This window comes from Streptomyces sp. NPDC030143 (assembly GCF_055573695.1).
Window position 1 is genome coordinate 35,020 of record NZ_JBVIAY010000018.1, and the last position, 57,671, is coordinate 92,690.

The 57,671-nt window shown below is 72.5% G+C and carries 40 protein-coding genes and 4 pseudogenes; 24 read left to right on the forward strand and 20 right to left on the reverse strand.

Features of this window, described 5'->3' with window-relative positions:
- Positions 1 to 405 (forward strand): YsnF/AvaK domain-containing protein (locus tag ACZ4YY_RS27305; protein ID WP_468295609.1); only part of this gene is annotated, 405 nt, incomplete at its 5' end.
- Positions 406 to 759: 354 nt separating this feature from the next.
- Positions 760 to 1,287 (forward strand): hypothetical protein, encoded by a 528-nt coding sequence (locus tag ACZ4YY_RS27310; RefSeq protein WP_468295616.1) that lies wholly within the window; start codon positions 760 to 762, stop codon positions 1,285 to 1,287.
- A gap of 150 nt (positions 1,288 to 1,437) precedes the next feature.
- Here the strand turns inward: ACZ4YY_RS27310 and ACZ4YY_RS27315 are convergent, their stop codons facing one another.
- Together ACZ4YY_RS27315 and ACZ4YY_RS27320 are read right to left on the reverse strand one after the other, a co-directional pair.
- Positions 1,438 to 1,746 (reverse strand): hypothetical protein, encoded by a 309-nt coding sequence (locus tag ACZ4YY_RS27315; protein ID WP_468295619.1) that lies wholly within the window; start codon positions 1,744 to 1,746, stop codon positions 1,438 to 1,440.
- A 16-nt stretch (positions 1,747 to 1,762) separates the two neighbouring features.
- Positions 1,763 to 2,176, reverse strand: coding sequence for an SRPBCC family protein (locus ACZ4YY_RS27320; protein ID WP_468295621.1), 414 nt, complete (start codon positions 2,174 to 2,176; stop codon positions 1,763 to 1,765).
- 550 nt (positions 2,177 to 2,726) lie between these two features.
- On the opposite strand from ACZ4YY_RS27320, the gene ACZ4YY_RS27325 reads away from it, so the two are divergent.
- Positions 2,727 to 3,377 (forward strand): FMN-dependent NADH-azoreductase, encoded by a 651-nt coding sequence (locus ACZ4YY_RS27325; RefSeq protein WP_468295625.1) that lies wholly within the window; start codon positions 2,727 to 2,729, stop codon positions 3,375 to 3,377.
- A 122-nt stretch (positions 3,378 to 3,499) separates the two neighbouring features.
- Here ACZ4YY_RS27325 and ACZ4YY_RS27330 read toward each other — a convergent pair whose 3' ends face one another.
- Positions 3,500 to 4,333: an alpha/beta fold hydrolase gene (locus ACZ4YY_RS27330; RefSeq protein ID WP_468295628.1), complete on the reverse strand. Its 834-nt coding sequence runs from the start codon at positions 4,331 to 4,333 to the stop codon at positions 3,500 to 3,502.
- A gap of 60 nt (positions 4,334 to 4,393) precedes the next feature.
- Here ACZ4YY_RS27330 and ACZ4YY_RS27335 point away from each other — a divergent pair, with 60 nt between their 5' ends.
- Positions 4,394 to 4,849: a MarR family winged helix-turn-helix transcriptional regulator gene (locus tag ACZ4YY_RS27335; RefSeq protein ID WP_468295631.1), complete on the forward strand. Its 456-nt coding sequence runs from the start codon at positions 4,394 to 4,396 to the stop codon at positions 4,847 to 4,849.
- 36 nt (positions 4,850 to 4,885) lie between these two features.
- Here the strand turns inward: ACZ4YY_RS27335 and ACZ4YY_RS27340 are convergent.
- The 3 genes and pseudogenes from ACZ4YY_RS27340 to ACZ4YY_RS27350 form a co-directional block, all read right to left on the reverse strand.
- Positions 4,886 to 5,220 (reverse strand): annotated as a pseudogene (locus ACZ4YY_RS27340) (LysR substrate-binding domain-containing protein); the annotation flags it as partial.
- A 162-nt stretch (positions 5,221 to 5,382) separates the two neighbouring features.
- On the reverse strand, positions 5,383 to 6,423 hold the full coding sequence (locus ACZ4YY_RS27345; RefSeq protein ID WP_468295634.1) for a vWA domain-containing protein: 1,041 nt from the start codon (positions 6,421 to 6,423) through the stop codon (positions 5,383 to 5,385).
- A 326-nt stretch (positions 6,424 to 6,749) separates the two neighbouring features.
- Positions 6,750 to 7,589, reverse strand: a complete 840-nt coding sequence (locus ACZ4YY_RS27350) for an NAD(P)H-binding protein (protein ID WP_468295637.1) — start codon at positions 7,587 to 7,589, stop codon at positions 6,750 to 6,752.
- 407 nt (positions 7,590 to 7,996) lie between these two features.
- On the opposite strand from ACZ4YY_RS27350, the gene ACZ4YY_RS27355 reads away from it, so the two are divergent.
- Positions 7,997 to 8,662, forward strand: a complete 666-nt coding sequence (locus ACZ4YY_RS27355; RefSeq protein ID WP_468295640.1) for a TetR/AcrR family transcriptional regulator — start codon at positions 7,997 to 7,999, stop codon at positions 8,660 to 8,662.
- A 319-nt stretch (positions 8,663 to 8,981) separates the two neighbouring features.
- Here ACZ4YY_RS27355 and ACZ4YY_RS27360 read toward each other — a convergent pair whose 3' ends face one another.
- Positions 8,982 to 10,739: an NlpC/P60 family protein gene (locus ACZ4YY_RS27360; protein ID WP_468295643.1), complete on the reverse strand. Its 1,758-nt coding sequence runs from the start codon at positions 10,737 to 10,739 to the stop codon at positions 8,982 to 8,984.
- A 443-nt stretch (positions 10,740 to 11,182) separates the two neighbouring features.
- Entirely contained in the window at positions 11,183 to 12,148 is a 966-nt protein-coding gene (locus ACZ4YY_RS27365) for a glycoside hydrolase family 6 protein (protein ID WP_468295646.1), read from the reverse strand.
- A gap of 428 nt (positions 12,149 to 12,576) precedes the next feature.
- Here ACZ4YY_RS27365 and ACZ4YY_RS27370 point away from each other — a divergent pair, with 428 nt between their 5' ends.
- Positions 12,577 to 13,590 (forward strand): LacI family DNA-binding transcriptional regulator, encoded by a 1,014-nt coding sequence (locus tag ACZ4YY_RS27370; protein WP_468295649.1) that lies wholly within the window; start codon positions 12,577 to 12,579, stop codon positions 13,588 to 13,590.
- A gap of 410 nt (positions 13,591 to 14,000) precedes the next feature.
- On the opposite strand, the gene ACZ4YY_RS27375 is transcribed toward ACZ4YY_RS27370, so the two are convergent.
- A complete protein-coding gene (locus tag ACZ4YY_RS27375) occupies positions 14,001 to 15,284 on the reverse strand; it encodes an alpha/beta hydrolase family protein (protein WP_468295652.1) in 1,284 nt (427 codons plus the stop codon).
- A 229-nt stretch (positions 15,285 to 15,513) separates the two neighbouring features.
- On the opposite strand from ACZ4YY_RS27375, the gene ACZ4YY_RS27380 reads away from it, so the two are divergent.
- From ACZ4YY_RS27380 to gap, 5 genes are all read left to right on the forward strand, one after another.
- A complete protein-coding gene (locus ACZ4YY_RS27380) occupies positions 15,514 to 16,836 on the forward strand; it encodes a sensor histidine kinase (RefSeq protein ID WP_468295913.1) in 1,323 nt (440 codons plus the stop codon).
- Positions 16,833 to 17,534 (forward strand): response regulator, encoded by a 702-nt coding sequence (locus ACZ4YY_RS27385; protein ID WP_468295655.1) that lies wholly within the window; start codon positions 16,833 to 16,835, stop codon positions 17,532 to 17,534. The genes ACZ4YY_RS27380 and ACZ4YY_RS27385 overlap by 4 nt, the downstream gene beginning before the upstream one ends.
- Positions 17,535 to 17,820: 286 nt before the next feature.
- Entirely contained in the window at positions 17,821 to 19,464 is a 1,644-nt protein-coding gene (locus ACZ4YY_RS27390; protein WP_468295660.1) for an NAD-dependent malic enzyme, read from the forward strand.
- 415 nt (positions 19,465 to 19,879) lie between these two features.
- The gene (locus tag ACZ4YY_RS27395) at positions 19,880 to 20,836 is read left to right on the forward strand and encodes a GlxA family transcriptional regulator (RefSeq protein ID WP_468295665.1); all 957 of its coding nucleotides are present in this window, start codon (positions 19,880 to 19,882) and stop codon (positions 20,834 to 20,836) included.
- A gap of 96 nt (positions 20,837 to 20,932) precedes the next feature.
- Positions 20,933 to 21,931 carry a type I glyceraldehyde-3-phosphate dehydrogenase gene (gene gap, locus ACZ4YY_RS27400; protein ID WP_468295668.1) on the forward strand — a complete coding sequence of 333 codons (999 nt, stop codon included), beginning with the start codon at positions 20,933 to 20,935 and terminating at the stop codon, positions 21,929 to 21,931.
- A 217-nt stretch (positions 21,932 to 22,148) separates the two neighbouring features.
- On the opposite strand, the gene ACZ4YY_RS27405 is transcribed toward gap, so the two are convergent.
- Both ACZ4YY_RS27405 and ACZ4YY_RS27410 read right to left on the reverse strand, forming a co-directional pair.
- Positions 22,149 to 23,135 carry a BtrH N-terminal domain-containing protein gene (locus ACZ4YY_RS27405; protein WP_468295671.1) on the reverse strand — a complete coding sequence of 329 codons (987 nt, stop codon included), beginning with the start codon at positions 23,133 to 23,135 and terminating at the stop codon, positions 22,149 to 22,151.
- Positions 23,136 to 23,364: 229 nt separating this feature from the next.
- Positions 23,365 to 23,694 (reverse strand): helix-turn-helix transcriptional regulator, encoded by a 330-nt coding sequence (locus ACZ4YY_RS27410; protein ID WP_468295674.1) that lies wholly within the window; start codon positions 23,692 to 23,694, stop codon positions 23,365 to 23,367.
- A 108-nt stretch (positions 23,695 to 23,802) separates the two neighbouring features.
- Between ACZ4YY_RS27410 and ACZ4YY_RS27415 the strand changes: the two genes are divergently transcribed.
- Entirely contained in the window at positions 23,803 to 24,207 is a 405-nt protein-coding gene (locus ACZ4YY_RS27415) for an STAS domain-containing protein (RefSeq protein ID WP_468295677.1), read from the forward strand.
- Positions 24,208 to 24,605: 398 nt separating this feature from the next.
- Positions 24,606 to 25,034, forward strand: a complete 429-nt coding sequence (locus ACZ4YY_RS27420; RefSeq protein WP_468295680.1) for a DUF6003 family protein — start codon at positions 24,606 to 24,608, stop codon at positions 25,032 to 25,034.
- A 308-nt stretch (positions 25,035 to 25,342) separates the two neighbouring features.
- Here ACZ4YY_RS27420 and ACZ4YY_RS27425 read toward each other — a convergent pair.
- Together ACZ4YY_RS27425 and ACZ4YY_RS27430 are read right to left on the reverse strand one after the other, a co-directional pair.
- Positions 25,343 to 25,435: pseudogene (locus ACZ4YY_RS27425) on the reverse strand (hypothetical protein); the annotation flags it as partial.
- 26 nt (positions 25,436 to 25,461) lie between these two features.
- Entirely contained in the window at positions 25,462 to 25,707 is a 246-nt protein-coding gene (locus tag ACZ4YY_RS27430; protein WP_468295683.1) for an MFS transporter, read from the reverse strand.
- Between the two features lie 196 nt (positions 25,708 to 25,903).
- On the opposite strand from ACZ4YY_RS27430, the gene ACZ4YY_RS27435 reads away from it, so the two are divergent.
- Together ACZ4YY_RS27435 and ACZ4YY_RS27440 are read left to right on the forward strand one after the other, a co-directional pair.
- A complete protein-coding gene (locus ACZ4YY_RS27435) occupies positions 25,904 to 26,554 on the forward strand; it encodes a TetR/AcrR family transcriptional regulator (protein WP_468295689.1) in 651 nt (216 codons plus the stop codon).
- A gap of 217 nt (positions 26,555 to 26,771) precedes the next feature.
- Entirely contained in the window at positions 26,772 to 28,142 is a 1,371-nt protein-coding gene (locus ACZ4YY_RS27440) for a DUF5685 family protein (RefSeq protein ID WP_468295693.1), read from the forward strand.
- A 1,003-nt stretch (positions 28,143 to 29,145) separates the two neighbouring features.
- Here the strand turns inward: ACZ4YY_RS27440 and ACZ4YY_RS27445 are convergent.
- From ACZ4YY_RS27445 to uppS, 3 genes are all read right to left on the reverse strand, one after another.
- A complete protein-coding gene (locus ACZ4YY_RS27445; protein ID WP_468295696.1) occupies positions 29,146 to 41,316 on the reverse strand; it encodes an amino acid adenylation domain-containing protein in 12,171 nt (4,056 codons plus the stop codon).
- A 462-nt stretch (positions 41,317 to 41,778) separates the two neighbouring features.
- Positions 41,779 to 43,128 (reverse strand): oxygenase MpaB family protein, encoded by a 1,350-nt coding sequence (locus tag ACZ4YY_RS27450; RefSeq protein WP_468295916.1) that lies wholly within the window; start codon positions 43,126 to 43,128, stop codon positions 41,779 to 41,781.
- 158 nt (positions 43,129 to 43,286) lie between these two features.
- On the reverse strand, positions 43,287 to 44,000 hold the full coding sequence (gene uppS / locus ACZ4YY_RS27455) for a polyprenyl diphosphate synthase (protein WP_468295699.1): 714 nt from the start codon (positions 43,998 to 44,000) through the stop codon (positions 43,287 to 43,289).
- A 575-nt stretch (positions 44,001 to 44,575) separates the two neighbouring features.
- Between uppS and ACZ4YY_RS27460 the strand changes: the two genes are divergently transcribed.
- The 3 genes from ACZ4YY_RS27460 (at position 44,576) to ACZ4YY_RS27470 (ending at position 47,887) form a co-directional block, all read left to right on the forward strand.
- A complete protein-coding gene (locus ACZ4YY_RS27460) occupies positions 44,576 to 45,145 on the forward strand; it encodes a TetR/AcrR family transcriptional regulator (protein WP_468295702.1) in 570 nt (189 codons plus the stop codon).
- A 501-nt stretch (positions 45,146 to 45,646) separates the two neighbouring features.
- Entirely contained in the window at positions 45,647 to 46,462 is an 816-nt protein-coding gene (locus tag ACZ4YY_RS27465; RefSeq protein WP_468295707.1) for an oxidoreductase, read from the forward strand.
- Positions 46,463 to 47,500: 1,038 nt separating this feature from the next.
- Positions 47,501 to 47,887 (forward strand): hypothetical protein, encoded by a 387-nt coding sequence (locus ACZ4YY_RS27470; protein ID WP_468295712.1) that lies wholly within the window; start codon positions 47,501 to 47,503, stop codon positions 47,885 to 47,887.
- A 184-nt stretch (positions 47,888 to 48,071) separates the two neighbouring features.
- Here ACZ4YY_RS27470 and ACZ4YY_RS27475 read toward each other — a convergent pair whose 3' ends face one another.
- Positions 48,072 to 48,725: a 4a-hydroxytetrahydrobiopterin dehydratase gene (locus ACZ4YY_RS27475; protein ID WP_468295715.1), complete on the reverse strand. Its 654-nt coding sequence runs from the start codon at positions 48,723 to 48,725 to the stop codon at positions 48,072 to 48,074.
- 607 nt (positions 48,726 to 49,332) lie between these two features.
- On the opposite strand from ACZ4YY_RS27475, the gene ACZ4YY_RS27480 reads away from it, so the two are divergent.
- Positions 49,333 to 50,070, forward strand: a complete 738-nt coding sequence (locus tag ACZ4YY_RS27480; protein WP_468295720.1) for a dienelactone hydrolase family protein — start codon at positions 49,333 to 49,335, stop codon at positions 50,068 to 50,070.
- A 140-nt stretch (positions 50,071 to 50,210) separates the two neighbouring features.
- Here the strand turns inward: ACZ4YY_RS27480 and ACZ4YY_RS27485 are convergent, their stop codons facing one another.
- Positions 50,211 to 50,606, reverse strand: coding sequence for a cupin domain-containing protein (locus ACZ4YY_RS27485; RefSeq protein ID WP_468295723.1), 396 nt, complete (start codon positions 50,604 to 50,606; stop codon positions 50,211 to 50,213).
- The gene (locus ACZ4YY_RS27490; RefSeq protein ID WP_468295725.1) at positions 50,603 to 52,051 is read right to left on the reverse strand and encodes an MFS transporter; all 1,449 of its coding nucleotides are present in this window, start codon (positions 52,049 to 52,051) and stop codon (positions 50,603 to 50,605) included. The genes ACZ4YY_RS27485 and ACZ4YY_RS27490 overlap by 4 nt, the downstream gene beginning before the upstream one ends.
- Positions 52,052 to 52,109: 58 nt before the next feature.
- Here ACZ4YY_RS27490 and ACZ4YY_RS27495 point away from each other — a divergent pair, with 58 nt between their 5' ends.
- A complete protein-coding gene (locus ACZ4YY_RS27495; RefSeq protein ID WP_468295728.1) occupies positions 52,110 to 52,778 on the forward strand; it encodes a TetR/AcrR family transcriptional regulator in 669 nt (222 codons plus the stop codon).
- Positions 52,779 to 52,862: 84 nt separating this feature from the next.
- Here ACZ4YY_RS27495 and ACZ4YY_RS27500 read toward each other — a convergent pair.
- Positions 52,863 to 53,239, reverse strand: a pseudogene (locus ACZ4YY_RS27500) (site-specific integrase); the annotation flags it as partial.
- On the opposite strand from ACZ4YY_RS27500, the pseudogene ACZ4YY_RS27505 reads away from it, so the two are divergent.
- The 4 genes and pseudogenes from ACZ4YY_RS27505 to ACZ4YY_RS27520 all read left to right on the forward strand — a co-directional run.
- Positions 53,226 to 53,468, forward strand: a pseudogene (locus tag ACZ4YY_RS27505) (TetR/AcrR family transcriptional regulator); the annotation flags it as partial. The pseudogenes ACZ4YY_RS27500 and ACZ4YY_RS27505 sit on opposite strands and share 14 nt — an antisense overlap.
- Positions 53,469 to 53,828: 360 nt before the next feature.
- The gene (locus tag ACZ4YY_RS27510; protein ID WP_468295730.1) at positions 53,829 to 55,085 is read left to right on the forward strand and encodes a hypothetical protein; all 1,257 of its coding nucleotides are present in this window, start codon (positions 53,829 to 53,831) and stop codon (positions 55,083 to 55,085) included.
- Between the two features lie 5 nt (positions 55,086 to 55,090).
- On the forward strand, positions 55,091 to 55,735 hold the full coding sequence (locus tag ACZ4YY_RS27515) for a hypothetical protein (RefSeq protein WP_468295733.1): 645 nt from the start codon (positions 55,091 to 55,093) through the stop codon (positions 55,733 to 55,735).
- A 700-nt stretch (positions 55,736 to 56,435) separates the two neighbouring features.
- Positions 56,436 to 57,239: an MBL fold metallo-hydrolase gene (locus ACZ4YY_RS27520; protein WP_468295736.1), complete on the forward strand. Its 804-nt coding sequence runs from the start codon at positions 56,436 to 56,438 to the stop codon at positions 57,237 to 57,239.
- Positions 57,240 to 57,671: the final 432 nt, after the last annotated feature.

Consider the following 57,671-nt stretch of genomic DNA (forward strand, 5'->3'; position numbering starts at 1 on the left):
AGAATCGCGAAAACCGGGAGCGGGGGGGCGGCCCCCCCCCCCACCGCCCTCCCCCCCCCCCCCCCCCCCCCCCCCCCCCCCCCCCCACGGCTGCGTAAGTACGTCGTCACCGAAGAGCAGCAGATGACCGTCCCCGTCCGCCATGAAGAGGTCCGCGTCGAGCGGGAGCCGATCACGGACGCCAACCGCGGGGACGCCATGGCCGGCCAGGACATCTCCGAGGCGGAACACGAGGTCACCCTCCACGAGGAGGAGCCCGTGGTGGAAACCAGGGCCGTGCCCAAGGAGCGGGTCCGCCTGACCACCGACGAGGTCACCGAGGAGGAGACCGTCACCGGCGAGGTCCGCAAGGAGCGCATCGAGGCCGACGAGGAGACCGACGAGCGGGGCAAGCGCCGCCGCTGATCCGACCACGTACTACCTACCCACGCGCCCGGGACGGGAAGAGCGACGGCCCCCGTCCCGGGCGCCCCGCGCGCCCGCGACACCGAGCGGCCGTCATGCAACCCGGGCGGCAGTCTCCCGGCCCGTGTCGTCGGCGGTCGCACCGGTGCCGGCACCGGGGCGGGCCGGTCGTCGACCCTGGAGCGGAGATGGAGCGGTGATGGCCGGGGCCAGGCAGTCCTCGCCGCGCTGACTCGTCTCGTGAGCAGAGCCAATGCCCGGTGGTGTCGCGTCCGGGTGGTGGGCTGCTGCCGTACGAGTACGTGCTGCACCGGCGGGGCGACAGACACGCCGTGCGGGGGTAGGCATGGCCGCATGATGAAACGCGTGCTGCGGCAGGGGCTGGTGGCGGGTGCGGCCGGGGCCGTGGTGATGACGCTGGGCGAGAAGGCCGAGCAGCGCCTGACCGGCCGTCCCGGCTCCCACGTTCCGGCGCGCACCCTGGAACGCATGACGGGCATGGCTGAGCAGCCGGGGCGCCGGTCGTTGGCGCTGAACTGGGCGATGCACTACGGGCAGGGCGCGCTCATGGGCGTGTTGCGGTCGGTGATGGCCCACGCGGGACTGCGCGGGCCGGTGGCGTCGGCGCAGTTCACCGTGGTGCGGTTGACCAGCGACCAGATTCTGGAGAACGCCACCGGGGTCGGCGCCCCGCCGCAGACCTGGCCGCGCACGGAGCTGGTGGTGGACCTGCTGCACAAGGCGGTCTACGCGTTCGCGACCGGAGCCGTCGCCGACGCGCTGGCCGCCCGCTCCGGGCCCGGGCAGCGGCACGCCGCCGAGCGGCCCGGCCGGCGCGCGGATGTCGGGCCGCTGTCCCGCCCGGACGCTCACGGAGGGTAAGCGAACACTGGTATCGGCGGGGTGCGGCTCCGAACCCTGGAGTCGGCGTTGCAGGCCGGGCGGTCTCCGTCCTCGGCACCCTCGCCCGAGGAGCGCGCGCCGATGGACAGCCGCCGGTCGCGAGCCGGTGGGCCGCCGAGCGGTCTCCGCTCACGGCCGCCGCGTGGTGCGGCGCCGTCGTGGGCGTGTGTCCCGGTCACGACGCCCGGCCACGGCGGCGCAGCGCGGACACTGGCGCCGCACCCGGTCCGCCGCGCCGCCGGTCTCCCGGAACGTGTCAGGCCAGGTGACGTGCGGGAAGCGGGTCAGTCGGGAGCGGTGGAGGGACAGTCCGCAGACGGTCTCGTTGCGGCCCGGTTCCCAGGCGTGGACCTCTCCGGTCGGCAGGCGGCGCCGGCCTTCCTCTTCGTCGGTCCACTGTCCGGAGGCTGCGACGGCGTACTGCTTGGCGCGTGGCATGGTGTCCGGCGGCGGGTCAGTCGGCCTCGAGGTCCCCGCGCGTCCGCACCAGCTCCTCCAGACGCCGGAGGCTCGTGTCCAGGGCGTCGCCCACGGACTTCTCGCCGGGATCGTGGCTGTCGTCGAAGAAGGACAGGTGGACCGTCACCTCACTGGTTCCGCTGTCCATGCCGGCGACCTGGAGCCATCCCGTGTAGCCGCCCCGGTCGCGGGTGCCCCACTCGAGGCGCATCTGTTCGCGTCGGGCGCGGAACAAGGCCGCGGTGTCCTCGTCGGTGCGGTCTTCGTGCACGGTGACGGCGGGCAGGCCCTCGGCCTCGACGTGCAGGGCATCCGGCAGCCAGGCATCCATCCGACCCACGTTCGCCGCCTGGTCGAAGACGTGCTGGGGCTGTGCGGACATGGTGCGTGAGCGTTCGTACTCGGTCATCGTGGTACCGGCCTCGCATCGGTGGTGGTACGGCGCAACGCGTTCCCGTCCTGCCCGGACGTAACCATGGGCAGCGGGCCCGTCCGGGGGTACTCGCCGCGTGCGGACGCCGTCCGAGGCACATACCTCCACCGAGAGGTGACCGACGATGACGTCGACGAGAGTGTTGTGGACGACGGGCGCGGGCATCGTGGGGGCTGCCGTCGCCCGGCGGCGACCTCGCCGCCTCCGCTGCTCGGGCCGGTCGAACCGGCGCGAGCAGCGGGCGTAGGAGCCGGCGCCCCGGGCCGGCCGCCAAGCGGGACGCGCCGCCGGCTGCTCGCCCTCGTCGCCTGGTGCTTCGGCCGGTGTCGGGCGCGAGGGTGTGCCTCACGGTCGGGGACGCGGGTGACGACGTCCTTCCCGGCCCTGGTGAAACCGTGCGCAGAGTCCGCGCCACGGTGATTCAGGTCACAGTCGCTGGACCTCGACTGCGCTTGAGGAAACAGGCTGGTGGGCACCACAGGGCGCCCGCGTGAAGGCGGCCCTTCCGATCCTCGGGAGAACAACCATGGCCACACTGCTGCACATCGACACGTCCCTCAACGGCGAGAACTCGCACTCCCGCGCGGTGACCGCCGCCTTCCGTCGGGCGTGGGAGAGCGAGAACCGGCAGAGCTCGGTGATCTACCGCGATCTCGACGCCGACCCGATACCCCACCTGCGGGCCGCCGCCTACTACGCCGGCTACACCGCACCGGCCGACCGGTCCCCCGAGGAGCGGGCCGCCTTCGCCCTCCGCGCCGAACTGATCGCAGAGGCCGAGGCGGCGGACGTGATCCTGCTCAGCGCACCGATGTACAACTACTCGATCCCCTCGACGCTGAAGGCCTGGATCGACCACGTCTTCGCCGTGGGCCGCACCGCGATGACCGAACACCCGTCACTCGCGGGCAAGCCCGCCGTGGTCGTGACCAGCCGCGGTGGGTCGTACCGGGAGGGAACCCCCCAGCACGGCAACGACTACGTCCAGAGCTATCTGCAGCAGGCCCTCGGCACCGGTCTCGGCCTGGACGTCACCTTCATCGTCCCGGAGTTGACCCTGGCCCCGACCGTCCCCGCGATGGCCGGCCTGGTCCCCCTCTTCGAGGCCTCCCGCACCGACTCCCTGGCTGCCGCCGAGTCCCACGCCAGGGAACTGGTCATGCGGCTGGCCGCATAGCCGCACCGTGACTGTGGAAACGGGCGTCTCCGCAGCCCGTGCACAACCGCCGTCACGACGCGCGCACGAGGCCATCTCTGAGACGGCAGTCGCAGAGAACCCGCTCAGCCCGCCGTTCGGCGTCATCCCAGGAAATCCATCAGGCGGTCGTTCAGCTGCTTCGGCGCGGTGAGCGGCAGCGAGTGGTGGGTGGCTCCGGGGAGCAGTGTCACCTCTCCCCGTGGGAGCACCCGGCGGGCCCGGTCGGCGACCTTGACCGCGTGGTGGGCGCGGCTGTGCTCCGCGAGCAGGACCAGGACCGGCATGAGGAGGTCGGCGGCCCGAGGGCGGGCGCCGGTGACGAACGTGCGGCCGGGAACGGTGGTGGCCAGCGCGTAGAGGCGCTGCCAGGTCTCATCCGGATGGGTGCCTGCCGTCTCCCAGGCCAGGAAGGCACGGGCGCGGGCCTCGGTCGGGCGGATCAGGGTGGGCAGCGCGCGCAGCAGATAACCGAGGCGGAATCCGGCGAAGACCTGGGTGGGGTCGACGAGGGCGAGCCGGTCGACCCGCCGCGGTGCGCGCAGGGCGTACCTGACGGCCAGCCAGGCGCCGTACGAGTGACCGCACAGGTGCGTGCGGGCGAGCCCGAGCCCGTCCAGCAGCGCGTCCAGCCAGGCCGTCAGGTCGTCGGCGCCTTTCACCGGTGTGCCCCGGCGTTCGGTGCGGCCGGCGTCACCCATCAGATCCACCGCGTGGACCCGGTATCGCTCGCCCAGGGCCGACGCGTTGGCGCACCAGGCAAGGCCGGTGGCGGAACCGCCGGGCAGCAGCACCAGCGGGCTGCCGTCCGCCGGGCCGTACACGTGGACCCGGGTGCGCCCGTATGGAGTGGCGACATCGCGCTCCTCGGTGGATTCGGGCCAGCGGGCGCGAAACTCGTCGTAGGCGAGGTCGAACCTGGACAGGGACACGGGCATTCCTCTCGATGGGCGATAATCTCGCTCAGCGAGATATTACGTCGGGTCCGAGGAGTGTGCATGGACGATCAGAGCCCGGTGATGAGACTGGTTCACTTGCTGCGCGCGGTCACCGTGGAGTTCGACCTGCTCGGCGCCGAGTTCGCCGCGCGCCACGGGCTGCATCCCACCGATGTGCGCGCGCTGATCCATCTGCTGGACGCGTCGCGGGCCGGTACCCGGGCCACACCCGGGTGGCTCGGCGAGCAACTGCGGCTGAACTCTGCCGGGACCACCGCACTGGTGGACCGGCTGGAGCGGCTCGGACTGGTCCGGCGCAGCAGGGACACGGCCGACCGGCGACGCGTGCTGCTGGAGGTGGAGGAGAAGGCCACGGAACTCGGGTGGACCTTCTTCGGGCCGGTGATCAGCGAGGTGGTGGTGGCCGCGGAGAGCTTCGAAGCGGGTGAGTTGGAGACGGTGCGTCGCTTTCTGACCGCAGTGCTGGAGTCCGCCGGGCGGGCGCGTTCGGTCTGACGTTGCTTCGGCGCGGGATCAGGTGGGGGTCTCCTCTCACCGCGGCGCCTCCCGGCACCAGTCGACGAAGTCCTGGACGACGGGATCGGTGTCGTCGGCGGGGGACCAGGCGACGCCGACCTGACTGGGGCTGACGCCGGTGACCGGGTGTTAGGTGATGCCGGGCCGCGCGTAGAAGCGGGCGGCGGACGCCGGGGCGAGGGCGATGCCGTAGCCGTTGGCGATGGCGCTGAGCCAGTCGTCCGGCTGGTCGGCGACGGCCCCGACGCGGACCGGGTGGCCGTCGCGTTCGTCGGTGGCCAGCCAGTGTCCCGCCAGCGGCCTGACGCCTCTGGGGCGGCGACGAACGGCTCGTCCCACAGGTCCCGGACGACGATGCGGGCCCGGACTGAACTCACCGACGGTGACGGTGATCAGGCCGTCGCACACGTCGTCCACGGCGGGTACCCCTACGCCGCGCCCACAGCCGTCGACTTCGATGCCGGTGGGGGGACGGGCCGGGTACTTCTGGGCCCGACGGGGTTGTCAAGGCGTCAGAGCATCAGCAGGAGCCGTGTGTTGGGCACGAGCTTCCGGTTCACGCTGGTGCTCTGCACGAAGATCGTGAAGTCGTCGTTGTGGTTCGGCTTGACGCGAACCTCCGCGTCCGGGAGGCCCAACAGGGCTCGGGCCTCGGGTCCCGTGTAGACCCGGTCCGTCTTCTTCTCCAGCACCGCGATCTGCTTCCGCGCCTGGATCTTCTCCGACTTGCTCAGCTGGTAGAAGGCACCGCCGGTTCGGTAGGTGTGCCCGCATTCGGTGACCCACTCCCGGATCGCCGCGTCCCGCGCCACCGAGATCAGTTGGTATGCCGACGGATCCACCGGGGTGAGGCCTGCCGCCTTGATGGTGTCCTTGTTCACCGCCTCCGCACCCGTGGAGAACACCGCGCGGGATCCTCGGATGCCCTGGGTGCGGCCCACCATGAACTTCTCGGTGGCCTGCTGGATGACCTGCCCGGCCTCCTCCAGGCCTTGCGTGCTCGTGGCGTCCCAGATGGCGACGTTGTCCTTCGGGAAACCGCACTGCATGGCCTCGCGCTTGCCCATCTGGTCCGGCACGAGGACGGCCAGCGTCCAGTTGTCCTTCTGCGTCTCGATCATCTGGGCCACGGCCTCGACCAGTTGACGCGGATCCTTGGCGGGGGCGTCCGGGCAGCGGTGACTTGCGTTCTCCTGACCGTCCGTGAGGACGAACGTCAGGAAGCTGTGGTCGCCGTACAGCTGAGCTGTCTGCGCCAGCTCCCGCTGTGACTTCAGTGCGGCCGCCAGCAGGGCCGTCATCCCGCCGACCCGATACAGCTGCTTCAGCGACGGCATCCGCAGTACGTCCTTGTCGTAGATGACGCACTCCACCTTGTCCGCGAAGACGTACACCGTGACGCGGGTTTCCTGGTCCAGCTCCCTCGACCGGCGGGCAAGATAGGAGATCTGCTGGTCGGCGACTTCGACGACCTTGCGGCTCAGGTGCGACATCGACGAACTGGCGTCCAGCACGAGAGCAACGTGGTTGATGTAGTTCTGGTTTCCGGTCATGACAGCTCCCCCTCTTTCCGACTCGATGCCTTAACCGTCTCACGCACCACTGACAATCGATCTTGGCTCCGGGAGGGTTGGAGGACCCGGCCGACCGGTATGGGCGCAGCCCCGGCGTGCGAGGCACGAGACCGGGGCTGTCGCAGTGAGCGCTGCCGTCGTTCCGCCGTGCGGCTCCGGCTCGTGTGCGAGTACGGAGGCCGTGCGCAGCACGCTGTCCCGGACCGGATCAGGCAAGGACGAGTGGCGGCGGACCGGTTCGCTCTCCGGCCGGGCTGCCCGAGTGGCCCCGTCGTGAGGAGCGCTGTGCCGGCCCTGTCCAGCGGTCAGGAGGTGGTGAAGTCGGCGATGTGGTCGGTGGCCCAGGCGGTGAAAGGGCGGGCGGGGTGGCCGGTGAGGTCCTCGACGGTGTGCGTGAGGGTGACGTGGGTGCCGTCGTGGGCTTCCCACCAGTTCAGCAGGGCGTCGGCGTAGGGGCCGGGGAGGTACTCGGCCACCTCGCGCTTCCATTCCTCGCGTGTGACGTGGTGGACCGGTATGGGGTGGCCGAGCGCGGCGGCGAGTTGGTCGATCTGCTGGGCGAAGGTCAGCGACTCGGGTCCGGTGAGGGTGAACTGTCGCCCGCGGTGGCGGGGGTCGGTGAGAACCGCACGGGCGGCTTCGGCGAGATCGAGCTCGTGGAGGGGGTCGTTGTGAGCCCCCGGGTAGGGCAGGCGGACGGGCTGCCCTGCCCTGATGGGCCAGGCCCAGGCGGCGGCGTTGGAGGCGAAGGAGCCCGGCCGCAGGATGGTGGTGCTCAGCGGCGAGGCCAGCAGCGCCTGCTCGACGTCGAGGTGGGACGTCGCGATCGGATTGTCGGCGGCGTCGGGGGCGAGGACGCTGGAGGAGGACAGCAGGACGATGTGCTCGACTCCGGACCGGTGGGCCTCGTCGACGAAGTCGGTGATGCGGTCGGGCTTGGCGTAGAGGAACACCTGGGTGGCCCCGGTCAGCGCGGCGGGGAAGGTCGCGGGGTCGGCGAGGTCGAGGTGGACGGTCTCGACGCCGGCGAGCGGCGTGAGCTGGTCGGGCCGGGCGGAGCCGAGTCGGACGGGCAGCCGGCTCTGGTGGAGCAGGCGGGTGAGGTGGGTGGCGACCGCGCCGCGGCCTCCGGTGATCAGAATCATCAGTGTGCTTCTTTCTGCTGCTCAGAGGATGGATGGGGCAGTGGTGCGGGGAAAGGGCGATCGGGGAGAACCTGTGACGCGGCCGTGGCAGGCCACGCTGGTCGCGGCCACGATCAGCGGACTGGTCGGGCGCTTGAGGTGGACGGTGGTCACTGCGGCGCCGCCGAGGGCGTCTGCGCGCTGCTGAAAGGCGGTCAGGGCGCTGGAGTCGAAGCCGGATCGCTCAGCGCCGCGAAGGGGCGAGCACACCGCTTGGAGAGGACGGGGTGAAGGTGCTGGTCATGGCGCACTTCCCTGAAGATGAGCGGACTGCGAACTGTGTTCGTCACGAACAGCGTTCGCCTTGAAGCTAGGCAACGAACGATGTTCGTGTCAAACGCTGTTCGTCCCGGAGGTAGGCTGGTCTCATGAGCAAGCAGCCGATCAGCCGTCGCACACGGCCCGCCAAGGCGGCCCTCAGCCGCGACGTCATCGTGCGCACCGGCCTTGCGATCCTCGACCGTGACGGCCTGGACGCGCTGACCATGCGCCGCGTCGCCAAGGAACTCGACACCGGCCCGGCCTCGCTCTACGTCTACGTGGCCAACCGCGACGATCTGATGGCCGCCATGCTCGACGAAGCCCTCGCCCACCTCCCACCGGTCTCGCAGGGCACCTGGCAGGAACAGCTCCGGGCCCTGGCCGCCGCGGCCATCGAGGCCATGAGCCGGCACGAGGGCCTGGCCGCCGTCGCGCTCGGCGCCATCCCCACCGGCGACCACACCCTGCTCGTCCTCGACCGCATGCTCGCCCTGCTCAAACAGGGCGGTCTCGACGACACCACGGCCGCTTGGGCCCTCGACCTCCTCTGGCTCCACATCGCCGCAGCCGCCACCGAGCAGAGCACCCACAACATCCGGGGAGCGGGCGAAGAGGCCGCGGTCACCGCGGCCGACCGCCGGTACGCAGCCCTGCCCGAGGACCGCTACCCGATGATCACCTCACTGCGCCAGGCGCTGCTCTCTCCCGGCGACCGCGACACCTGGGGCCTGAGTGTCCTCATCAACGGCATCCTCCGGACCCCCGCCCGCTGACCCGCTCTTCGGCTCCGGTGCTCAAGCCCTCGACCTCAGCAACTCCCACCGGATGCCAGGCGCCTTCACCGGACGGGCCGGCCCCCGTCGGCCGACCTCGGCGACGACGGCACCGTGCGCGTCATGCTCTTCGGCGGGCCGGGTCCCCGTGGTTGCGGGCGGTGGCTCTCAGGTGTGGAGGTCGGCTCCGGTGCCGTTTCCCGCATGACCCGTCATGGCAGGCCGTGACGGGGTGTCGGCAGGCGCGGTCGCTCCCGCGGCACGGGATCCGCACCCGCCGGTTCCGTCGGGACGTCGGCTCAGCTGCTCCTGACCCGGCTCAGATACGACGCACGGTGTGCAGCGTCCTGGCGTACGTCCCCGAGCCGTCGAGCAGGGACGCGCCGCCCAGGTCGGACATGGTGGGCCCGTTGACCGTCTTGCGGCTGGAGAGGAAACGGCGTTTGCCGGCGGCGTCCAGACCCAGGTAGATGCCGACGTGGTCGATGGTCAGGCTGACGCCGTCGTCACTGGAGTCGGCGTTGAACAGCACCAGGTCGCCCGGCTGGAGCAGGGCCGCGGCGGGCGGGGTGGCCCCGGTGGCGCGGTCGACGACCACGCCCGGCGCGTAGTCGGCGATGTGCCGGGACCTGCGCGGGATCCGGGTGCCGGAGGTGTCCTGGTCGGCGGCCAGGGGAACGCCCAGGTGGTAGCCGTAGACCATGCGCGTGTAGCCCGAGCAGTCGAGGTTGCCGGCCTGCTTGCTGGACGGTCCCGTGTACGTGCCGTCCGGGAACGTCCAGCCCGTCTTCATGTACTCGTGGAAGTCGGCGCCCTCGAGCCGGTAGCCCTGCGCGTCGAGATAGCCGTACCCGGCCTCGCCCAGCACCTGCCTGCCCTGGGCCGGCCCGGTGCCGGCCGTGACCGCCGGCGCGCCGCCGAGGAACATCGCGGCATGGGCGAGGACGTCGGGGACGGTGGATCCGGCCCAGCCGCGGATCGTCTGCTCCAGCGCGGCCGTCCAGGTGCCGTCGAACGGCTCGGGGAGCAGGCGCACCCAGTCGCCGTGGGTGACGGTGGGCAGGAACGCCCAGTTCGCGGCGTCCACCTCGAGGCGGCTCACGGACAGGCGGACGGGCAGGTTGGTGCAGCCCTCGTTGGCCAAGGCGCGCAGGCCCACCCGCCCCTTGGTCAGGGTGGGCGTGGCGTCGGTGACGTCGAAGACCCACGAAGACGGCTCCGTCGACGCGGACTGCCAGGCCTTCGCCTGAATGCGTGCGCCCTCCCGCCGCACCCGGATCGTCCAGTCGGTCCCGGCCGGCACGCCCGTGGCCAGGGTGACCGCCGTTGCCAACGAGGCCACGGCGTTGTCGACCTCCTTCTCCAGCCGCATCTCGACCGCCCCGGAGGTGAGGAAGGACAGCCGGGCCCGGTAGTGGTTCTGGGAGCTGCCATAGCCGAAGGTCAGCGCGAAGGAACAGGCCTGACCGGTCGGCACCTTGTCGAACCTGGCCGTGCACCGCACGTCGACGTCGGTGATCTCGTCGTCGCGCACGCTGGCGTGGCGGCTGTACCCGGCGGTCGTGAGGTCGATGATTCCGGTGCCTGGCACCACCGAGAAGTCGGTCCTGAAGGTCTCGGACGTGATCCACTTGCCGCCGCCCGGCGAGGTGCCCCAGTACACCCGGTCCGCCTCGTTCAGCGTGAGGTCCGGCAAGCTCCGCTGGAAGTCGTCCACGAATGGCCGCTTGTTCTCCGCGAACGTCCGCTGCGGGCCGGGCAGTACGACGGTTCGCGCGCCGTGCGTCAGCAGGGCGACGCGCCTGCCGCCGGAGGTGACCTCGGTGCGGGCCGGGGTGCCGGAGAGCACGGTGGTGGTGAGCGGGGCGGTGAGGGCCACCGAGGTGAAGTGCGAGGCGCCAAGGGGCGCCATGGTCACCGACGAACGGGCCGAGGACAGGCCGCCCGGGCCGGGGAAGGCCGGCACGTCCGCCGCCGCGGCGGCATGCGCCGGGGTGGCGGCCATGCCGGCGAGCGGCGCGGCGGTGGCAGAGGCCGCGAAGGCGGCGAGAAGTCTTCGTCGAGATGTGTGAGACATGTGTTGCATGATCCATCGCCGCCCGCCGATGCGTCACGGCGCCCCCGTCGTCGGCCGGTCCCGGGCGAACGCACGGGCGGTCCGGCGCTTGCGGCGGCGGCCGCCCGGGTGTCCCGCCTGTCGGCACTGGGATCGTCGGCGCTGTCGGACAGCCGCGGTGAGCGTCACCGTGGTCGGTGACGGACCGATCGCCGGGGTGGATCGCCGGCCCGGCGTGGCGGACGGCGCCCGTGACCCGGTCGCGCAGGAGAGGCGGCCCGGGTCACGGGGATCCGGCTTCAGGGGTCCTCGCACTGTGCCCGCCTGGGCCGTGCGGCCCGGCACCGCACCTCGCCGCGTTGCCGGAGGGTCCTGGTAGCGGAGCTACGGGGACCCTCCGGCGCCTTGCGATGCACGGCACCGGACCACGCGGCCTGATCAGGCGCTCATCGTGCAGGGACCCCTCAGTAGCCGTAGATCATCTTGTAGGCGACCTCGGGGAGGAACTGTCCGGCCGAGGAACCGGCTCCGACGCCGCAGTTGCCGTCGGACTCGCCCGGAGTCTTGATCCACAGGAGCATCTCGGCGCCTCCGCCTATCTGGGTGGGGGTGCCGATGCGGCGGCCCGAGGGGTTGCACCACTGGCCGTTGGAGCCGTTGCCGTTGCGGCTGGTGTCCACGACGAACGGCTTGGTGTAGCCGTAGCGGGCGCGGAGTTCGCCGTTGACGGCGTTGCCGTAGGCCGTGTTCTCGGCCGTGGTGAAGTAGTTGGAGATGTTGAGCGAGAAGCCGTGGGCCTGACGGAGACCGGCCTCGTGCAGACGTCGGGCCATGACCGCCGGGCTCGCCCAGCCCGGGTTGCCGCCGTCGAGGTAGACCCAGGTGTTGGGGGCCTGGCGGCTGAACTGCGTGAGGGCGCCGGAGAGCATGCCGCGGCGTTCGTCGATCTGAGCCTGGGTCATGCAGCCGTAGTCGCCGAGTGAGTCGGGTTCGAGGAGGACGACGGCCGGTCGGTTGGCGATCCCGCCGGCGAACTGGGCGATCCAGGTCGCGTAGGCGGACGGCGAGGCGGCTCCGCCCGCGGAGTGCCCGCCGCAGTAGTCGCGGTTGTAGATGTTGTAGGCGACGAGCAGGGGCAGCTTGTCCCGCTGGTCCGCCGCCCCCGCGTACGCGCCCGTGGCGGTGCCGATGGCTCCGCTCCACGAGCCGAACCAGCGGGCCGACGGCGTGTTGGCGAGGGAGGCGTTGATCGCGGGCGCCCGGCCGTCACCGGGGTTGGCGGCGACCCACCGTTTCGCACTGGAGTCGGGGTCCACGTAGAAACCGCTGGTCATCGTTGTCGGGTCGGCCGCCTGGGCGGACGGTGCGACGGCGAGCACCAACGGCAGGGCGAAGAGCGCTCCCACGAGGGCGCGGAATCTGCGGCGCATGACTGTACCTCGGTTTCCTGACAGGGATGCGTCGCACGCTCTCGTCGCGAGCATGCGACGCGCTGAGGAGGTGCGGTGGTACGACGTCCCCCCGAGTCGGCGGCTCTCCAGCGGGACGACATCCCCCGGAAAGGCCTCAACACTTGTTGGGAGCGCTCCCATTGGAAGCGGTCCCAGCGGCACTTGAAGACTTCTGGGGTATGGTCGGTATCGTGTGTCGTGCTCGCAAAGCTGTCAAGAGCCGAGGTTCGACGCTCGCCGATTCACCTGGTGCGGACGGGACTTGACAGCCCGTTGGCTGGAAGCGCTCCCAGCACTTCGACCTTGCGGGTGCCGGACGTGCCGTACGTCGCCCACCGGTCGGGTGGCGGCGGCGAAGGCCGGGGTGAGACGCTTCCCGTTCGTCGCGAGGGAAAGGCTGATGGCTCATGGCAGAAGGCGCGCCGCGTAGGCAGCCGACGCTCGCTCAGGTGGCCGAACTCGCCGGCGTCTCCCGTTCCGTGGCCTCCCGAGCCCTCAACAACGCACCGCACGTCAGCCGTGCCAAACGCGAGGCGGTCGAAAGAGCCGTCCGACAACTCGCTTACGTGCCCCATCCGATCGCACGCGCCCTGGCCACCCGCCAGACGGGAGCGGCCGCCCTGGTCGTCTCGGGCGAGGATCCGTCGATCTTCGCGGATCCGTTCTTCGCCCAGGTGATCGTGGGGGCGTCGGCAGCCCTGGAGGAGGCGGACCTGCATCTGATGCTGTGCCTGGCCGCTTCCGACCGCGGCCGCAAGCGGGTGGAGGAACTCCTGCGGTCACCGGGTGCCGACGGCGTCATGCTGATGGCGCTGCGCGAGGACGATCCGCTGGCCCGCATGGCCGAGGAGACGGAGATGCCCGTCGTGTTCGGCGGACGCCCGGTCGGTCCGACCCCCCGGTGGTACGTGGACGTCGACAACGTCGGCGGAGCGCGCGAGGCGACCGAGTACCTGGTCTCGCGCGGCCGGACCCGCGTGGCCGCGATCTGCGGGCGCCTGGACACCGAGGCCGGGCGCGCCCGGTACCGCGGCTACCGGGACGCCATGCTGGGAGCCGGGCTCGCGCCCTTGCCGCCGCAGGAGGGGGACTTCACCGAGCCCAGCGGTGCCACCGCCATGGCCGCACTGCTGGCGAACCACCCCGACCTGGACGGGGTGTTCGCCGCCAACGACAACATGGGGGCGGGAGCGGTACGCACCTTGCGCGAGGCCGGCCGACTGGTCCCGGCGGACGTCGCAGTCGTCGGCTTCGACGACCTGGCCGTCGCCCGGATCACCGATCCTGCGCTCACGACCGTCCATCAGCCCATAACGGCCTTCGGGCGGGAGATGGCGCGCATGCTCGTCGCGCTCGTCGACGGACAGGACCCCAGCCCGCTGATCCTTCCCACCCGTCTGGTCGTCCGCTCCAGCGCCTGACGGCTGTGACCCGCACTCCCGGCGAAGGGGTCCTTCTGTGCCCGCCCGGGCCGCGCGGCCTGATCAGGCGCTCATAGTGCAAGGGCCCCTTGAGCGGCTGCCGAGGCCGGTGAGTGCGCCCTTCGACGCCAAGGTCCACTGCCCACGTGTTCCGGCGGGGACGACCGGCAGCGTCCCTGTGTCCGCTGCCGGGTTCGGCCACCGTGCGGGGGAGTCAGCCGTCGAGCGGGCGGCTTGATCGCCTGCCCGAGTGGCCGCCCCGGGTGCTCACGGACGGCATGGCAGCCCGGGCCGCCGACGACCCGGCGGAGGCGGCGGAGCCGCTGCCGCGGCCCTCGCCGAGCGGCCGAGGTCGGTGGCCGATCCCGGGCCACCGGGCCGTGAGGACCGCGGTGGCCCGGGATGCGGGATCAGCTACTGCAGGTCGGCGACCCCCCGGAGCAGACCATGACTTCGGGGAAGTGCCTCGACGCCTGGTCGAGCAGGGGTTGTGGCCTGTGACGCAGGTGCAGGTCCATGAACGCGCGGCTGTATCGGCGGGTGATCTGCGACGCGCGGGCGGCGGGCAGGGTCGCGCCGATGTCGAGGCCGAGTTGTTCCGCGAGCAGCCCGACGTCGGTGAAGGAGGCGTGCTCGGCGCCGGCCACCACGAGCCAGCGCTTCCATCCGGTCAGGTGCCGCCAGTCGCGCTCCCAGGTGACGGCCGGGCCTCCGCCTCCCGGGGTGTATGCGCCGGCCCTGCCCAGGAACAGGAACGGCCGGGACAGGCCGCTGCCGGGAATCGGGACCTGGATGGTGCCGTCGATGTCGATCCCGGCGCGTATCCGGGAGTCGGCGAGCATGGCGGCGCTGGTGCTCGCGCCTCCCACGGAGTGGCCCGCCATCGCGATCCGGTGGGGGTCGATCAGCAGGGCGCCGTTCCACCGGGGGTGTGGTGCGGTCAGTTCGTCGAGCACGAAGGAGACATCGGCAGCTCGGCCCGTCACCAGCCTGTCCCAGAACGCCGGGTCATGGTCCACCTCGCAGGCGGCACAGGTGGCAACCCGTCCGTCGGGGAAGGTCGTGGCCACATTCTCGTACGTGTGATCGATCGCGGCGACCATGTAGCCGTTGCTGGCCAGGTCCTCGGCCAGGGCGGTCAGCGTCGCGCGGGGCTTGCCGAAACCGGGCGAAAGCACGACCAGGGGCACACCGCGCCGACGTCCCACCGGTTCGGCGTCCCCGACGGCGTTCGTCCGCGTGGTGCTCAACACCTCGAGGGGCATGCCGGTGATGCCGCCGTCCGTGAGGAGCAGCTGCGACTCCGTCGGCGTCATGTACGGCGCCCGTCGCCCGTCCGAGGACTTCGCCGGGTACCACACGGAGACCATGAGTTCCCTCGCGTCCTGCCCGGGTCTCCAGGGGTCGGGGCGGGAGACGTCCGTCAGATGGAGGGACGTTCTGCCGACCGGGTGCGGGCCGGTGGGCACGGGCAGGTACGGCGTGCCGCTCGATGCGACCGACGATTCGGCGGAGCCGACGGCAGTGGGCGACGCGTCCGCGGCGGAGGCGGGTGGGGACGCGGCCAGGACGAGGAGCCCGGCCACGGCGGCCAGGCCGCGGCGCACGATCCGGTTCCGCGGTGTCGGTGGTGGGTTGCCCGACGCCCTGGTCTCGCGGTCCACGGCGTGCGGTTCGGTCGGCGGTGCGGTCATGGTCGTCCCTCCGTCGGGTTGTCGACTCCGGCTCCGTGGACGCTAGAGGCGGCGCCGGACCGGGCGCGCCCGCCGCCGGGACCGTTTCCGGTACCGCGAGAGGATGAGGCCGGCCGGCGTCATCCCTGCGATGTAGTCGTTCGGTGTATCCCGGGTGACCACAGTGATCACAGGGACGGACGTCGCGGGCCCGGGCCTCGGCGAGAATGGGGCCGTGACGACCGTGCCGATGGTGGAGCGACTACGCGAGCGGGTCGGCCCCGACCGGCTGCGCGAGCGGGAGAACGCGGACCGACCGGGAACGTCGGTCACGCGACCGACGGGCCGAACGGGTCCTCAGCCGCGGCTCACCCGGCGCGGCCGGACGTTCGACGTGGTGCTGGCACTGGTCATCGGTGCCGGCGCCGTCCACTACGTCCTCGACAACATGACCGCCGTCGTCGACCGCGGCGACCGGCCCGCGCCGCTGCCCGGCGAGTGGATCGCTCCGGTGATCGTCGCGGTCATCGCGTCGGCACCCTTGGCGCTGCGCCGGCGGTACCCGCTAGCCGTGCTGTGGGTCGTGCTGGCAGCGGTCGTGGCGACACCGCACGACGCGCCTCGGCTCACCTTCTACGCCTGCGTCGTCGCGGCCTACAGCGCCGCCGCCTACAGCCCCCACCGGATTCCGACCCTGGCGAGCCTGGCGACGGCGGTGTTCCTGGTCAGCACGGACTCGGCACTGCCCACGGTCCCGGCCAAGTACGCCCCGTACCTGATCCTGGTCCCGATCGTCGTGGCGGCCAACGGCCTGCGCACATGGAAACTGCGGACCGAGGAGGGCCGCAGGCGCCTGTCCTCCATGGAACGCGAGCAGGACGAGGCGCTGCGCCGCGCGGTCGAACACGAACGCGCCAGGATCGCCCGCGAACTGCACGACGTGGTGACGCACCACGTCAGCGTGATGGTCATCCAGGCCGGGGCAGCCCGCAAAGTCCTGGACGCCCGTCCCGACCAGGCCCGCGAAGCGCTCCTCGCGGTCGAGGCCGGCGGCCGGGCGGCGATGACCGAACTGCGCCACGTCATGGGGCTCCTGACCCCGGACACCCACGCGGAGCCTGACGGCAGCGGGGCCGACACGGCGGACCTGACGCCACAGCCGGGCCTGGACCAGATGGAAGCGCTGGTCGCACGGGTGCGCAGGGCCGGGATGCCGGTCAGCCTGACCGTGTCCGGGCGAACGCGTCCGCTGCCGTCCGGGGTCGAACTGACCGCGTACCGGGTGGTGCAGGAGGCACTGACGAACACGGTCAGGCACGCCCCGGGGGCGACCGCGGCGGTCACCGTCGACCACGCCCCCGACCGACTCCGGGTGGACGTCACCGACGCCGGCGGCACACCGGGCAGGTCCGGGTCGAGTACCCCGGGGACCACCGGCGGCGCCACCCGGACCGGACGGGGGCTGATCGGCCTGCGCGAGCGTCTCGCCGTCTACGGGGGAACGCTGCGGGCCGGGCCGCACCCGGCAGGTGGTTACCGCGTCACCGCGGTCATTCCCCTGGAGGCTTCGTGACCGGCTCGCCGCGCGTGGTGATCGCCGACGACCAGGCACTGGTCCGCACCGGCTTCCGGATGATCCTCACGGCCGACGGCGTGGACGTGGTCGCCGAGGCGGCTGACGGCGCGGAAGCCGTCGACGCGGTCCGGCGCACCCGACCCGACGTGGTGCTGATGGACATCCGCATGCCGGGACTCGACGGGCTGGAAGCCACCCGCCGCATCCTGACCGGCACGGACCACGAGCCCCGCGTGATCATGCTGACCACCTTCGACCTCGACCGCTACGTCTACGCGGCCCTGTCCGCCGGGGCCTCGGGTTTCCTCCTCAAGGACATCACTCCCGAACACCTCGTCGCCGCCGTCCGCATGGTCCGCTCCGGCGACGCGCTGCTGGCCCCGGCCATCACCCGCCGTCTCGTCGAACGATTCGCCCGCCACGACGCCGACTCCACCGCGGTCCACCGCGACCTGACCACGCTGACGCCCCGCGAACTCGAAGTGCTCCACCTGCTGGCGCACGGACTGAACAACGCCGAACTGGCCGCTCACCTCCACCTCGCGGAGGCCACCGTCAAGACCCACGTCGCCCGTGTCCTCGCCAAACTCGGACTCCGTGACCGCGTCCAAGCCGTCATCGCCGCCTACCGGACCGGACTCGTCAGCCCCGCCGGAAACCCCACCACCCCGCCGGCCGCCGACGCACCGCTTTGAACACCCCAGGGCGCACACCGGCTCGTGTACGCCCCTCGCATCTGGTTCGTGAAAGGCGTGCGAGCGCGTCGACGCCGTAGAGCCGGTAGCCCGCCGCGCGCTCCGGTCGGTGGGCTCGGGCCGACGGTGTGCGGCAACCGCCGCCCGAGCGGGGGAACGTCGGCCGTGCGGGACTGCCGCTCTCCTGGACGGGGCGGGACGGTGGGCGGCCCGCTGACGGTTCCTTGCCGACGTTTTGCCCTCGGCCTGACGTGAAGGGCAGGGCATGCAGGGCAGGCGGGAAGGCATGACTGAGAACCATTCCCGCCAAGGCACCGCACACCTGTATGACCCGCTGCGCAACAAGGGAACCGCGTTCAGCGCGGAGGAGCGGGCGGAGCTCGGCCTCGACGGGCTGCTGCCGCCTGCCGTGGAGACCCTCGACGACCAGGCCGACCGGGCGTACGCGGCGTTCCTCGGCTACGACAAACCGCTCAACCGGCACATCTACCTCCGCCAGCTCCAGGACACCAACGAGGTGCTGTTCCACCGGTTGGTCACCCGCCACCTGGAGGAGATGCTGCCGGTCGTCTACACGCCGACGGTCGGCGAGGCGTGCCGCCGCTTCAGCGAGATCTACCGCCGCCCACGCGGGTTGTTCCTGTCGTACGAGGACCGGCACCGCTTCCCGGAGATCCTGCGCAACCGCCCGCACGACGACGTGGACGTCATCGTCGTCACCGACGGCCAGCGCATCCTGGGCCTGGGGGACCAGGGGGTGGGCGGCATGGGCATCCCGATCGGCAAGCTCAGCCTCTACACGGCGATCGGCGGTATCCACCCCGCTCGAACACTGCCGATCCTGCTGGACGCCGGGACGGACAACGAGGACCTGCTGAACAACCCGCACTACCTGGGCCGCCGCGAACGCCGGGTGACGGGGGCCGAGTACGACGAACTGGTGGAGGCACTGGTGGCGGCCGTGGAGGCCGAGCTGCCGGGAACGCTGCTGCAGTGGGAGGACTTCGCGACGGCGCACGCCCGGCGCATCCTCACCCGCTACCGCGACCGGCTGCTGACCTTCAACGACGACATCCAGGGCACCGCCGCCGTCGCGCTCGGTGCGCTCACCACGGCGACGCGGGTGGCGGGCACCCGGCTCGCCGACCAGCGGTTCGTGATCCTGGGTGCGGGCTCCGCCGCGATCGGCGTGGCCGACATGATCCGGATCGCACTGGTCGACGACGGCGTGCCCCAGGAGGAGGCCGCCTCCCGATTCTGGTTCGTGGACGTCGACGGGCTGCTGACCGGTTCCCGCGACGGGCTGACCGACGAGCAGCGGGTCTACGCCCGCGACGACGAACAGGAGCCGTACAGCCTGGCCGAGGTCGTGGACCGGGTGGAGCCCACCGTGCTGATCGGACTGTCCACCGCGCACGGCGCCTTCACGGAGGAGATCGTGCGGCGGATGGCGGCGTCCTGCGACCGCCCGGTGATCTTCCCGCTGTCCAACCCGACGTCCCACTCCGAGGCCGACCCGGCCGACCTGGTGCGCTGGACGGACGGCAGGGTGCTGGTCGCGACCGGCTCCCCGTTCCCGCCCGTGACGGTCGACGGCCGCGAGGTGCCGGTCGCGCAGGCGAACAACGTGTACGTCTTCCCGGCCATCGGCCTGGCGGTCACCGCGAGCCGGGCCACCCGGGTCACGGACCGGATGATGGTGGCCGCCGCACGCGCGGTCGGTGACCGCGCCGCCCGGTTCGCCCCGGACGACACCGACGCCCCCGCCCCGCTGCTGCTGCCGCTGCGGGACATGCGGGACGCCGCACGGGAGATCGCGGTGGCCGCGGCGACGGCGGCGGTGGAGGACGGCGTCGCCCCGAAGGCCACGCAGGAGGAGCTGCGCGCGGCTGTCGAGGCGGCCCAATGGAGCCCCGAATACCCGCGGTGACAGCCGCACCCGCCGCACCCGCTCGGCGGCGGCGTGGGCCACCGAGGGCTCCGCCCGGCACTTCGACCGCCCACTCCGGTCGGGACCGCGACCGACGGGCCCAGTGGGGCACCGATTCCCCGGCCGGGCAGCGGGCCGGGGTTCCGACCGGAGTGGTCGCCCTTCGGCGCACGAGGACGGGGCCCCCAACTCGTCGTCGGTGTCGAGGCACCGAGCACGGCGCGTCCGAGTCCCCCCGACCACGTCGGGGTAAAAGCACCGAGCACGGCGCATCCGAGTGCGCCCCCGACCACGTCGTCGGGGTCGAGGCACCGAGCACGACCCCCGTGCGCTTCACCGTCGACGCTCCGCGCTCGACCACCCGTCCGCTCGGTCCCGTGGGCGTGTCGGAGCAGGCCCCACGTACCCTCTTCCCGTGCCGTCCCCCCGTCTGCATCGCGTTGCCGTCCTCGTGCTCGAAGGCGCGAAACCGCTCGATGTCGGCATTCCGGCACAGGTGTTCACGACCCGCACCAGCATGCCGTACGAGGTGCGGGTGTGCGGGGCCGCGCCCGGTCTCGTGACCGGCGGTGACGGCCTGTCGTACTACGTCGCCCACGGCCTTGACGCCCTCGCGTGGGCCGACGTCGTCTTCGTCCCCGGCTACCGGCACCCGGACCGCGACGACCCGCCGCAGGCCGTCGTCGACGCGCTGATCGCCGCACACGCCCGGGGCGCGCGGCTCGCCGCCATCTCGACAGGAGCCTTCGCGCTCGCCGCCACAGGTCTGCTCGACGGCAGACGCGCCACGACGCACTGGCACTACTCGCGGGCACTCGCGGCAAGGCATCCGCTCGTCCAGGTCGACGAGAACGTCCTGTTCGTCGACGAGGGCAGCGTGCTCACCTCGGCCGGTGCCGCCTCCGGCATCGACCTGTGCCTGCACATCCTGCGCGCTGACCTCGGTGTGGCCGCGTCCAACCACGCGGCCCGCCGCCTGGTCGCGGCCCCCTACCGCAGCGGCGGCCAGGCCCAGTACGTGCCGCGCAGCGTCCCCGAACCGCTCGGGGAGCGCTTCGCCACCACCCGCGAGTGGGCGCTGCACCGGCTCGACGAGCCTCTCACCCTCGACGTACTGGCGCGGCAGGCCGGGGTCTCGGCACGCACGTTCTCCCGACGCTTCGTCGAGGAGACCGGCTACACGCCGATGCAGTGGGTGATGCGCGCCCGCATCGACCTGTCCCGCGAACTGCTCGAGCGGTCGCAGCGCAGTGTCGAACAGATCGCCGCCGACGTCGGGCTCGGCACCGGCGCGAACCTGCGCCTGCACTTCCAGCGCATCCTCGGCACCACACCGAGCGAGTACCGGCGCACCTTCACGCGGGGCGAGTAGCTGCGTGGCGGGATCCTTGTGAACCATGGCGACCGCGCCACTGTCAGCGGCACCGGTCGCGGGCGAGCCTGGGGGCGAAGGGAAGGGACATCACTCATGACTCGCATCGCCATCAACGGATTCGGCCGCATCGGACGCAATGTGCTGCGCGCACTGCTCGAACGCGACAGCACCCTGGAGATCGTCGCCGTCAACGACCTCACCGAGCCCGCCACTCTCGCCCGGCTGCTCGCCTACGACAGCACAGCCGGCAGGCTCGGGCGTCCGGTCACCGTCGACGGAGACGCCCTCGTCGTCGACGGCCGTCGGATCACGGTGCTGGCCGAGCGCGAACCGGCGCAGCTGCCGTGGGCCGAACTCGGCGTCGACATCGTCCTGGAAGCCACCGGCCGCTTCACCTCCGCCAAGGCCGCCCGCGCCCACCTCGACGCGGGCGCGCGCAAGGTCCTCGTCAGCGCGCCGTCGGACGGAGCCGACGTCACGCTCGCGTTCGGGGTCAACACCGACGCCTACGACCCGGACCTGCACACGATCGTCTCCAACGCCTCCTGCACCACCAACGCGCTCGCTCCGCTGGCCGCGGTCCTCGACGAACTCGCCGGCATCGAACACGGGTTCATGACGACCGTGCACGCCTACACGCAGGAGCAGAACCTCCAGGACGGCCCGCACCGCGACCCCCGCCGCGCCCGCGCCGCCGGCGTCAACATCGTGCCCACCACGACCGGCGCCGCCAAGGCGATCGGCCTGGTGCTGCCGAACCTCGACGGCAAGCTGTCCGGCGACTCGATCCGCGTACCGGTGCCGGTGGGCTCGATCGTCGAACTCAACACCACCGTCGCCCGCGACGTGACGCGCGACGACGTGCTGGCGGCGTACCGCACCGCAGCCGAGGGGCCGCTCGCCGGCATCCTCGAATACTCGGAGGACCCGCTCGTGTCCTCCGACATCACGGGGAATCCGGCCTCGTCGATCTTCGACTCCGCCCTCACCCGCGTCGAGGGCCGCCACATCAAGGTGGTCGCCTGGTACGACAACGAGTGGGGCTTCTCGAACCGCGTGATCGACACGCTCGAGTTCCTCGCCGCGCGCTGATGGGACCCCGAGGCGGCACCCCGCCTCGGACGACCCCGCGGCCCGGCACTTCCCTTGGGTGTCGGCTGCCGTGGACGTGGAGGAACGGTCTGAGGGCGCACTCGCGCCCGCACGGCCCCGGCTCACGCGACGGACCGGGCGCCGGCCCCCGCGCAGCACGAGGTGCCGCTGCCGTACGGCCGGTGCGCCGCGTGGGACGAGGTGAGGTCCCCGTCGATCACGAGCAGGCACTCAGCGCCTGCATCGCGTCGCGTTCTATCCGTGCAAGGTCGCAGAGGACGGCGCCCGCCTGATCGAGGCACTCCCCATCGCCCGATGTGCCGGCTTGTGCGATCAGCGCCGCTGCTTCCGTCCACAAGGTGGCTGCCTCTGAGTAGAGCCTGTGGCCGGTGCGCAGGTGGCTGCTGTCGTGCAGTTGAGCGCACTCGGCCAGGAAGTCGCGGTAGAGGTTGCGGAACAGAGCGCCGCCGGTGCCGGCCCTTTCCATCAGCAGGGCAGCCCGCGGTAGATCCCGCTGCGGGTCGTCGGTGCGCCGAAGCCATGTGCGGACCAGCTTGCCGGCCTTCTCGATGCCTCGGTAACCGAGGTTGGCGATGGGCGGGTGGAGGAAGGCGTCGGCGCAGGCCGTGACGGCCGCGACCGCGCTCTCCCGCGGGGAGGGCAGTCGCTTCGGAAGGGCGAGGGTGAAGGAGCGGTGCTTGGCTGTCATCGGGCCGCGCGCGGCCCTGGCCCGGGCGAGGCTGGTCAGGCTGGTGGACACGGCTCCGCCTTGCTGGTCGGTGTCCACCAGGTAGGCGTCGTGGTCGTCGTAGCCGTACATGGCGACGACATGGCCGCCGAAGTGCACCTTCGAGACGAAGTAGTCCAGGTGGTAGCTGTCGACCTGTAATCCGACGGGGTGGCCGGCCTGGATCGGGGCCGCCACGTTCTCCCATGCCCTGCGGGGGGAGGTGGTCTCCTGGACCAGGAGTTCCAGCCCGAGTCTCGCGGCCAGGTTCCTGGTGAGGTCGAAAGGCCTGACCCGTCCGCCGAGGAAGGGGAAGTCCATGTTCTTGCCGTCCCAGTAGACGAACGAGAGACCGGCCCCGAGGCCGAAGAGCATGGGCTCGGACAGATCGAGTCCCTGGTGCCGCAGCAGCACTCCGAGAGCGGTCGTCTCGCAGTGCTGCGTACCGCGGACATCGACGCCGTTCACCTCTGGCATGGCAGTGCTCTCTTCCGGACGGGGATGGCTCATCGGGCCTCATGATGCCGCGGTCGACCCGGGGTCATCTGCAGAGGCGCAGGAGCACGGCACTGCTCCCCGGGCGGCACACCCCGGCCGCGGGTGCAGCCGCTCGACCGGGCTCGACCCGCTGGTGGACAGAGGCGGCCCTGACCGTGCCCGGGTCTCTCGTCCACCACTGCCTCGTGGTGTCGGGGCTCAGCGACCGCTAGGGGGCGACCGGCTTCCTGATGCGATCGCTCTCATCCTGTACGAGCAGGGAAAGCAGGGAAGCCACGGAGAGGCCGGCTTCGGCCGGGTGACGCAGCACCTTGTCCGGCTCGATGCGGTAGGTGTTCGTGCGGCCGTCCCGGGTGTGGGAGAGGTAACCGTCCTGCTCGAGATCGGAGATGATCCGGGCGACGGCGCGCTCCGTGAGTCGGCAGCGGGCAGCGATGGCGCGGACGCGGACGTTCGGGTTGTCGGCGATGACGGCCAGGACGCGCGCGTGGTTGGTGATGAACGTCCATCCGGTGTGAGATTCGGGCACTGCAACCATGCCCCGGATTTTACGGGGCCCACCGTTGCCGAACACGGATACATGACATACTTTTCAGGTAACGGACGACATCCTCCCGCAAGGGAGAACAACACGAGGAGCCCGAAGGTGCCCTGGGACGAGGCCGCCATGCCGACGCTCACGAGCGACACAGGCGGGAAGCCGTTGCCGGAACAGGCCACCTCGCAGGCCCCGGAGGACGCTGAGGTGCTGCAGTACCCGAGGCGCGGGGCTTGGGTCGTCGCAGCGCGCGGCTCCTACGACCTGCACACGATCACGCCTTTGGCGAAGACGCTGGAGGCCGCGGCCGAGAAACATACGAAGGTGGTCCTGGACGCCTCTGGCGTCACCTTCGCGGACTCGACGTTTCTCAACCTGCTGATCCTCACTCACCAGGCGGTCACCTTGCGTCTGGTCGCACCGTCACCGCAGCTTCAGCGGCTCTGTGAGATCACCGGAGTCGACACCCTTCTGGAGACACGGCGTACGGTCGACGACGCTGCCGTCTCCTGAAACCCCTTCTGTTCGGAGCTCCATGGCGGGCCCGCCGGGACGACGGCCGTGGCTCCACCGGTGGCCACGCGGAGCGGGCCGGCCGGCTCGAGCGTCCCGGTGCGCTGTTCGTCCAGGACGGCCTGGGCGCGGGGTCCGGCGGCAATGGTGTCGGCGTGGATGTGCCGCCGGCCGTCCACGCCGTGCTGCCGGTGAAGCCGTAGCCGAGGAGGCAACAGCCTTCACCGAGCAGTGAGCGGTGGGAGCGTTCGACCCTGCCGGGCGCTGCGGGTCGGACCCGGGTCGTGGGCGGACCCGCGCGTCCCCGTAGCGGTGACCCGGCACCGGTGAGCCGGCGGTAATCCGGGCGAGGCGGGGTAATGGGATGTCGATCAGTTCCCGTCGAGAAGGAGCCGAGGATGACCGACGACGCCTACCTGTTCCTGCTGGACGACGCGTCCGCCGCTGCGTTCGGCGTGGCTCCCGCCGCCGTCGGCGATCTCGCCTGCATGGAGACTCCCGCGGTACGCGCGTGGCTCGACGCTCATGGCAGCACGCCCACCTCCCCGCGCCTGCGTCTGTTGCCACCGGAGGAGACGGCGGCCATTCCCGAGGGAGCGGAGCGACTGCCCGTCCCGCTGAGCGACGAGGAACTGAGCCGTGTCCGCCACCGGATGGCACCGGAGCCGTTCGCCCGGATCGAGGAGGAGCTGCTCGCCTACCGCGACTGCACGGACGACCGGGACGGGCTGATCGGACGCGCACTGGCCGCCGGCATGCCACCGCACCGCATCGTCGAACTCACCGGGGTGGATCCCGCTACGGTGACTGCCGCGTCGGACGGCTGACGGGGCGACGACGGCAGCACTCTCTCTCGGACCGCTCGATCACACCCGGGAACCCCGCGCGGAAAACTGCTCGGCATCCCCCCGGACCGCCGGGAAGGGGCTGGTCGACATCGGCCTCTGACCCCAACCGCTGTCGGCGTGGGCCGAGTTCGTCGACAGGGCTTGGCGAGTCGCCGTACCGGTGGGCGGTTCGCCAAGCCCTCACGTACGGCCAACCGCCCACGCCGGGACCCTCTGAAACCGCTCAGCGGCCAGCCGCCGACCATCGGGCCGATCACCGTACCCACGCCCACCGCCGCCGACCAGACGCCTATCGCCCTGGTGCGCTCGGCGCCCCGCGGGAAGACCTGCCCGATGATCGCCAGCGTGGCGGGCATGATCAGTGCCTCGCCGACCCCCATCGCCCCCCGCGCCGCGATCAGCGCGGTCACGGAGCCCGCGTAGGCGGCGGCGACGGCGCGACCGTGAACAGCGCCAGACCCGTCATGAAGACCCACTTGCGGCCCAGCCGGTCGGCGATGCTGCCGCAGAACAGCACCAGGCTGCCGGACATCAGCAGATAGCTGTCGACGATCCACTGCAACTCCCTCGTGGACGCGCTCAGTTCACTCACCAGGGTCGGCAGGGCGACGTTCAGCACGGTGGTGTCCAGGCCCACCGGCAGCAGGCTCACGCTGACGACGGCCAGGGTGAGCCACCGGCTCGCGGGCGGGGCCCCGCGGTCAGGGGGTGCAGCGATCAGATGGGCAGACGGGGGACACGAAGTCCTCCTCTTGAACGGGGGCGGAGAGGCTGCCTCCGCCGACGGCTGAACTGTACGGACCAGTACATGTGAACTGTTCAGTTCAGTCAACTGTTAGACTCGACGCATGAGCGTGGACAGCGTCAAACAGCCCCCCAGCGGCCCGCGCGCCGAACAGAAGCGGCAGGCCATCGTCCGGGCGGCTCGCGCACTCTTCCTGCGGGAGGGGTTCGGCGTCGGAATGGACGCGATCGCCGCGGAGGCAGGCGTGTCCAAGGTGACCGTCTACAACCACTTCGGCAGCAAGGAAGCGCTGTTCACCGCAGTCATCACCAGCGCGCTCGACGAGCCCCTCGGCCACGCCTCCTCGGCCGCGCTCGAAGGGCTGGCCGAAGCCGAGGACCTGCGCGCGGCTCTCATCGACGCGGCCCGGTCATGGGTGCACGCCGTCAGGACGAACCAGGACGTCATCGCCCTGCGCAACCTGGTCGCCGCCGAACAGCACCGCTTCCCCGAACTCGGCCGGGCCTGGCACGGCCACGGCCCCGAGGGTCACCATCCGGCCGTGGCCGGCGCCCTGCGCACGCTCGTGGATCAGGGCCGGCTCGTCATTGCGGACCTGGAAGCCGCCATCGTCCAGCTCTACGCGCTGCTGGTCTTCCCCCACATGGTGTTCAGCACCTACGGCACTCACATCGAGGACGGCCTCACGGACCGCCTCATCGTCAGCGGGGTGGACATGTTCCTCGGCCACTACGGTCCGGGGCAGAACTGCTGAGTCCTGCGTTCCCGGCCCCACGACGGCGGAACGGGGTGCGCACGCCATAGCCGGCATCGGCGACGGCCCCGGAGCCTTCTAGGATGTCGGCCGCGCGTCGATGTCATACGCGGTGGCCGACACGCGGGCGTTCCTCATGGGCGGACACGCGTCCGTGAGCCGTCCAACCTGCTGTGTCCGGGTATCCGGATCTGATCTGTTACGGGGGCGAACTTCGGTGTTCGGAATCATCAGGCCATGTCGTCATCGGCTGGGCGAGGGCATGCGTACCGAGTGGATGGCCCATCTGTGCGGGCTGTGCCTGGCGCTGCGCGGCGAGTACGGGCAGTTCGCCCGGGTGGCCACGAACTACGACGGGCTGATCGTCTCGGTGCTGACCGAGGCGCAGTCGGAGCGGACCGGCGACTGGCGGCGAGGCGCCGGTCCCTGCCCGCTGCGCGGGATGCGGTCGGCGGACGTGGCGCAGGGCGAGGGCGCGCGGTTGGCGGCGACGGTGTCGCTGGTGCTGGCGGCGGCGAAGATACGTGATCACGTGGCCGACGGCGACGGCCTGTGGGGGCGCCGCCCGGTGACGCTGGCGGCACGCCGAATCGCCCGGGGCTGGGACCGTGCGGGTGCCGCGGGCGGCGCACGGCTCGGCTTCGACACCGCGGTGCTGCTCGGCGCGGTCGAACGCCAGCCCGAGATCGAGCGGCTGACCGGCCCCGGCGGCTCGCTGCTGACGGTCACGGAGCCCACCGAGACGGCAACGGCCGCCGCCTTCGCGCACACCGCAGTGCTCGCCGGCCGCCCGGGCAACGCCGAACCGCTGGCGGAGGCCGGCCGTCTGTTCGGCCGGCTGGCGCATCTGCTGGACGCGGTGGAGGACCTGGACGCGGACCAGGCCTGCGACGCCTGGAACCCGATCACCGTGACCGGTGTGGACCGGGCCGAGGTGCGCCGGCTCTGCGACGACGCCGTCCAGGGGATCCGACTCGCCCTGAGCGACGCCACGTTCGTCGACGGACGGCTGGTACGGGCCCTTCTGGGCGGCGAGTTGGAGCGTGCCGTCGACCGCGCCTTCGACCGCCGTCCTCACCACCAGCACCGCCACCAGAGGCGGGGCCTGCTCACGCTGCCCTGGCCTGAGCGCCCTACGGTGACACGAACGCCCTCGGGGGCCGGCACGGCGTGCGGCGCCGGTGACCTTGTGGGCACGGCCCCGGAGGGTGCCCCGACGGCGTCGGACCGGCCCAGGGAGGGACAGTGCCGACGGTGCGGCCAGTGGCGCCGGTTGTGCCGCGATTGCGGGTTGTGCGTCAGCTGCTGTACCTGCGACGACGACGCCGGACCGGATGACGGGGAGCCCTGGCAGTTCGGCGACGGCAACCGCCAGGGCGGCTCCGGCCAGGGGGGCTCCGGCCGGGACGGTGCCGGGGGCGACGGCTGGTTCGGCGGCCCGGGCGGCAACTCGGGCGGCTCCTCCGGCGGTTCCGGCGGCGGCGGCCGCGGTTCCGGCGGTGGTTCCGGTGGCGGCTCGGGAGACGGCTGCGGCGGGGGCGGTGGCTGCTGCAACCCGTGCAAGTGCTGCTGCGACTGCTGCGACTGAACACGGACGCACCGCGGCCCTCGCCGGCTACGGGGGAGGCTCGCCCCAGCGGAAACCGCAGGCGAGGGCAGACGCGACATCGTCACCTCTGACCGCATGGCGGTGGTGGGGGCCGCGGACTCCAGTCGCCTGCCGCGGAGCCCCCGTGGCGGCGCCGGCCGACCGCTGGGGTGCCCGCTACCTCGAACGGACGGCAAGTGCATCCGGGCCGCACAGCGCCTGACACCCTGCTGAGCCTCGTCACCTGATCATGGCGACGAGGAGCGGCGGTCGGCCCGCCGCTGTCAGCCACCTGCGGTTCCAGGTGGCCGCCGGGGGTCCGTGTCGCACACGGTCTACCTGAAGAGCGGGGAGAACGGCGGCAAGGACCACGCGACGCCGGAGCTGACCTTCTCCAACGCGAGCTGACTCGAGGACGCGACAGTGCCGCGGCGTCCCACGGGCGCCGCGGCTTCGCCGGCCCGGAGCCGTCACCGCTCGCGAGACCGCCACCGTCCGGTGGTCGGTCGGCCCCCGGGCTTGTGGATGCACACCTCCCCGTCCCGCGCGTGAGAGGACGGGTGGGACGCGCGCCCGGCGTGGACGGGCCGTAGCGTGCTGAGCCGGGCCGGACCAGCGCGGCGGCCGGTCCGACGCTCACCGGCGACGTGACGGTGAACGCGGCGGCTCGGCGGCGGGTGGCAACCGCATCGCCTTCACGATCCGACCGTGCGCGCACGCCACGTCGAGGCCTCGGGCGCGAAGTCCTGAGCACGGTTCCCGTAGCGCCGGGTACGGCGGGGCCGGTGCCCGCGCGTGCGGGGCGCAGACCCGGCGAACCGCCTCGGCCACATCGAGCGCCGGCGTTCGAGCAGGAGCTGACGGTCCACCATGGCCAGGGCGAGCTGTCGGGCGGTGAAGCGTCACTGGCTCGTGCCGGGTTCGGTTCTGGCACGGAGCGATCACGTCCGGGACCCGGCGGCCCGGAACGGCGCACGTCCGGCGCAGCCGGGTTCGTGTCGGGTCACCAGCCAGGCGGCCGGGTCGTCGTCGTTGATCTCCCGGTTGTGCCACCCGGTGGCCGTACGCCTGCCGGGAGCGGGGCCAGGACCTGGCCGAGCAGGTGCAGCGGCCCGGCGGTGATCCCCGCCTGTTCCACGGCCCGCCAGTAGGTGAGGGCCGTGGGGCCGTCCACCAGGCCGCGCACGAGGGGTACGTCCGCACCGAAGGCGCACAGCAGCGACTCCGCCCGGCAGGACGCCAACGTGCCGGGCAGCCCGTGCTGCGCCACGGAGTCGGCGGTCGCGACGGCGTCGGGCAGCCCTCGGGCCAGGGTGCGCCGGGTGGCCCCGACCGTGAGCAACCCCCCGCCCACGACGAGGACGTCTGCGCGTTCACGCATCCGGGCGAGCGCGCGACCCGTGTCGAAGCAGTGCGGGAAGCTGTCGTCCACCACCACGGCGCCGGGCCGCAGCCGGTCGACGTCGACGAGGGCGCTGTGTCCGCTGACCGCCGTGACGATCAGACCGGCCTCGTACACGGCGTCGGGCAGACCGGGGTCCGAGGTGCGCACGGCGACCTCCTCGGCCAGACCGCGCTCTCGTAGCGCCCGCGCCAGGTCACGCAGGCGCGCACCGCTGCCCGGCACGTCGCACAGCACGAGCCGGGCGGGCGGCCGCTCGGCCAGGGTGAGCAGCAACTCCAGCGAGGAGGCTCCGATGGAGCCGAGCCCGACCACGGCCAGGTCCGTGTCGGCCAGGTCCCGGTCGGTGGCGGACAGGGCGGCGTGCACCGTGCGGACCACGGAGACGACCGTGGCCGCGTGTCCGGTGGTGACGGCCGCCGGGGTGCTGGACGCGCGCAGCACGTCGAAGCCGTAGCCCGTGAGTGAGGGGATCATGCCGGCCAGGGAGACACAGCGGGCGCCGAGCGAGGAGGCCTTCTCCACGGCCTGGACGGTCCGCTCGGCCAGGGCACCGTCACCGGCGAGTTCGTCGGCGAACACAGGAAGGGCGACGAACCCGGACCGGCCCAGCGGGGTGGTGGTCGTCTCCAGCAGCCGGGGAGCGCCGTCCGGGAACAGCAGGCGGCGTATGTCCTCGCGGGCCGACCGGGTTTCCGGCAGGCCCGCGAGCCGGGCCAAGTGGGCGGGCGCGGGCAGGTAGCCGATGAGGGCGGCGTCCAGGTCCTGCCCGCCGGAGCGGGTGGCCCGCCGAACGGGGCGCACCGCTCGGGAGACGAGCGAGTCGCGCAGTCCCTCGGCGAACGCGGTGAGCGCGGGCCCGTCGAAGGCCGCCGTCGCACCGCGCACGGTGACCCGCAGCCGGTCCCCGTCGGGCCGCACCGCGAGGAAGACGTCCGTTCCGGCCGCGGGCGGCGTGAAGCCGCTGTCCTCGTCGTCCCGCCGCACGGCCAGGAGATGGCCGTCGCGCGGGCCCAGCTCGCCGAAGTCGAGGAAGGTGAAGAAGAACTGTGACGTCAGCGGCAGCCCGCCGGCGTCCCGGGGGACGACGTCCTCGTAGGTGCGGGCGGCGATCGTCTCGTCGACGACCCGGCGCACGCGCCGCGCGAAGTCGTCGTCGGGTGGGGCCTCGGTGCCGGGGCCGAAGGGGCGGACGGCCACGGCGGTGGCGAACGGCCCGAAGACACGGTGGATGTCGGGCAGGGGGTGGTCGCGGCCGGACACGGCCAGCCCGATGACCAGGTCGTCCTGGCCGGTGAGGGCGGCGAGCGCCTGGTGGTAGGCGGTGAGCAGCGGCGCGTACAGGGTGGCGCCCGCCTCGGCGGCGATCTTGCGCAGGGCGGCCACGGCGTCGGCGTCCAGGACGAAGCCGTGGGAGTGGAAGCCCGGTGAGACGGAGCCGTGGGCGGCAGGGGTGGGGGAGCGCAGTCCGTCCGGCTGTCCCTGTCCTGTGTGGGCCGGCGCCCGCAGAGCCGGCTTCGTGTAGGGCGCGCACACCTCGGCTCGACGCCGCCGCGCGTCGTCCTGCTCCGGTCCCGGGTGCGCGGCCTGCCGGGCCAGGCGTTCCGCGTGCTCGCGGAAGGTGCCGCGCAGCTCGGGCAGTTCCGGTGCCGAACCGCGGTCCAGGGCGTCGTGGACGGTGGTCAGTTCCTCCAGGAGCAGGGCGGCGCTGTAGCCGTCGCCGATCAGGTGGTGGGCGTGCGCGACGAGCACGTGCTCGTGCGGGGCCAGGGTGAGCACGCTCAGGCGCAGCAGGGGCCACGCCCACGGTTCGAAGCGGCGGCGCCGCTCGTCATCGACCCGCTGCGCCAGCTCCTGCGGCCCGGACACGGTCTCGAAGGCGACCGGCAGCCGCAGCGACGCCGGCAGTTCCTGCTGCACCGGCGGCCTCGCCCCGGCGGGGAAGACCGTGCGCAGCATCGGATGCCGGGCCACCAGGGTGTCGACCGCCCGCTGGAAACGGTCCCGGTCGAGGGGGCCGGTCAGGCGCAGCCTGGTCAGCCAGGACGCCCCGGTACCGGGGGCGAGGGCCTCGGCGAGCAGGAAGCCGCGCTGGCCGGGGGTGACGGGACAGGCGGCCGGGACCACCGCGTCCGCGGGGCCGCGGTCCTCGGCGAGCGGCCCGGCCCCGCCTCCGCAGGCGTGGGAGCCGGTCGCCTCGGCGTCGACGGCCTCGGCGAGCGCGGCCAGCGTGCGGTGCCGGTAGACGGCGGTGGGCCGGGGCAGCGGGCCGCCGCCGTGCCGGGCGAGCCGGTCGAACACCTGAAGGGCCAGCAGCGAGTCGCCGCCGAGTGCGAAGAAGTCGTCGTGCCGCTCGACCCGCTCGAGGCCGAGCACCTCGCACCAGATGCGGCCGAGCCGTTCCTCGGTGGCGCTCGTCTCCGGCGGCATGTCCACCGCCGGCCGTGCGGTGTCCGCCGTCGGTGCCCCGGTCCGAGCGAGCAGCGCCCGCCGGTCGACCTTGCCGGTGCCGGTCAGGGGCAGGGCGTCCATGAGGGTGATCCGGGCGGGCAGCATGTACGGCGGCAGGGAGTCCGCCAGATACCGCCGCAGCGCCACCACGTCCGGCGACGCATCCGGTGCCGTGGGCGCGACGAAGGCGAACAGACGCCCCGCGTCGGCCAGTACGGCCGCCTGCCCGACGTCCGCACGGGCGCGCAGCACGGCCTCGACCTCCCCGGGTTCGACGCGGTGGCCCCGTATCTTGACCTGGTCGTCGATCCGGCCGACGAACCGCAGCGCGCCGTCGGAGAGCACCTCCACCCGGTCGCCGCTGCGGTACCAGCGGCGGCCGTCCCGCCGCACGAACGCGGCCTTCGTCAGTTCGGGTTCGCCCAGGTAACCGGCGGACAGCCCGACGCCGCCGATGAGCAGCTCACCGGTGCCGCCGGGACCGGTCTGCTCACCGCCGGGGCCGGCGACGAGCAGGTCGGTCCCGGCGACGGCGCGGCCGATGGGCAGCGCCGTTACCTCGTCGGCGGGCCGTTCGGCGACGACGTGGTAGGTGGCGTTGACGGTGGTCTCGGTCGGTCCGTAGAGGTTCACGATCCGCTGCCGCGGACCGAACAGGTCGAACCAACGGCGCACCCAGTCCGCCCAGAGCACCTCCCCGCCGACGTGGACCAGGCGCAGCGCGGACAGGTCCGGCAGCCGCTCACCGCGCCGGAGGCGGTTCTCCGCCGCGGCCAGCAGCCGCTCCCACAGCGACGGCACCGAACTCCACACGGTGATTCGCGCCCGCTCCACGTGGTCCAGCAGCAGTTCCGGGTCGCGCACCAGGTCACGGTCGGCGGTCACCACCGTGGCGCCGGTCAGCAGCGGGGCGAGCAACTGGCGCACCGAGGCGTCGAAGCACGGCGAGGAGGTGTTCGCGAGCCGGTCGCCGGGGCCGTAGGCGAAGGTGGTCACGGCCCAGTCGAGGTAGTTCTCCATGGCGCGGAAGGTGATGGGCACGGCCTTGGGGCGGCCGGTGGAGCCGGAGGTGAAGATGACGTAGGCCGTTACGTCGGCGTCGGCGTCGGTCTCGTCGAAGGAGTCCTCCACTGGTCCGGCCACGGGTCCGGCGGCGGTGACGGGCAGGGCTGTCATGGCGGTGAGCGCCCGTACGGCCGGCCGGGTGCGGTCGTCGTGCACGACCACGCGGACGCCGCACCGGGCCGTCTGCTCAGCCAGCCGGGCCGCCGGGTGCTCCGCGTCCAGCGGCACCCATCCGGCGCCCGCGCGCAGGATGCCGACGACGGCGATCACCGTGTCGGGACCCGGGGAGGTGAGCATGCCCACCAGGTCCCCGCGCCGCACGCCCTGTTCGCGCAGACGGCGGGCGAGGTCACCGGTGGCCGCGTCGAGGGCCCGGTACGTCAGGGTCGTCCGGCCGTCGTCGACGGCGACCGCGTCGGGATCGGTGCGAAACCGGTCCAGCAGGCGGCCGACGACAGTCGCCCGGGGAACGCCGGCGGGCACGGGCGCGAGACGGCCCTCCAGCGCTCGCGGAGAACCGGCACCGCCTATGACCGCGCGCAGTTCCCGCTCGAAGTCCGTCGCGTGACGGACGGCCGTCGCGGCGGTGAAGACACGCTCGGGGACGTTCCAGGACAGCCGCAGCAGGGGCCCGTCCTCCCAGGCCAGCAGGCTCAGCCGGGTGGCGGCCGATCCGGTGCCCGCGGCGGTCGGCCGCACGTCGACCGGGCAGTCCGCGTCCAGCGTGGCGGGGAAGCGGGCGAAGCTGAAGCTCGCCGGACTCGCCGTACGCGGCCCCGAGCCGTCGCCCAGCGGCAGCAGCCGGGCGAGGTCGAGACTGCTCACCGTGGCGTGCCGCTCGCTCTCCAGCCAGGCCAGGCGCACGCGTTCGGCGAGCCGGGGCAGCGGCTCGTCCGGGTCCGCCTCCAGCAGCAGCGGCAGGGTGTCGGCGAGGGGGCCGACCAGCCGGTCGAGTCCGGGCAACCGGGCGTCCCGGCCCGCGCGGGCGACGTTGACCGTGACGGCTCGGTGCCCGCTCCACCGGGCCAGGCAGCGCACGTAGGCGGCGAGCAGGAGATGGAAGAGGGAGACGTCGCAGCCGGCGGCCCGTTCGCGCAGGGCGGCGACGAGCGTCCGGTCCAGGGCGCGGTTCACGGCGACGAGCGGCCCGGGGCCGTCGGCGGCGTCGGGGCGGCCGTCGTAGGGGAGGGGCAGGGGCGTGTGGTCTGCCAGACGGGCCGTCCAGTACGCGATGTCGTCAGCGCGGGCGGCAGGCCGCCGTGCGTCGGCGGCGTAGGAGGCGAAGTCCGCGGCCGGCGGAAGTACGGCGGGGACGCGGCCGAGGGCGAGGTCGGTGTAGAGCGTCCACAGTTCCGTGCCGAGGACGTTCAGGCTGTAGCCGTCGGCGGCCGCGTGGTGCACGGCGAGGACCAGATGGGCCACTCCGGCGTCCTCGGTCACCAGCAGCGCCCGCAAGGGGGGTTCGGCGGTGAGGTCCAGCGGCCTGTTGGCCAGTTCCGTCTCCAGTGCTCGGAGCGCAGCTCCCCCTCCGGGGCACGGCCGCGTCTCGAACCACACGTCGGGGACGGCACCCGGCGTCACGATCTGGTGCGGCACCCCGCCGTCCTGTCCGATCCGCACCCGCAGCATGCCGTGCCGCTCGGCCAGCGCGGTGAGGGCGCTGCGCAGCAGACCGGGGTCGAGCGTCCCCCGGACGGTCTGCCGTACCCAGCCGCGGGCCGGGGTCTGCGGATACAGCACGCTGCTGGTGTGGAGGGCCAGTTGGACGGGGGTGAGCGGGAACGGCACGCCCTCCGCGGCGCCGGACGCGCCGGTGGCCACGTCGCCGGAGGGTGCCGCCACGGACCGCGTGCCGTCGTCGGCGGGCGGAGCATCGAGGTGGGCGGCGAGCTCGCGCACCGTGCCGAACTCGAAGAACAGCGTGGCCGGCAGGTCCCGGCCCAGTGCGCGCTCCAGCCGCCGGACCAGGTCGACCGCGGCGAGCGAGTCGAGGCCGAGCGAGAGGAAGGCCTGGTCCTGGTCCACGGCCTCCGGGTGCAGGTGCAGGGCCTCGGCCAGGAGGGTACGCACCAGCACGCGGGTGTCGGACACGCCGCCGGAGACGGCTGCGGGAGTGGCGGGGACGCGATGATCGGCAGGGCCCGCCGGTAGCCCGCCCCCTGCTGGGCCCGTGACGTCCGCCGGTATGGAGAGATCCGTCCGTATGGAGAGGTCCGTCCGTGACGAGGCGTCCGCTCGTACGGAGGTGTCCGCCCGTACCGAGGTGTCCGCCCGTACGGAGGGGGCTTTGTGGACCGGCACGTCCGCGGCCGGCAGGTCGGCGACGACCAACTGCGCCGTGTCGACGGCGCAGGCCGCACGCAGTGCGCGCAGGGCGTCGGCCGGGGCCATGGGGACGCCCCCGGCTCGCAGGGGCGTGCGGTCCCCGACGGCGGCGGCGAGCCCCGTGCGGGCGACGGCGCCGAGGTTCACAGCCAGCCAACGGCGGCCGGCGGCGCGTTCGGCCGCGGCGAAGGCGTCGAGAAAGGCATTGGCCGCCGCGTAGTCGCCGAGCGCGCCCGCGGCGCCCGGCAGCACCGAGGCGACCGAGGAGAACGCCACGCACAGCTCGGGACGGTGCCCGTGGCGGTCCAGGGCACGTGCCAGCAGCCGGGTGCCGTGAACCTTGGCGGCCAGCGAGCGGTGCGTGTCCCGCAACCCGGTGCCGCGCAGCGACCCGGGCAGGACGACCCCCGCCGCGTGGAAGACGACGTCCGGCGCGGGAATCTGCGCGAGCAGGGCGGCGAGCTGACACTCGTCCGTCACGTCGGCCTGCCGGTAGCGCGCGTCGGCGCCGAGTTCGGCGAGTTCCGTGAGCAGTCCGGCGGGAGGCTCCGGGGAGCGGCCGGCGAGGACGAGGGTGGGGCGCCCGCGTCCGGCGAGGTCCCGGGCGAGCGCCGCGCCGAGGCCGCCCGCCCCACCGGTGACCAGGTAGACGCCGTCCGCAGGCAAGAGGTCGGTGTCGTGCGGCAGGGCGGTGGCGGGCAGGGGCTCGACACCCCGGAGGAGCCGGGTTCCGTCCCGCCAGGCGGCCACGGACGCCCCGTCCGCGACGGCGGTCAACTCGGCGAGGACGGCGTCCAGTCGCCGCTCCGGCGCGTCTTGGGAGGACAGGTCGGCGCAGGCCAGCCGAGCGCCCTCGGTCTCCTGCGGGAACGCGAGCGCAAGTCCGGTGAGCAGGGCCTGCTCGGGGCGGGGCCGGGCCTCGCCGTCGGTGCCGGTGCGGTGGGCGTCCTCGGTGAGCACCAGCAGACGCCGCGCGCCGACCCGGTCGAACTGCCGCACGGTGTGCCGGAACGCGGCTGCTGCGGCCGGTGCGTCGGTGCCGTCTCCCGCCCGCCGCGCCAGGTGCACGACGGTGTGGGCGGACGACATGCCCGCCTGCGCCACCGGAACCCCGCGCTCGGCCAACCGCGCGGACAGCTCCCGCACCGCCTCGGCGTCGGGCCCGGCGACGAGGGTGACCGGGGCCGCTCCGGCAGGCTCCGCGGGGGGAGCGGGCGTCCAGGCGAGCCGGTGCAGAAGCCGGGCGGCGTCAGGGCCGGGCCAGTAGGCCCGCCGCCGGAACGGGTACGTGGGCAGCGGCACGCGTCGTCCCGTCGGCGCCAGCGCGGCGTGGTCGACGGCGACACCGCGGGTCCACAACCGGGCGACGGTGCGCAGCAGCGCGTCGCGCCCGCAGCCGCCCTCCCGGTGCGCCGCGGGCAGGGCGGAGAGCACGGCCACGGGGGTGCCGGGCCGACCGGCGGCGGCCGCGCGCAGGGCGCCCGGCAGGTCGGTGCCGGGCCCGAGCTCGACGAAGGTGTCGTACCCGTCCTCGGCCAGCCGCCGTGCCGCGGCCCCGAACAGGACCGGCCGCAGGACGTGTTCACGCCAGTGGGCGGCGTCGGGAGCGGACTCCCAGTCGGCCGTCAGCGTGCTCAGCAGCGGTATCCGGCCGCTACCGGGCGACAGGGCGCGTGCGGCGTCGGACACCGCCCGCGCGGCCGGCTCCATGAGCGGTGAGTGGAAGCCGTGCGAGACCCGGAGCCTGCGCGCGACGACGCCCCGCGCGGTCAGCTCCGCCACGGCGTCCTCGACCGCCCGCACCGTGCCGGACAGCACCAGACGGCCGGGCCCGTTGCGGACCGCGACGGCCAGGGCACCGCCCGACGCGGCGACCAGGGCCTCCACGACGTCGTCCGCGCCGCGTACGGCGGCCATCGCGCCCTGCCCGGTCAGCTCGGCGATCGCACGGCCGCGTTCGGCGGCGAAGCGCACCGTGTCGGACAGCGGCAGCAGACCCGCGGCACAGGCCGCGGCCAGCTCCCCGACGCTGTGGCCGGTGACCGCGTCCGGTACGACGCCCCAGGCGCCCAGCTGCCGGGCCAGCGCCACACCGAAGGCGACCAGGACGGGCTGGGTGATCTCGGTGCGGGCCAGTTCGGCCGCATCGACGCCGGGATCGATGCACCAGTGCGTGAGGGTACGGCCCCCCAGGGTGCCGAGCGCGGCGGACGCCTCGTCGAGGGTGTCCCGGAACACGGGCGCGGTGGCGTACAGCCGCGCCGCCGTGCCCGGACGCTGGGTGCCCTGGCCGGGAAAGAGGAAGGCGAGGCGGGGGCGTGTGCGGACGGTGCCGGTGAACACGTCCGGGTCCGCGGGCCGGCCCTCCACCGCCCGGCCGCCGGTGGGGGCTGCGGCGAGGGCGGCCAGCCGCGCGCGTACGTCATCGCCGTCGTCGCACACGAGGGCCAGCCGGTGCGGGTCGTCGTCCCGGGACGTGGCGGCCGTCAGGCACAGGTCGGCCGTCGCGATCCGGGGGTGGGCGTCGAGGTGCGCCGACAGCTCGCGGATCACGGCGCCCAGCGCGGGCCGGGTGGTGGCGGAGAGTGCCAGCAGGTGGGGGCCGTCGCCGGTGTCGTGCGGCCGGGGCTCGTGCGGGGGCCGCCCGGTGGCCTGTTCCAGGACGGCGTGCGCGTTGGTGCCGCCGAAGCCGAAGGCGTTGACGCCCGCGACCAGCGGGCCCCCCGAGGGCGGCGCGGGCCAGGCGGCGAGCCGGCCGGGCACCCGGAACCCGGACCGGGCCACGAGTGCGGAGGGCGGGTCGGCGTGCAGCGAGGGCGGCACCTGGCCGTGACGCAGGGCCAGCACGACCTTGACCAGGCCGGGCAGCGCGGCGGCGTTCAGCAGGTGGCCGATGTTGGTCTTGGCCGAGCCCAGCAGCCGGGGGCGTGCGTCGGGGAGCGGGGGGAAGGCGTGGGCGAGGGACTTCAGCTCGACCGGGTCGCCGAGGGCGGTGCCGGTGCCGTGCGCCTCGACGTACGTCACCTCGGCCGGGTCGATGCCCGCTGCGGTGTGGGCGGCGGTGATGACCTCGCGCTGGCGGGCGGGGTTGGGGGCCATCAGGCTCAGCGAGGTGCCGTCGTTGTTGACGGCGGTGCCGCGCACGACGGCGAACACGTCGTCGCCTGCGCGCCGGGCGTCCTGCCGCCGCCGCAGGACGAGGACCGCGCCGCCCTCGCCCGGCACGAAGCCGTCGGGGTCGGCGGCGAACGCCCGGCTGCGGCCGGTGGGCGACAGGGCCTGCGCGGCGTGCAGCATGCGGTGCGCGGTCGGGGTGAGGTGCAGGTTGACGCCGCCGACCAGGGCGATGTCGCACTCGCCCGCCGTGAGGCTGCGGCCGGCCAGGTGCAGGGCGACCAGGGCGGAGGAGCAGGCGGTGTCGACGGCCAGGGCCGGGCCGTCCAGGTCGAAGGTCTGCGCGATCCGCGCGGCGAGCAGGTTGGGCAGGTTACCGGTCAGCGCCGAGGCCGGCAGGTCCGTGCCGCCGTCCCGGGCGGCCCGCTCCAGCAGCTCCCGGTAGCCGCTGTCCCCGGCCGTCGTGAAGACGCCGATGCGGTGGGCGCGACGGCGGGGACCGGCGTATCCGGCCCGCTCCAGGGCCTCGTGCGCGAGCTCCAGCAGCAGGCGGGCCTGCGGGTCGAGGGCGTGGGCCTCCTCGTCGGACATCCCGAAACGGGCCGCGTCGAAGACGGCCGGATCCTTGAGGAAGGCACCCCAGCGGGCCGGGGGCACCCGGTCGCCGCCCCAGCGATGCGGCGGCACCGGAGTGACGAGGTCCCGCCCCTCGGCGAGCAGCCGCCAGTACGCCTCTGGTGTGTCGGCACCGGGAAAACGGCAGGCCAGCCCGACGACGGCGAGGGCCTCGTGTGTCCGCCGGGCGGGGCCGCCGGAGCGAGCCGCACCGGGCCGGCCGTCCGGCCCACCACGATCCCCGGCGCCCTCGCCGCTGTGCGCGTCCGCCAGGAGGTGACCGACGAGCCCGGCCACCGTGTCCGCCCCGGCGCGCAGAGCCGCCGTCTCCAGCCGTACACCGAAGGCGTCCTCCAGTGCGGCGAGCACCTCCATCGCCTTCAGCGAGGTGCCGCCCAGCGCGCGGAACGACGCGTGGGCGTCGATCCGCGCGCCGTCCAGTCCCAGCACGTCGGCCCACACCTCGCGCACCACCCGCTCGGTCGCCGCCCGCGACCGCGGGACACCGGAGCCGCCCGGCGCCCGCCGGCCGACGGGAGCGGTCGCCGCGGCACCGCGACCGCGTACGACGACACGGGAGTACCGGCCCGCCTCGAACCGGTCCCGCAGCACATGGCGGCGCACCTTCCCGCTGGTGGTGCGCGGGATCTGGCCGGGCGGCAGGGCGATGACCCGCACGTCGTCGTGGAAGAGCGCCTCGCCCACCCGGGCGGCGACCCGTTCCAGCACCTCGTCGGCCGAGCGGGGCGGCCGGGACCAGGAGACGAACACCACCACGCGCTCGCTGCCGGTGTCGGGGTCGGTGGAACCCACCACGGCGGCCGTACCGGACGGCAGCCCGGGAGTGGCGGCGGCGACGTCCTCCAGGTCGGCGGCGTGGTGCTTCAGCCCGTTCAGGAACAGTACGTCCTTGTGGCGGCCGGTGACACACAGCCGTCCGTCCCGCAGGAAACCCACGTCCCCGGTGCGCAGCCACCCCTCGGCGGTGAAGGCGGCGGCGGTGGCATCGGGCAGCCGGCGGTAGCCGCGGGCGAGTTGGGGACCGCGCACCTGGATGTGGCCCACGCGCCGGTCGCCGAGGTCACGCCCGGCGTCGTCGACGATCCGGACGGAGCATCCGGACACGGGATACCCCACGTCCATGAGTTCGACGGCGGAGCCGTCCGTGTCCGGGGCGTCCACCGCCCGGCCGCGGCTGAACGCCGCGCGGTCCAGCGCCAGCGGCACGGCGACCTCGCCCGGCGGCGGAAACGTCACTGCAAGGGTGGCCTCGGCGAGACCGTAGACCGGCTGGAGAGCATGCGGCGCCAGACCCGCGAGCCGTGTACGGCGGGCGAAGTCGCGCCAGACGGACGCCGAGATCGGTTCGGCGCCCACCACGACCCGCCGGACGCCGGTGAGGTCGAAGCGGGCCATGTCCTCGTCGGACAGGCGCCGCGTCGCCAGTGCGAGGGCGAAGTTGGCGGCCGACAGATGCGTGGCCCGGTGCGCGGTGGCCGTCTCGAACCAGATTCCGGGCCGTCTGGCGAACGTCAGAGGACCGATCTTGACCTGCTTGGCACGGGCGGCGAGCGGCGCGAGATGCGTGCCGATCAGACCCATGTCGTGGAAGTACGGCATCCAGCTGACCACCACGTCGTCACCGCCCAGGTCGGAGACCGCCACGATCTGACGCAGGTTGGCGGTCACCGCGGCATGAGTGAGTTCGACGCCCTTGGGCACACCCGTGCTGCCCGAGGAGAACTGCACGAACGCCAGACGATCGGGCTCGCACGGGGCGGGCCCGTCCAGTTCGTCGCCGTCGCGCAGCGCGTCCAGCCGCAGAACGGCCGCCCCGGACGGCAGGTGCCGCACCAGGTCCTCACCGGCGGCGTCCACGAACACCGGTGGCCGGCCCAGGTGCTCCCACACCGGCACCACCCGGCGGACCTCCGCCGCGAGCGGCACCGGCACCAGACCCGCGCCGATCAGCCCCCACAGCATCACCTGGAAGTCCTCGCTGCGGTCGGCCACCAGCGGCACGCACGTGCCGGGTTCGACCCCGGCCGCACGCAGCCCCCCGGCCACCCGCCGGGCGGAGGCCAGCAGCTGTGCGTAGGTCACCTCCAGCTCGTCACCGTCGCCGCGTACGTGCACGGTCACCTGCTCGGGGGCCTCGCGGGCGGCGTCCCGCAGGACGTTCCACAGGGTGTTGTCGCTCATCGTCCGTTCTCAGCAAGTCGAGGGAGCCCGGCCACGGGTGGCCTGACCGTCCGTACACCGGCGGAACGTGAGCCGTGAGGCAGTGCCCGAGGCGTTGTGCCGCACGCATCGCCGAGTCGTCGCCGACTCGGCGCCAAGTGGTGGTGGAACATGTGCGGGCGATCCAGGCGCCGCAGCCCGGCTCGTCAGCGGCGTCCACCCTACGGGATTCGGCGCAGTTCACTCACGGGAGGCGGCCGACCCACGCGGGCGAGGTACTGCCCCCGGCGAGGTGGAAGGCCGCCACCTGAAGGCGTCCTGTCGGCGGGGTGAGGCCCTTGATGGGCACGGCGCCGCGGGCGGCACGACGTCATGGCGGCGCGACTCGCGGGCGCTCGTCGCGGCCTGCCGGGTCGCCCCGGTCGCGCTCGAGCGGGGCCGCGGGGGACCGGTCGGCTGCGGTGCCGGGCGTGCGGACCGGGTTCATGCCTGTGCGAGCAGCGGGTCGTAGGGGGTGGAACACCGGCGGCCGGACATGAAGGACAGGAAGTCCTTGACGAACGCGGCGCGCGAGCAGGCCCCTTCGACGTCGGCTCTGTCGCGTTGGAAGGCGGTGCGGAACAGGGCGCGGTGTTCGTCGGCGTCGATGGTCTGGTTGCCGTCCTTGTCGGTGGCGTCGAAGAGGACTTCTGCGACGTTGATCAGTGCGGGTCCGGCCAGGGAGGGAACGGCCGCGGCGTACTCGTAGGCGCTGATGCGGCCGTCGCCGTCGGCGTCGAGGGCGGCCTGCAGTTCCCGCCACCAGTCGGCGAAGGCGTTGTAGAGCCTGGTCTCTTCGGGTTCGTCCAGGTCGAGGCGGCTGGACAGCTCGCGGGCCATGGCCGCGAGGTCGGGCCAGTCCAGGTAGCCGTTGCCGGTCTGGTCCAGCACCTCTCGGAAGAACTCTTCCGCGCTGCGCTGCACCCCGCCTGCGGGGGCGGGCCCGGGTTCCGGGGGCAGAGGGGTGATGAGCCGGATGAGGGCTCCGGCCCGGTTCATCCGGTCGCGCAGGGCGCTGATCGTCCGTGCCCGTGGGTCGTCGCTGTCGGGGGAGAGGGCCAGCAGGTCGGAGATGCTGTCGGCCCTGATCCAGCCGCCGGGGAGGAAGCGGGCCAGTCCGACGGCGAGGTAGGCGCCTTGCATCACGGTCTGCGCGCCGGGGAGTTCGGGCAGACCGGCCCGCCGGCGGAACGCCTCGGGCAGGGACGCCACGGTGATCGCCCCGAGGAGAGGGCCGGCAACGGTGCGGCCGGCCGCCCACAGGGTGGGCAGGGCGTGCAGCAGGGGCGGGGCCGGCAGGTGGTCGAAGAGCTTGTAGAGGACGATGCGCATCGCCTCCGTGTTCTCCAGCTCTTCCTCCACCACTCGGTCGTAGTAGCGCCAGAAGTCGTTCAGGGAAGGCGGCAGGTGCCCGGAGGTGTCTCCCAGGGCGGCGAGGAACGCCTGGAACTGCGCGTACAGCCGCTCCATGGCCTGCTGTTCCAGAGGCTGTCCGCTCAGCCGGCACATGGTGACGGCGCTCTCGAACATGGTCGCCACCACCCAGGCCCGCACGGCGGGGTCCATCGCGTCGTACGGGCGGTGGTGGGCGTCGGTGCCGTTCAGCCGCGCGTGCAGGCGGTTGAGCCGCGCAGCCTCCCGGTTCCGGACGTGATCGTCGGGACCGAACATGCGCTGCAGGCTCACGAGCGTGTTGCGCAGCCGCCGCCAGGGATGCGCCACGAACGTGGAGTTGTCGATCAGGGCCGCCCCGATCTGCGGGTGGGCCGCCTCCAGGACGGTCGCCCGGACCATGGCCAGTGCCCAGCGCGGGTCGTTGAACAACTCGTGGAACTGCTGGCCGGGCCCGGACAAGGGCCTTGTCCGGCCTTCCGCGTCGGGCCGTGATGAGCTGCCGTCGCGAGCCGTTGAACCGGCGCCGGTGCTACCGGGGGAGCCGCTGTCTGCATGGATCACGGTCGTTGTTCTCCGTTCTGGTGCGGCGGCACGCCACCGAAGCGGCGGTCACGCCGGCGATAGGTGTGCAGGCACTCGAGGAAGTGCGGTGCGCGGAAGTCGGGCCACAGCACCGGGGGGAAGACCCATTCGGCGTAGGCGACCTGCCAGAGCATGAAGTTGGAGATGCGCTGTTCACCGGAGGTACGGATGACCAGGTCGACGTCGGGGGTGTCGGGGAAGGGCAGGTGCGCGGCGAAGCTCTCCTCGTCCACCGCCTCGGCCGGCACGCCACTGCGGATCAGTGAGCGTGCGGCCTGCACGATGTCCCCGCGCCCGCCGTGATCGAACGCGACGGTCAGCGTCATGCCCCGGTTGGCGCCGGTCAGCGTCATCAGGTCGGTGAAATCCCGGGCCAGTGTCGCGGGCACTCGCGGATCGGTCACGCCGAGGAAGCGGCAGCGGATACCGCGTGCGTGCAGCAGCGGGGCGTGTTTGCGCACCACTCGGCGTACCAGCCGCATGAGGAAGTCGACCTCGGAGCTCGGGCGACGCCAGTTCTCGGTGGAGAACGCGTACAGGCTCAGCCAGCCGATGCCGGCCGACCGGGCTGCTTCGATGACGTCGATCACCGCCGTCTCCGCGGCACGATGGCCCGACGTCCGCGGCAGCGACCGCTGCGCGGCCCACCGGCCGTTGCCGTCCATCACACAGGCGACGTGTCGGGGCACGTTCCGCGGCTTTGCGTTGTCCGGCCCGGGCGCATGGGAGCCCCCGACAGCTTGCCGACCTGTCACATCCACTCCCGCAGCACCCGACTACGACCTGCGGAGGACACGAGGAGGCCAGGCTGATCCACTCGTCACCGCCCCCCCCCCGCGACTGCTCGACAACGGCAAGCGCAGCCCACATCGGCACGACGAAGCTCGACGCACCGATCCGAACACCCTCAGCAGGCTGCCAGTACACCTCCCGGCATGGGACTCCGGTTCGGACACTTCACCCTTGGCACGCCAGTCCGAGTCCGTGCGCCCGTACCCTTCCCCGCCGCGGCAGCAACGTGCGCGCACCTCGGCGACGAGCCGCGTCCTCCCACGGCCGGCTCGCCGCTGACGCGTACCGGCTGCGTCCGTCCGGAACCGCGGGACTCCATACGCCGGCCGGGCCCTCCCTCCGGGGCCGCCGCCGAGCCGGTGCCCGAGATCCGCAACCGGGCCCGGCTGTGCGCCGCGGCGTCGGCGCCGTCCCGCGCACCTTCGTAAACCGATCGGTTTGCGATTCGTCACAGGCGGGTTAACCTCGCGGTATGGCTACCGAAGTGAAGCAGAGCCCCAGAGAACGACTGTTGGAGGCGGCGGCCACACTCACCTATCGAGACGGTGTCGGCATCGGCGTCGAGGCGCTGTGCAAGGCGGCGGGGGTGTCGAAGCGCTCCATGTACCAGTTGTTCGAGAGCAAGGACGAACTGCTGGCGGCGAGTCTGGAACAGCGCGCTTCCGCCTTCGTGGTGACGCTGCTGCCCGCGGCGGACGACGGCCGTTCACCTCGCGAGCGGATCCTGCACGTGTTCGAACAGGTGGCACATCAGGCGGGTGCGCCCGGGTTCCGGGGCTGCCAGTACCTGGCCGTCCAGATCGAGCTCAAGGACCAGAGTCACCCGGCGAGCCAGGTGGCCCACCGGATCAAGGGGAACCTGACGGCCTTTTTCCGTGCCGAGGCCGAACAGGGCGGCGCGAGCGATCCCGACCTGCTGGCCCGACAGCTCAGCCTGGTCTTCGACGGTGCCAGCGCCCGCGCGGGGATCGGAGCCGACGACCTCACCGGGCTCCTCGCGCCCACGGTGGCCACCCTGCTCGACGCGGCAGACATGCCCTGACGCATCACCTGCGAGCCCGCCCGGTGACCCGTGCAGTCCTCGGGTCGACACGAGCCGGGCTCCCCTGCTGTCCGGATCTCCAGAGCGCTGCCGAGCCGTGCCGCAGGCGTGGAGGCCGTGGCCTCCTGGATGTCGACAAACAGCGGCAGGCGCACGGTTACCCATCGCCCCGGCTGCCGCGCCGAGGGCATGCTCACCGCCCTCCACGCCTGCGGCCGCCCCTCGAGAGCCGGGCTTGCCGCGTCAGGACCGCGCCACGCCCCCGTCCTTCCTCCGGCCGAGACCCCCGGGCGTCATCAAGTCCGGCACCGCGCGGCACTCCGCGCATGAACGGACACGTCCGGTCCGCCGACGGCCGAACGCCGACACTGAGGGGGCCGTCGGCGTCGGTGCAGGCGCTGATGCGGCCGAGCTCGGCTCGCCGCTTCACTTGCGCATGGAAACCGATCGGTTTACGGTGAGGGGAAACCGATCAGTATCCCAACAGGTCAGGAAACCATGATGGCGACGAACCGGCCGGTGGCACTCGTGACGGGTGCGTCATCCGGCATCGGCAGGGAAACCGCGCTCGCGCTTGCCGCAGCGGATTTCGACGTGGTCGGCACAAGCCGCGACACCTCACGCGTCACCCCGCTCAACGGCGTGACGTTCATCGACCTCGACGTGGTCAGCGACACGTCGGCCGCCGACGCGGTCCGGCAGGTGATCGAGCGGTTCGGTCGGATCGACGTCCTGGTCAACAACGCGGGCGTCGGCTCGACGGGGGCGGCCGAGGAAACCTCCGTCGCGCAGGCCCGGAACATGTTCGACACCAACGTCTTCGGTGTCATGCGCATGGTGAACGCGGTCCTGCCGCACATGCGCGCTCAGGGGCGCGGGCGCATCATCAACCTCTCGTCCGTGCTCGGATTCCTGCCGCAGCCCTACATGGCCGCCTACGCCGCCTCCAAGCACGCGATCGAGGGCTACACCGAGTCCCTCGACCATGAGGTCCGTGACCACGGCGTCCGGGCGCTTCTCGTCCAACCCGCCTACACCAGGACGGGGTTCGAGGCCAACAGCGCGAAACCCGACACGCCCCTGGAGGTCTACGCGCAGCAGGGGCAGGTCGTCGACCGCGTGATGGCGGAGGCCATCAGGGACGGCGACGCCCCCGCCGTCGTCGCCAGGACGATCGTCGCGGCGGCGACCGACGCGAAGCCGAAGCTGCGCTACACCGCCGGCCCCGTGGCCGGACGCGCGCGCATACTCCGCCGCATCGCTCCCGCCGGGGCCTTCGACAAGCAGATCCGCAAGATGAACAAGCTGGCCGGCTGACACGAGCCCGCACCCGGGCACCGTCGAGCCCCCGCACGCCCCGGTGTGCCGCCCTGCCCGACACCGAGGAGCAGGTCCGCTGCACCCTCACCGACGGTCCGATCGCCGCCGACGCCACCCCGTACTACCGGGGCGTCGCCGTCGACCAGCTGGGCAACCGCTCCTCCGGCACCGTGGTGCGGCTGCAGCGGCCGTCCCCGCCGGCGCCCAAGCCGCCCACGCCCACCGGGCTGAACGCCAGCCGCGACCACAGCGGCGGCATCCTGCTCGACTGGAACGACTCCCCGGCGTCCGAGGTCTACCTCTCCTACCTGTACCGCACGACCTACGGCAGCGCGTGCGCCAACGCCGTCACCTTCGAGACGACCGTCTCCTACCACCTGGACACCAGCCCGTGGCGCTCGGCCCGCTACTGCCTGACGGCGCGCGGCTTCCACGGCAACTACAGCGACCCGGTCTTGATCGCCCGAACTGACCCCGCACCGCCCCACCCGCTCTCGTCGGGCGGCTCCGGTCCGAACGGTCCGGCGGCGTCCCGCCGCCCGTACACCCCCGAAGGACGGTGGGGCGCTCCCGCTCCCGGCCCACGGCGATCGGGTGGGTTCGGCCTTCCGGGGAGAGAGCGGAAGCGGCCAGTGAAGCGCGGGCAGTGCCGAGTGCGGACGCGGGGCACACGCCTGCGTGGCCCTGGGGGCCGGACAACCCTGTGCCGAGATCGTGGGACGGCCGTCGGCCGGCACGCGTCACGGCGGCGCGCAGGTCGCGTAGGCCGCTGGTGCGCGGGTGACGCCGGGTGCCGCCGGGTCAGATCGGTGACGATGGGCGGCCCCTCCGGCGAATCGGCGCCGGCCCCTCTCTGATCGACGCCACTCAGATGTTCGGATATCAGCCGCTGAAGGGAGTGGCCATCGGAATGACGAGCAGGTCTGGCGCGGGAAGCGGGTTCCGTTTCACTGCGGGCTGGGTTCGCCCCGGCCCATGGAATGTTTAGCCGAATCGATTCCTCGGGTACGTGCGCGCCAGAAGCCCTGTGCTCCTATGAATGGGGGGATCGGCGTGCCGGAAAAGGATGCGTTGTATCGCTGCAAGAAGTGCGGCGCTGAGCAGGGTTACCTGGTGAATCCGAGGTCGAAGAGTGTGCTCGACTTCCTGAAGGCAACGGCCGTGTCGTCCTTGACCACTCTGATCACAGTGGCGCATACGGTGAAGAACTACGGTGCCAACGTGCTCAAGCGCAATGGCCGTGTTCATCAGTGCAACTCCTGCGACACCTTCCACGCGGTCTGCCCCGACTGTTCCTTCGGGACGGTGCTGGGTCTGGGGGATTTCGGGGACCAGTTGAGGTGCAAAGAGTGTTCTGCGTCGTTCGTTGTCACACCTGCGACGGTGTTGCTGAGTATTCGTGAGTCACAAGGCAAGACATGACCCGGGCCTGATCGGCGTTTTGGTTGGTGCGAGTGGACTGGCGTTTTCCGCCGCGCTGGAGTGATTGGCTTTTCTGGTCAGGCCGCGGGACATTGTGTGAGCAGTCCAGCCGTAGGTCGAGATCTTCCAGAACGAGGCGCCGGTTCGTGGTGGTTGCAGCCCCCACGCCCGGTGCCAGCTGATCTCAGCCGCGATCCTGCCAGGTGCACAAACAGACCCGGTTGCCTTCGGGGTCGGCGAGCACCCAGAAGTGCGGCGCCTCTGCGTCGCTGACCAGAGACCCGCCGACGGCGAGTGCGGCGTCGATGCGGGACTGGACCTGCGCGGGATCCACCCACACGTCCGGGTGCCAGCGCTGACGGGGTTCCTCGCTTCCGGAACGCTGGAACCAGACGGTCGGCAAGGCGTCGGACGGGTCGCGAAGCTCGTCGCCGAAGTCGGGCCCGGACCGATGCTCCATCGCCAGCACGGCGGCCCAGAACGGAAGGACCGACTCGGCGGTTGGGGTGTCGAGGGCGAGCTCGAGCCGCGAGAGGTTCGCGACCTCCAGCCGCACGCCCGCGTTGGCCGCGATGGAGGAGATGGTGCGGGCCAACCGGATGTCGCGGTCGGTGACTCCGTGCTCGCCGTGACTTGTCAGCCGTGCGTCGACATGGGTGTAGCGCAGGTCGAGGTCGGGGTGGTGGTTCATCTCCTCTGCCGCGCTGCCGATGGCGTTGACGACCGAGAGCCCGGTGGCGAAGTTCCGCGTACGGACGCGGGTCTGGAGTCCGCCGATCAGGTAGACCCACCCCTCCAGTCCGGCGTCGGCGATCTGTTGTCCGGTCAACTTGGTCATGCGCTCATGTTCGCAGGCCGGTGCCTCAGCCGTCGATCACCGCGGCGACCGGGACACCACCTGCCCCGTCATCTCCGTCCGCCAGGCGTACGGAGAACTCCCCGCGCCCAAGGCGTTCCCCACCTTCCGAGGGCGGGGCACAGTGGCGACGCGTGGGCGCAGCGCGCCGAGCAGGCGCCGGTCGTGGTGGAAACCGCATCGACCGCGATCCGGCCGCTTCCCGACCTTCACCAAGGTGGTCGGCCTTCGAGGACGGCTACGACCTGCGTCTCGATGCTCTCTTCGAACGCGGCCGGAAGGCACTCGCCGACCCGTTGTAGGCCCGGTCCGGGCTTCGCACCCACAGGGTCATCGGACCGGAACCGGTCGGCGGGACCAGGCTGAGCGTGGCCGAACCGCCGAGCATGTCGGCGCGCTTGAAGTATTTCGTGTGGGAGTACGGGTCGACGGGCTGCGGAATGCCGTAGTCACCGATGCTCGTGCCGATGACCGGCAGATCCGGCTGCCAGGAGAACTCGCCCGCGCATGTCAGAGGGGCACGCGCGCTGTTCTGCCAGTGGCAGAACACCGGCCGGGCCGGGCTCGACGATCACTACAGTCCAGTCTCATGACGGCGATCACGACGCGTACGGTCGAGTACCCGGCGGATGGTTTGACGATGATCGGGCACCTCGCGCTCCCGGCCGGTGTCGACCGTCGGCCCGCGGTGCTGCTCGGACCAGAGGGCATGGGGCTCAGCGACGTCGAGCGCCGCCGGGCCGATGCTCTCGCCGAGCTGGGATACGTAGCGCTGGCCTTCGACCTTCACGGCGGGCGCTATGTGGGCGACCCCGAGGAGATGCTGGCCCGGTGCATGCCACTGCTCGCTGATCCCGACCGGATGCGGCGCATCGGCCACGCGGCACTCGACGAGTTGCGCACCGAGCCCCGGACCGACCCCGACCGGATCGCCGCCATCGGCTACGGCACCGGGGGCGCCATCGCGCTGGAACTCGGACGCGACGGCGTCGACCTGCGCGCGATCGGGACGGTCAACGCAACTACCACGGGTCGATCAGGCGAGGCAGCGCGCATTCGCTGCCCGGTGTGGGCCGGGGTCGGATCGGAAGACCCGATCATGTCGCCCGCACAACGAGACGCGTTCACCGTCGAGATGCAGGCGGCGGGCGTCGACTGGCGCCTCGCGGTCTATGGCGGCGCCTTGCACGCCTTCCACCACCCGCCGGTCGATCACCCCACGGTCCCCGGAGTCGGCTACCACCCACAGCACGCGCAGCGAGCCTGGCGCGACGTCGTCGACCTGCTCGCCGAGTGCCTGCCCGTGACGGAGGATCTGAGGGCATGACCCAGGTAAACAGCCTGGCGCCAGGCCTGGCCCGCGTCGTGCACTGACAGTCCGCTCCCGCATGTGCCGACAGACCAGGCGGCGCCAAGCTGTCGGGTTATTGCGGTGGCCCGGCAGCACATGGCCGGGCCACCGTCCGCTCAGGGGGTGTCGGTTCGCTTTTCGAGGCGGGTGCCGTTGCGAAGAGTGATCGACATCAGGTCGCTGGGGGCGTCCAGTTCCAGGCGGTGCCAGCGACCGCGGGGGACGATCACGGCGGTGCCTTCCTGCAACCGCACCATCTCCTCGGCGTCACCGGGCCCGTTGGGACGGAAGTAGAGGCGGACACCGCCGGCCAGGCAGCACACGGCTTCCTCGGCCTCCGGGTGCATCTCCCAGTGGTCGGCGTGAACGTCGGCGTCGGTCTCCACGTGGAACGTGGCGATCTGCCAGGCGCCGGAGTCGTTGCTCGTCATCTGCCGTTCGACGGCTCGGACGTCGCCGTCGGGGTGGAAGTGCAGCGCCGAGGCGAACAGGTCGACGGTGGGGGTCTTCATGACGGTGTTCCTTCCAGCTGGTTCTCTGCGGGGGCGGTGGATTGCGGGAGAGGTGTGACGGGCCGGCGGCGCGGCAGCACACCGATCGCCACGACCGCCGCGAGCACGAAAACGGCGGCGGCGATGGCCAGGCCCAGGGCGTAGCCGTCGTTGAGCGCGGCGGGGTCGGTGGCCGTGCCGGTGTGGTGCGCGGCAAGGGTGGCCAGGGCAGCCAGGCCGATGGAGCCGCCGAGTTGGCGGGAGCTGTTCATGAGGCCGGAGGCCATGCCGGCCTCACGCGCAGCGACGCCGGTGGTCGCGGCGGCGGCGACCGGGGCCAGGACCAGTCCGGCGCCGACGCTGGTGACGAGGGAGGGGCCGAGCACGTCGGTGAGGAAACTGCCGTCGGGGCTGATGCCGGCGAACCAGGCCAGGCCGGCGGCGGCCAGCAGGGCGCCGGGCACCAGGGACACGCGGGGGGTGCGTGCCGCGGTGATGCGGGTCGCGACGATGGTTCCCGCGACCAGGCCCAGGGAGAAGGGCAGAAATGCGGTGCCGGTCGCTGCGGCACCCATGCCCAGGACCTGCTGCATGTACAGGGACACGAAGTAGAACGCCGTGAACTGCCCGGCCGCGGCAAGGAACACCAGCACGTTCGCGCCGGCGACCCAGCGGCTGCGCAGCAGGCCGAGGCGCAGCAGCGGTGCGTCGGCCCTCGACTCGGCGAAGACGAAGGCGGTCAGCAGTACGGCCGCGGCAGCGAGGGTCACCCACGTGACCGGGGAGTTCCAGCCAAGGGTGTCGGTGCGGACGACACCGAGCACCAGCAGCCCGACTCCACCGGTCGCCAGGACGGCGCCCAGCGAGTCCAGCCTTTCGCGCTGGGCGGGTGCTGTTCCGGCGGGCACCCCTGCGGGGATGAGAGCGAGAGCCGCTATGACGATGGGCAGGTTGATCAGCATGACCCAACGCCAGCCCGCGTACTCGGTCAGCAGCCCGCCTGCCAGCACACCCAGCGCGCCACCTGCGGCGTTCACCGCGCTCCACACTCCGAGCGCGCGGACGCGCTGAGGGCCTTCGGTGAAGGTGGTGGTGAGCATCGCCAGCGCGGCCGGTGCAGCTGCCGCGGCGCCCAGGCCCTGCCCGGCGCGTGCGGCGATCAGTTGCCAGGGCGTCTGGGCCAGCCCGCCTGCCAGCGAGCACAGCCCGAAGACGGTCAGTCCCAGCACGAACATCCGACGCCGGCCGTACAGGTCGCAAGCGCGGCCCCCCAGCAGCAGGAACCCGCCGAACGTGAGCGCGTACACGTGCACGACCCACGACAGGTCGAGCGGCGCGAATCCCAGCGCGGTGCGGATCGCGGGTAACGCGACGTTGACCACGGACATATCCAGGGCGACGACGAATTGGGCGACGGCGGCTGCCGCCAGCACCACGCCTGGACTCTCCCGAGAGTTTTTATACATGTAAGAAAAGTTAGCGTCAGGGGGTGGCCGTTGTCGACACGTGGGGGATGATGGGGGCATGCCGCAACCGTCCGCACCACGCAAAACCCTGGGGCGACCTCCCCGTATCTCTCGCGAGGAGATCATCGAGACAGCCCGCCGGATCGTGACGGAGGGAGGCGTGGACCGGCTGACCATGCGGCGGCTGGCCACGGAGGTCGGCAGCACGCCGATGGCGCTCTACCACCACGTCCGCGACAAGGAAGAACTGCTCGTCCTCCTGCTGGACGACTACGCCGCACGGACGCTGCGCCGACCCGAACTGCCGGCCCACCCTCGCGAGCGGATCGTCGCCGCCGCCACCGCAATCCACGAGGCGCTCGCCGCCTGTCCCTGGATCGTGGAGGTACTGACCGCCGACGACCTGATGTCCACATCCGCGCTGTGGTTCGTCGAGCAGATCGTTGACGGCCTGGTTGAATGCGGCCTCCCCCTCGGCCGGGCTGTCCACGGGTACCGTTCGATCTGGTACTACACCGCCGGAGAGATCGTGGTCAGGACAACAGCGGCCCGGCGGCGCGCAGACGATGACCGCGCGACCTACCGGGAGCAAGTCTTCGCCGATCTCGACCCGAGCGAGCTGCCCCGCTTGGCGCAGGCCGCGGACCGCTGGGCGCCGCTGACCGCAGAGGACACCTACCAGGACGGGCTCCGGGCCCTGGTGGACGGCCTTCTCGTCAGCCGCTGACGACTTGCCGCCGCCGATGTGCCTGACCCCTGACACCACGGACCGTCAAAACCTCGTCCTCGACGAGGCCGGGATCGAGGGCCCGGTCGCGCACGCGTGTCGTAGAAGATGCGGGTGAAGTGCGGTGACCGGCCCGGTCAGATGCTGCTTCGAGGCGGCCTTCAGCGCCCGCCGGAACGCATCCGGGCCGACCGGCGGGGCGGCGACCGCCGTCGGCAGCCGTTCCGAGGGCCACAGCGGCGCGCACGGGTCGCAGGGATCGTCGGCGAACTCTCCGCGGATCTCCTCGATGTACCACCACAGCAGTCGCGGCCCTCGGCGAACAGATACGCCTCCCGCTCGCGCGGGCCGGAGCCCCGGGCGCCCTTGCCCTGAACGACGAAGCGACCCCACTGGCCGAGTTCCCTGGCTTCTTCGCCTTCCTGGAGCAGCGGTACGCGGGCGACACTCGCGGACGAGAGCACCCGCGAGGCCGTGTCCGACGTCCTGAAGAGCTGGCTGGTCTTCGTCCAGGTCCTCTGCGTCGACTGGCTCACCCGCGAGACCTGTACCCGCACCCAGTTGCGGGACGTCTGCGTCGGCGCGGTTCTCGGTGCCCTCCGGCCGCTGCTCGCCGAGGACCCTGCCCCCGACTGGTCGCCACAACAGTCCGGTGCGTCTGCCCAGGGCCTGCCGCACCACGTCACGTAGAGAGGCCGACGCTCTTTGGTCGTGGTGTTCACCCTGGCCGTTCAGACCGTCAGCGCCCTGGCGGCGGAGAACCTACGCAAGCCGACCGCCGTTCGGGGTCGCCGTCGCCGGCAGCGCCGAATCGCCGGCAGCACCGAGTACAGCAGCCGGTGGTCCGGCCCGGGCTCCGGCCGTGTCAAGGCGTCCGGTGAGGTGCCGGTCGACGATTCGCGCGGGCCACCACCCCCGCCTTCGTCCGGCGGAACAACTCGCTCTCTCCCGACCCCGGGACACCGTCGGCATCGAGGGGGTTCAGGCTGCGGCTCCTGCAAGAACACACCGGGAGCGTCGACGAGTTGAGCAGGGTGGATCGCCGCCCTGATGACGGTGATCGGTGCCTGGTACTTCCTCACCCCGGACGCGGCGACCAGTGACTGGATCGGCTGGTGGACACAGAGCGCCGTCGAGGTCCAGGTATTCGCCGTGATGGTGATGGGGCCACTGGTGAGCACCGGCGCCGCCTGGACCGCGGGCCGCGTACGCCGCCACCGCACACTCGCCTGGGCGGAGACGGCGGCCCGCAGCGGCTGGGAGCAGGCCTTCATGGTCTGGCTGTCCGCCATGGCCTGGGCCCTTCCCGTGTACGCGCTCTGCGCGGTCATGGCCTTCTCCCGCACCGCCGGGGTCAGCGCGGTGACCGCGCCCACCTGGTCACCGCTCATCCTCGGCGCGGCCATGCTCGGCCTGCAGACCGCGGTCGGAGTCGTCGTCGGCGTCCTGTCCCCGTCCCGCATCGCCGTTCCCTTCGTGGGCCTCGGCTGGTACGGCGCCCTGGTGGGCACCGCGCTGTTCGCGGGCGAGCATCGGTCCGCGATGCCGTGGGCGCTCTGGGACACGGCCTTCCAGCCGAACGCCGGCCGGTTGCTGACCGGCGCCGTGTGGTGTCTGGCCTGCGGCCTGCTGCTCCTCGCCGTACCGGGCCTGCTGCGCGGGCGGGCGGTACGCCCCGCGCTCGGCACGCTGCTGCCGGTGACATTGGCGGCGGTCGTCGCCGCCGGGGCCCTGTGCACGTTCCGCGCCCCGTTGCCCGAGCTGTACTGGGCCGTGCGGACCCCACAGCCCGAGGAGCCGGTCTGTGCCACCGCGAGTGGTGCCACGGCCTGTCTGTGGCCCGCCGACCGGCATCTGCTGCCGGAGGTTCGGGTCGCGCTGCAACGGGTCCAGCGTTCCGTCGGCTCGGTCCCCGGCCTCACGCGCACGTTCCACGCGCGCGGCCTCACCGCGCCGCCCGGTCACGCACCGACCGCCGAACTGCCCGTGTACGTACCGGGCATCGACCGGGACGGGCTGACCCAGGACCTGCTCACGGCGTCCCTGCCGCAGCCGCCCGACGGCTGCTCCCCCCACCCGCTCGAGGAGATCGGGGACTACCCCGACACCTTCCTCTTCGAAGCCGTGGTGCGCGACCGGGCCCAGGCGCGGAGCAGCTACTGGGGCGACGCGTTCACCGCCGGCCTCGAGCGCTTCCTGAAGACGCCGAAAGCCGAACAGGACCGGTGGCTGGAGGCCGCGGCCCAAGACATCCGGGCCTGCCGCCCCGTCCCCGCGCCACCGAAGTCAACGGCGCCGGCCGAGTGAAGCCCGTGTCTCCCTTCCCCGCCTCACCGGGCCTGCGCGCCCTCCTCGCCTACGGCCGCAGCCACAACGTGCCGCGCGCAGCGCTGGTCGCGCTGGTCGTCGCCGTCGCGGCCACCGTGTACGCCGGACAGCAGGTGCCGCTGCCCCAGCTGCGCCATCTGACGGATTACAGCGTGCCGTTGGCAGCCGTCGTGCCCGTCGTCCACGCGGTGGTCCTCGCGGCCACGACGTTCTCGCCGATGGCCGACCTGGAGCACACCGCGGCCCAGCCGATGCGCCGTCACCGAGTGGTCCACCTGAGCGCCGTCCTGCTCTACGCGACGCTGCTGGCCGTCCTGCCGATGGTCGCCGGCGCGTCCGCCGAGGTCACGTTGGCGGCCGTCCGCAACGTCGCGGGCCACCTCGGGCTCGCCATGATCGGGGTCGGCCTGTTCGGCAGCGGTCTGGCCTGGCTTCCTCCGCTGGCGATGTTCGGCCCCACCCTGCTGGCCGGCGTGCGCTGGGACAACACCCCGGAACCGTGGGCCTGGTCCATTCACGGGCCACACAGCGTCCCGGCCGCCGTCACGGCCGCCGTGCTGTGTGCCGGCGGCCTGTGCCTGGCGGCGACAACCACCCCACGCCGTGCGGAGCGGGAAGAGCAGGGTTAGCGGCGCTCAGAAACGACGGAGTCCGGGGGGCCTCTCGGGGTCGACGGCGACTCGGACGGCACCGGCGAGGTCGGCGGCTGAAGCCGCGAGGGCCAGGCGCGGACGGACCGCGCCGGTCAGTGCCGGCACTTCGTGTCTCGGCACCCGGCGACGGCCGCACCGGGGGAGAGGGGCACTGTCCCGGCCGGGGATCCGTGCCCGCCGCGCGACCCGGCCACCGTCGACATCGCAGCAGGTCGACGGCACCGAAGACAGAGCCGGGACCACCAGCCGCGGAAGGGCCGGGCACCCGGGCGGAGGCCGGCACCGTATCCGCCCGTGCCGGTCCAGTCAGGCCGTGAGGCGTCCAGCCCGGCGAGGATCTTGGCGGACGGGTGGTGTGTTCGTCGGCGAGGCGAAAGGGTTCATGAGTGATGCAGGCCAATCGGCTCACCCGTCAGAACTGCGAGGCGGGCCGCATCCCGTGTGTGAGCTGCTGGCACAACGGGAGCCACCGCCGGACCTCACTGCCAGACAGCGCCGCCCCTCGCCACGGTGCGGGGGAGATGCGGCGTTGGTCGGCGGGCGTCATGGGCAGGTTCCACGCGTGCGTTCGTTCACTGCGGCCCGGTCGGCGTCCTGCCGGCCGGCCACGGCCTGGAGTGAGCTCCGGGGGCACCCGTCTGGTCGTGGACCGCCCGCCGGTGGCACTATCTGTGGGATGCCCCCCTCCCTTCAGATCGGCCCGTACACCGTCATCGCGCTCCCCGACGGCGTGGGCCCCTTCTTCTCCCCGAGGTCGGAGGCGTTCCCCGACGCCACCGGTGAGCAGTGGGCGGCGGCCGACCGGCTCGACCCCGGCGCGCTCGACGCCGACGGGCGCTGGCGGCTCCAGTTCCGCGCGTTCGCGGTCCGCAGCGACCAGGGCGTGACGCTGGTCGACGCGGGGATCGGCCCGGCCGACGGCCCGGCGGCCTCGTGGGCACCCGTACCCGGGGCGCTACCGGCTTCACTGGCCGCCGCGGGTATCGAACCGTCCGAAGTGGACACCGTGGTCCTCACGCACCTCCACACCGACCACGTGGGCTGGGCCGTCGTCGGCGGCGAGCAGACGCGGCCGTTCTTCCCGAACGCCGAATACCTGTTGCAGCGGGCCGAGCTCGACGCGATCGACGAGGTCAACCCGCAGCTGGGGCCCACGGTGATCGACCCGCTCCGGAAGACCGATCAGCTACGGCTGCTCGACGGCGACACCCCGCTGCGCAGCGGCGAGCGCGTGTTCGCCACGCCCGGTCACACGCCCGGGCACCAGAGCATGCTCGTCGCGTCCGGGCGCCAGCTGGTCGCCGTCACCGGAGACCTGCTCGTACACGCGATCCAGTTGCTCCACCCCGAACTCGCCTACGCCCACGAGATGGACCCCGAGCAGGCAAGGGCCTCAAGGGAAAAAGTGCTGGACAACCGGCCCGCCAGCACCCTGTACCTCGCGACCCCGCACCTGACCGAGCCGTTCATCGCCCGCTGACCGACCCGGCGAGGCCGGCCCTTCCGTGAGGGCGCGCAGCCGCTCGGCGCCAAGGCGGCCCGCCGGCATGAGGTACTTGAGGGCCTTGGCGGCGGTCGGGCTGGCGGATGTGAGCGAGCCTCCACCAGCAGGTGGGGGCGACAGCGAGGGTGATGAAGGCGGCGAACAGGCTGCCCCGGCGCTCAGGCGCTCGGAGGAACCGATGCCGCGGCGGGCGATGTGCGGGACGAAACCCCGGCCGCCTGGCCATCGCCGCAGAGCGTCAAGGCCGGCCTCCGGAGTCCTGGTCCCGAAGCTCAGAAAAGGCTCTCCGCGTCTTCAAGAGCGGCTCCAGCCGGACGTTTGTCGAAGAAGACCAGCGAGGCGTCAGCGACGAAGGGCCCTGACGGCAGAGGTGCTCGGGTGTGGTGTCCGGGGGGCCCTGCCCGCCAT

Coding starts and splice junctions, on each gene's coding strand:
- ACZ4YY_RS27345 (WP_468295634.1), bottom strand. CDS start 6,423: ATGACCGGAAACCAGAACTACATCAACCACGTTGCTCTCGTGCTGGAC.
- ACZ4YY_RS27325 (WP_468295625.1), top strand. CDS start 2,727: ATGGCCACACTGCTGCACATCGACACGTCCCTCAACGGCGAGAACTCG.
- ACZ4YY_RS27360 (WP_468295643.1), bottom strand. CDS start 10,739: ATGTCTCACACATCTCGACGAAGACTTCTCGCCGCCTTCGCGGCCTCT.
- ACZ4YY_RS27330 (WP_468295628.1), bottom strand. CDS start 4,333: ATGCCCGTGTCCCTGTCCAGGTTCGACCTCGCCTACGACGAGTTTCGC.
- ACZ4YY_RS27350 (WP_468295637.1), bottom strand. CDS start 7,589: ATGATTCTGATCACCGGAGGCCGCGGCGCGGTCGCCACCCACCTCACC.
- ACZ4YY_RS27450 (WP_468295916.1), bottom strand. CDS start 43,128: ATGGTCCGGGCGACCGTCCTGGAGGCGGCCCACCCGCAGATCGGGGCG.
- ACZ4YY_RS27495 (WP_468295728.1), top strand. CDS start 52,110: ATGCCGCAACCGTCCGCACCACGCAAAACCCTGGGGCGACCTCCCCGT.
- ACZ4YY_RS27435 (WP_468295689.1), top strand. CDS start 25,904: ATGAGCGTGGACAGCGTCAAACAGCCCCCCAGCGGCCCGCGCGCCGAA.
- ACZ4YY_RS27355 (WP_468295640.1), top strand. CDS start 7,997: ATGAGCAAGCAGCCGATCAGCCGTCGCACACGGCCCGCCAAGGCGGCC.
- ACZ4YY_RS27370 (WP_468295649.1), top strand. CDS start 12,577: ATGGCAGAAGGCGCGCCGCGTAGGCAGCCGACGCTCGCTCAGGTGGCC.
- ACZ4YY_RS27365 (WP_468295646.1), bottom strand. CDS start 12,148: ATGCGCCGCAGATTCCGCGCCCTCGTGGGAGCGCTCTTCGCCCTGCCG.
- ACZ4YY_RS27475 (WP_468295715.1), bottom strand. CDS start 48,725: ATGACCAAGTTGACCGGACAACAGATCGCCGACGCCGGACTGGAGGGG.
- ACZ4YY_RS27485 (WP_468295723.1), bottom strand. CDS start 50,606: ATGAAGACCCCCACCGTCGACCTGTTCGCCTCGGCGCTGCACTTCCAC.
- ACZ4YY_RS27490 (WP_468295725.1), bottom strand. CDS start 52,051: ATGTATAAAAACTCTCGGGAGAGTCCAGGCGTGGTGCTGGCGGCAGCC.
- gap (WP_468295668.1), top strand. CDS start 20,933: ATGACTCGCATCGCCATCAACGGATTCGGCCGCATCGGACGCAATGTG.
- ACZ4YY_RS27445 (WP_468295696.1), bottom strand. CDS start 41,316: ATGAGCGACAACACCCTGTGGAACGTCCTGCGGGACGCCGCCCGCGAG.
- ACZ4YY_RS27315 (WP_468295619.1), bottom strand. CDS start 1,746: ATGCCACGCGCCAAGCAGTACGCCGTCGCAGCCTCCGGACAGTGGACC.
- ACZ4YY_RS27420 (WP_468295680.1), top strand. CDS start 24,606: ATGACCGACGACGCCTACCTGTTCCTGCTGGACGACGCGTCCGCCGCT.
- ACZ4YY_RS27460 (WP_468295702.1), top strand. CDS start 44,576: ATGGCTACCGAAGTGAAGCAGAGCCCCAGAGAACGACTGTTGGAGGCG.
- ACZ4YY_RS27390 (WP_468295660.1), top strand. CDS start 17,821: ATGACTGAGAACCATTCCCGCCAAGGCACCGCACACCTGTATGACCCG.
- ACZ4YY_RS27410 (WP_468295674.1), bottom strand. CDS start 23,694: ATGGTTGCAGTGCCCGAATCTCACACCGGATGGACGTTCATCACCAAC.
- ACZ4YY_RS27480 (WP_468295720.1), top strand. CDS start 49,333: ATGACGGCGATCACGACGCGTACGGTCGAGTACCCGGCGGATGGTTTG.
- ACZ4YY_RS27380 (WP_468295913.1), top strand. CDS start 15,514: ATGGTGGAGCGACTACGCGAGCGGGTCGGCCCCGACCGGCTGCGCGAG.
- ACZ4YY_RS27470 (WP_468295712.1), top strand. CDS start 47,501: ATGAATGGGGGGATCGGCGTGCCGGAAAAGGATGCGTTGTATCGCTGC.
- ACZ4YY_RS27465 (WP_468295707.1), top strand. CDS start 45,647: ATGGCGACGAACCGGCCGGTGGCACTCGTGACGGGTGCGTCATCCGGC.
- ACZ4YY_RS27320 (WP_468295621.1), bottom strand. CDS start 2,176: ATGACCGAGTACGAACGCTCACGCACCATGTCCGCACAGCCCCAGCAC.
- ACZ4YY_RS27310 (WP_468295616.1), top strand. CDS start 760: ATGATGAAACGCGTGCTGCGGCAGGGGCTGGTGGCGGGTGCGGCCGGG.
- ACZ4YY_RS27510 (WP_468295730.1), top strand. CDS start 53,829: ATGACGGTGATCGGTGCCTGGTACTTCCTCACCCCGGACGCGGCGACC.
- ACZ4YY_RS27335 (WP_468295631.1), top strand. CDS start 4,394: ATGGACGATCAGAGCCCGGTGATGAGACTGGTTCACTTGCTGCGCGCG.
- ACZ4YY_RS27375 (WP_468295652.1), bottom strand. CDS start 15,284: ATGACCGCACCGCCGACCGAACCGCACGCCGTGGACCGCGAGACCAGG.
- ACZ4YY_RS27405 (WP_468295671.1), bottom strand. CDS start 23,135: ATGCCAGAGGTGAACGGCGTCGATGTCCGCGGTACGCAGCACTGCGAG.
- ACZ4YY_RS27520 (WP_468295736.1), top strand. CDS start 56,436: ATGCCCCCCTCCCTTCAGATCGGCCCGTACACCGTCATCGCGCTCCCC.